We start from the raw sequence: 45,435 nt of genomic DNA, 5'->3' as shown, positions 1-45,435 counted from the left end.
AAGTAGCGCTGAGCACAGTCTCGACGCCGCCAGCGCAGACTCGGCACCCGCGGCGTCTGGTAACAACCCCCGACGAACTTACGGGCGAGACCACTAGTCGTGCGGGGCGGTGGTGCTCTGGTTCTTCGGCGTGCGCATCGCCGCCCAGAACCGCGCGGCCTCCCGGATCGACTCCTCGACCGGGCGCGGCTGCCAACCCAGTTCGCGCTTCGCCTTGCCGCTGTCGACGGGGGCCTCGGCGCGCATCATGCGCACCGAGGCGAGGCTGAGCTCGGCGTCCTTGCCGCTGAGCCGGGCCCGCAGGCTGCCCAGCGCGGCCATCGCGTAGAGCACGGGCACCGACACCGAGCGCCGCGGCGGCGGCACCCCGGCCTCGTCGGCGGCGATCCGCACGACGTCGTCGAGCGCGATCATCTTCTCCGAGATCAGGTAGCGCTCGCCGATGCGACCGCGTCCGGCGGCCAGGATCATGGCCGCCGCGGCGTCGTCGACACCGACGACCTCGAGCGCGATGCCGTTCATCAGGAAGGGCAGCTTGCCGAACACCGCGCCCGCGATGAACGCGCCGTGCGGGGTGCGGCCCCAGTCGCCGCTGCCGTAGGTCGTCGAGACGCACATCGCCACCGCGGGTAGCCCGGCCTCAGCGACATAGCTCATCACCAGGTCCTCGGCCTGCACGCGGGACTGGACGTAGGGCGTCAGACCCCGCGCGGCGATCACGTCGTCCTCGGTGGCCACGTGCCCGTGGCGCCGGCCCACCGTCGCGTAGGTGCTGGTGAAGACGAACCTGCGCAGGTCGGCTGTGGCGGCGACGTCGAGGACGTTGCGCAGTCCTTCGACGTTGGTATGAAACAGCGGTGAGGGGTCGCGCAGCCACGCGCGGGTGTCGACGACGCAGTGGTAGACGTCGTCGACGCCGTCCATGGCCTGCTGCAGCGTCGCGGTGTCGAACACGTCGCCGTGAAAGCGGGTGAGCTCGAGGTTGTCGATGGCGCGGGTGTTGGCGTTCGGGCGCACCATCGCCCGGACATCGTTGCCCTCGGCGACGAGCAGGCGGGTGACATGGGAGCCCAGGAAGCCGTTGGCGCCGATCACCAGCTTCGGTTTGGCGCTCACCGGCGGTCTGCGTTCTGCCGCATCCAGCGCGCGGCGTCCTCGTCGAGGGTGCCCAGGGCCTGCGCCTTGCGGCACCACGTCATGCCGGCCTTCAGGAAGCGCAGCGGGTTGTAGATGTCTTCCTGACGGCACCACTGGCCGTCGCCGGCGTAGGTGACGATGGAGATGTTGGTGGCGCTGATGACGGTCCCGTCGCCGGGGTCGCGCATCGGGTTGTCCAGCTCGCAGATGACCCGGCCCGTCGACTCGTCGACGACCGACCACAGCGAGGGGAACGCGACCATGTGGCTGCCCGGGAACGTGGTCATCGTCCGCTGGATCCAGGTGCGGACCTCGTCGCGGCCGCGCATGGTGCCCATCGCGTGCTCGATGTAGTCCACGTCGGGGGTGTACTGCTCGACCCAGGCGTCCCAGTCCCGCGTCTCGGCGGCGCGGGCGACCCTCGCCTCGAACGTGTCGAAGGCGGCCGACAGCTCGGCCCGGGAGAATTCACGCGTGGTCACGAAGGCTTCTTCGCGCCGTTGCACGTCATCGCCGGAGTGTAACCTGGGCAAGGTTATCGGTTCCCGAGGAGCGCAAGCCCAAGGAGGACAAGCTATGGCGACCGAAAGGGCGATACTCGCCGGCGGCTGCTTCTGGGGCATGCAGGACCTGATCCGCAAGCAGCCCGGCGTCGTCTCCACCCGCGTCGGTTACACCGGCGGCGACGTCGCCAACGCCACCTACCGCAACCACGGCACCCACGCCGAGGCGATCGAGATCGTCTACGACCCCGCCGTCACCGACTACCGCACCATCCTGGAGTTCTTCTTCCAGATCCACGACCCCACAACGAAGAACCGCCAGGGCAACGACCTGGGCCCCAGCTACCGCTCGGCCATCTTCTACCTCGACGACGAGCAGCAGCGGATCGCGCAGGAGACCATCGCCGACGTCGATGCCTCGGGCCTGTGGCCGGGCAAGGTCGTCACCGAGGTCAGCCCGGCCGGCGACTTCTGGGAGGCCGAGCCCGAGCACCAGGACTACCTGCAGCGCTACCCGCACGGCTACACCTGCCACTACGTGCGCCCCGGCTGGACGCTGCCGCGCCGGGCCACCGCCGACCGGTAGGTCCATCGGCTGGCGCCACGCTCAGCGCCGGTGCACCACCACCCGCCCGCCGTCCTTCGGCGTGAACGCGACACCGCGCGAGTGCCAGCGCTCCCCGGGTGCGGTCGTCGTCTCGACAGTGAAGTGACGCAACGCCGTTCGCAGCACCACGTCCATCTCCATGTTGGCGAACGCGGCACCCACGCACCGGCGGGTGCCGCCCCCGAACGGGATCCAGGCGGCTGCCGGCGGCTTGTTGCCCAGATACCGCTGCGGGTCGAAGCGCTCGGGGTCGGGGAACACCTCGGGATTGCCGTGGATCTGCGAAATGCACACCAGAATCGAGTTTCCCTGCGGGATAACCCATTCGCCGAGCTGGTAGGTCGGCGGGTAAACGCGGCGGGCGGCGAAGTCGATGACGGTGCGGACCCGCTGCACCTCGAGGATCGCGGCCTGGCGCAGCTCGTGGCCGCCGGCGTCGGCTTCCTCGACCAGCGCCCGCAGCACGTCGGGGTGCCGGCTCAACCGCTCGAACGCCCAGCCCAGCGTGGCCGCGGTCGTCTCGTGCCCGGCAGCCAGCAGCGTGAGCAGCTCGTCGGCGATGTCCTTGCGCGACATGACCGAGCCGTCCTCGTAGGTGCTGCGCAGCAGCAGCGCGAGCACGTCGGTCCGCTCAGCGAAGTTCGGGTCCGCGCGCTCGGCGTCGATCAGTCTGTCGATGATCACGTCGTAGCGGCGGCGCCACTCCCGCAGCCGCCCCCACGGGCTGTAACGGCCATAGGTGCGTCGGGGTTTCGGCAGCGCCGCCAACCGCGAGCCCAGCGTGACCCACGGCGGGATGAGCCGGCGCAGCTCGTCGAGTTCGGCGCCCTCGGCCCCGAACACCGCGCGCAAAATGGCGTTGAGGGTGATCCGCATCATCGCGGGCAGCGTCGCGAACGGCGCACGCTGCGGCCAGTCCGCGATCTCGCGCAGCGTCTCTTCTTCGATGATGCTCTCGTAGTTCTTCATGCTCTTGCCGTGGAACGGCGGCGCCAAAAGCCGCCGCCGCTGCCGGTGGTCGTCGCCTTCGAGCGCGAACACCGATCCGGAACCGAACAGCCGGCTCAGGTTCGGCTGGATGTTGCCGAGCACCTCGGGGCTGGTGGTGAAGACCTGCTTGGCCAGCTGCGGATCGCTCACCACCACCGGGCGGCCGTAGATCGGGATGGGCACCGTGAAGACCCGGCCGTACCGGCGCGTCAGTCGGTTGATCATCGGCCGCCGGCACGTGGCGAACGCCAGGGCCTGCACCATCGCCGGCAGGCGCGTCGCCGGAGGTAGCCGCACGGCCGGGGATGCTTCGGTGACCACTTCGCTCATGCGCTGCTCCCAACCCTGGCTTACCCCCGCGGGGTGGTACCGCCATGTACCGCAGGTCTTTCCGGTGACGGTACTTTGTGGTACCACTTCCTGACAAGGGTGTCGCACTCACCGAAAGGGGCGCCGGCCGTGACCTCAGCATTGACGGCGGTGGCCGGCCACGCGGTACCCGACCCGCGGGCGCGGGCCGATCCCTTCCGGCTGCGGCTGCTCGAGGGCCTCGCCGCCTCGATCGACGAGCGCGGCTACCGCGCCAGCACCGTCGCCGACATCGTCCGCAACGCCCGCACGTCCAAACGCACGTTCTACGACCGGTTCACCAGCAAGGAAGCCTGCTTCCTGGAACTGCTGCAGGTCGAGAACGAGAGGCTCGGGCACGGCATCGCCGCGGGCGTCGACCCCGAGGCCGACTGGCATCTGCAGATCCGCCAGGCCGTCGAGGCCTACGCCGCACACATCGAGTCCCGGCCCGCCCTCACCTTGAGTTGGATCCGCGAGCTGCCGTCCCTCGGGGCGATCGCCCGGCCCGTGCAGCGCCGCGGAATTCAACTGCTCTCCGACCTGCTGATCGACCTCAGCGCCAGCCCGGGGTTCCGCCGCGCCGACCTGCCGCCGCTGACCGGGTCGCTGGCCGTGATCCTGTTGGGCGGGCTGCGCGAACTGACCGCCCTGGCGATGGAGGACGGGCGGCCGGTCCGCGATGTCGTCGAGCCCGCCGTCGACGCGTCCATAGCCCTGCTCGGTCCACGCGGCTGAGACGACTGGCCCGCTAAGCTGGGCGCAGTCCCCTCATCCCCCTGGAGGCCCGCCATGCGGTTATCGACCCGGAACCAGCTCCAAGGCACCATCGCCGAGGTCAACCTCGGCAGCGTGATGGCGATCGTGAAAGTCAAACTCGACGGCGGGGAGCAGATCGTCACGTCGTCGGTGACCAAGGACGCCGCCACCGACCTCGGCCTCGCGGTCGGCCAGCCCGCGACGGTGTTCATCAAGTCCACCGAGGTCACGATCGGCGTCGAGTGACGCCGCGGCTCTCCGCCACCCTTCGCGACACATAAACCACACACACGACACGCCGAAACCCGGCGCAGTGGTTTATGTTTCGTCGCTCATAAACGTGCGCATAAACGTGCGCAGCCGGCCCTGGCGACCGTAGCGGCTACGCCAGGAACCGCTCGACGTGCGGCGCGAAGCGCGCCCGCAGATCGTCCTCGTCGAGCCCGAACATCTCCGCGGACGTCTCGACGGTGCCCAACCGGCCCCGCCGGTGCCCGTCGAGGTAGCCGGCGATCGCCGCGCGCCTCCCAAGTGCACGGCTCGCCGGCCAGGGCGTAGACCCGCTCGGCGACACCGAGTTCGTCGGCCACGAAGTCGTCGAAGCGGACGTCGACGGAACGGTCCGGGCCGACGGTTTCGCGATCGCGCACCAACGCGGTCAGCAACCGCTCGAGCCGGTCGACCCACGAGGCCGCGATCCGCTGCACCGGCACCGGCGAGCGATGCATCCGCGCGGAATGGGTGATCATCGCGATCATCGACAACAGAACCGGGTCGCGGTGGGTGAACACCACGATGCTGTCGGGAAAGACCCGGTCCAGCACCGGCACCTGCTCGAGGTGCTGCGGCGACTTGAGCAGCCAGCGCCGCCCGCCGCACAGGAACTGCATCGCCCGCAGCTGGGTGGCCAGATACCGCCAGATACCGGTAGTGCGGGGTCTGGTCGTGGGTCAGGTAGTACTCGCGCCAGCGCGGCACCTCGGCGAGCGTCTCGAACAACATCGTCGAGAAGTCGTTGGCCAGCAGCTGGATCTCTTCGTGCACGTGGTCGGTGGTCATCTCGTGCATGAGTGCGAAATGCGGCATCACGGTGTTGATCGGCGCCACGGCGACATCCATCCGGGCGCGCCGCGGATCCGGCTCCGCACCGGCTTCGGACGGCAGGGGGAACGGTTCGATGCTCTCCCAGTACGGCACTGGTACGGAAGGTGGGCGCCGCCGCCAGCACGTTGTGCAGGTGGGTGGTGCCGGTGCGGGGCAGCCCGGCGATCACCACCGGCGGCTGCAGGTCGATGTCGTCGATCTCGGGGTCTCGGCGCAGCAGGTCGGCCAGCAGCAGCCGGTTCTTGAGCAGCTGCAGCAGCTGGCTGGAGAAGTTGACGACGCCCGCCTCGTGCAGGCCGTCGAGGTCGCGCAGCGCCGCCAGGTAGACGTCGACGCGCTCGCGGTAGTCGTCGAGGCCGAAGTCGTGCAGGCCGGTGTCGGCGCTGGCCTGGGCGTGCCGCGCTGCGGCATCCAAGGCGCCCGACGCGCCCTCCGAGACGAAGCTGGTGCCCAGCCAGCCGTCGGCGACCCGGCCCGTCAACCGCAGCATCGCCGGTGACAGCGCGGCCAGGTAAACCCCGATGGCGTGTTCGGCCCGCGTCGACAACCGCATCGGCACCGCCTCACCGCCGGGGCGCGGGATCTGAAACTCGCTGCCGGCGTAGGCGATCTTGCCACCCGCGAACCACTGTCGCACGATGTCGACGGTCTCGGCGATGCGGGCCAGCGGCCGGCCGAACGCGACACCGTGCAGGCCCTCGATCACCTGCGGGCCGGACGCGCCCAGCCCGAGCAGGAACCGCCCGCCCGACAGGTTCGACAGCGTGATCGCAGTCCGGGCGAGAAGAACCGGCGAGCGGGTCCCCGCCTGCAGCACACCGGAGCCCAGCAGCATGTGGTCGGTGCGGGCGGCCAGGTAGCTCAGCGCCGACGCCGCGTCAGCGCCCCACGCCTCGGCGACCCAGCACACGTCCGCACCCAGCTTCTCCGCCTCGACGGCGAACGCGGCGACGTCGGCGACCTCATCAGCGGCACCGGACAGCTCGACCGTCGTCGCGGTCCGCATCACGTCACCGCACCCCGTGCTCGGCCAGCCTCTTGATCGCCGACAGCGTCTTGTTGATCGAAGCCTCGAACTCCCGCAGCCGCACGAAGACGATCTTCTGCTCCTTGTCGGGCATCGACTCGATCGCGAGCGACAGACCCGAGCGCCCGGGCCCCAGCTGCGCCCAGTAGTGCAGCAAGGTCCCGCCGTCGCGCGGGGTCAGCCGGAATCGCCAAGTGGCCGCCGGAGCATCGGGTTCGCCGACCGCCCAGGCGAATTCGTGCGGCTCGTCGCAGGACACGATCGCCGACGTGCTGGTCCAGCGCCCGAATGCCTGGTGTTCGTTGTGGCCGGCGAAGCGGGCACCGACGCGCGGGCCGTCGGCGCCCTCGGCCCACTCCACCGACTGCAGCTCGTCGCTCAGTGTCGGCATCAGATTGATGTCGCAGACCAGGCTCCAGACGCGGGCCGGGGTGGCGTCGATCCACGTCGACGCCTCCACCGTCGGTCGGTCCGCGTACCGCGCGCCGGTCCATTCCATGCCGACCATTGTCCCCCGGCAGCAGCCGAATGGGGGCCCGCGGACCGAATCGAGGCCGCGCCCAGTGCTATCCGTTACCGGGCGGGCACGCGGTGAGTGCAGGCTCGACGGCCGGTCACGCCGCGACCGGGACCCGCTCGGCCGGCGTGCGGGCCCGGTCGTTCCCCAGCACCGAGTCCGGCACGGTGAGCTTGACGATCTTGCGCACGACGGTCCCGAACTGGCGCAGCAGCGGTCCGCGGTTGTACGGGACGCCGTAGCGCTGGCAGATCTCCTGCACCTCCGGCGCGATCTGGGGGTAGCGGCGCGCCGGCATGTCCGGGAACAGGTGGTGCTCGATCTGGTGCGACAGGTTGCCCGACAGCAGGTGGAAGAGCGTACCGCCGGTCAGGTTCGCCGAGCCGAGGACCTGGCGGAGATACCACATGCCGCGGGACTCGTCCTTGGTCTCCTCGACGGTGAATTCCTGCGTGCCGTCCGGGAAATGGCCGCAGAAGATGATCATGTACGACCAGACATTGCGCATCAGGTTCGCCGAGAGGTTGCCCGCGAACACGAACGGCGCGAACGGCCCGGCCAGCAGCGGGAAGGCGACGTAGTCCTTGAGTGTCTGGCGGCGGGTCTTGCGCCAGATCTCGCGCAGGACCTCGCGCTTGTCGGCAAGACGGATCTCGCCGGCGCGGATGCGCTCGCTTTCCAGTTCGTGCAGCGCGACGCCGTACTGGAACAGCACCATCAGCAGGAACGCGTAGAGCGGGTTACCCAGGAAGTAGGGCTCCCACGGCTGGTCCTCGCTCATCCGCAGGATCCCGTACCCGATGTCGCGGTCCATGCCCACGATGTTGGTGTAGGTGTGATGCATGTAGTTGTGCGAGTGCCGCCACTGGTCGGCGGGGCAGGCGGTGTCCCACTCGAAGGAGCGGCCGGAGATCGCCGGGTCGCGCATCCAGTCGTACTGGCCGTGCATGACGTTGTGGCCGATCTCCATGTTGTCGAGGATCTTCGACAAGCCCAGCATCGTCGTGCCCACCGGCCAGGCCGGGGGCAGGAACAGCGACGCGCGGCCGCCGACCTCCAGCACGCGCTGGACCTTGATGACGCGGCGGATGTAGTCGGCGTCCTGTTGTCCGAGGTCGGCCATGACGCGGTCCCGGATGGCGTCGAGTTCGCGGCCGAAGGCCTCGGCCTGCCCCGGAGTCAGCGTGATCGTGTTCTGTGACATGACATTTCTCCCGTGGGGTCGTGTGTGTAGTTGCTAGAGCGCGATGTCGACGTCGCCGAGTGGGACGGAGACGCAGATCTGCACGTCGTCGTCGGGGACGGTCGAGACCGCGCCGGTGATCAGGTTGCGCACGGTGCCGGCGGTCTTGCGTCGGGTGCAGGTGTGGCAGATGCCCATCCGGCATCCGCTGGCCGGCGCCAGACCGGCCGACTCGGCCTGCTCGAGCAATGTACGGCCGTCGTCGAAAACGCCGATGGCGCTGTCAGAGAATGTGATTCGCCCGCCCAACGGCGCCCCGAGTGCCGGCGCCCCGAGTGCCGGCGGCACGAAGCTCTCGGCGTAGACGTTGTCGCCGCAGTGCTCACGAACCGCCTCGACCAGTGCGGCCGGGCCGCAGACGAACACCGCATCCGGTGCCGTCATGGCGGCGGCGAGGTGTTTCTGCCCGCAGCGGCCGGTGAGCTCACCCCCGCCGGACCGGGTGTAGCCGTGCAGCACCCGGACGCCGGGCAGCGCGGCCAGCTCGTCGCGGTAGCACGCCTCCGCGGGGGTGCGTGCGTAGTGGACGAACGCGACCTCGGCGCCGGGCGTGCCCGGGTGCCCCTCGGCGACCAGGGAGCGCAGCATCGCCATGACCGGCGTGATGCCGCTGCCGCCGGAGACGAACAGGATTCGCCGCGGCCGCCGCTCCGGCAGGACGAAGTCGCCACCGACCCCGGTCACGCCGACGACCATGCCGCGGCGGGCGCGGTGGTAGAGATAGTCCGACACCAGCCCGCCGTCGTGACGACCGACGGTCAACTCGAGGTTGGCCGCGCCTTCGGCGTTGGCCGGTGAGTAGCAGCGGGTGTGCCGGCGGCCTTCGATCTCGACGGTGAGGTTGACGTACTGACCGGCCTTGACGGTGTGGGCGGTGGTGAAGGCCGCGTTCGGGGCGAGCGTGAGGGTGACGCTGCGCGGGGTCGTCCGGCGCGCGTCGACGACCTTGGCGCGGGCTTCTCCCCGCGTCCAGGTCGGCGCCACCAGCTCGGTGTACCGGTCGACGCCGTGCGGACCTGTGAGCAGATCCAGAAGGTCGGAACCCAGAACCCGCGTCCGGAAGGCCCGGGCGAGGGTTCCACCGGAGGTGTGCGTGCTTTGAGTGAACATATGTACACGATGTTGCCGACAAGAGCAGCGCGTCAAGAGTTGGAATCCTCGCTGTGTTAGGGTTCACACAGTGAACAGCCGTACACCCGGGTCACGGTCACGGGGTTCTGGACGCGAGCGCTCCCGCGACAGCCGCTCGCGCGAGGAGCGCAAGGAGGCCACCAGGCGCGCCATCATCGACGCGGCGCTGACGTTGCAGCAGGACCGCAACTTTTCCAGCCTCAGCCTGCGCGAAGTCACCCGGGAGGCCGGGATCGTTCCGACCGCCTTCTACCGTCACTTCGAATCGATGGAGGCACTCGGTCTGGTGCTGATCGACGAGTCGTTCCGCTCGCTGCGCGACACCCTGCGCGCCGCGCGCGCCGGCAAGCTCGACCCCAACCGGGTGATCGAATCATCAGCGGAGATCCTGATCGCCAGCGTCGCCGAACGGCGCGAACACTGGCGCCTGATAGGCCGCGAGCGAAACAGTGGGCTGAGCGTGATGCGTTACGCCATCCGGACCGAGATCCGTTTGATCACATCCGAATTGGCGACCGACCTGGCGCGTTTCCCGGGACTTCACGACTGGAGCACCGAGGACCTCAACGTGTTGGCAACGTTGTTCGTCAACGCCATGATTGCCATCGCCGAGGCGATCGAAGACGTCCAGAGCAGCGAAGCGTTCGAAGACATCCGACGGGTCGCCGTCAAACAGCTGCGGATGATCACCGTCGGAGCAGCCGGCTGGCGCGGCGCACCCTGACGCACGCGCCGCGCAGAATCTTAAGAAGAACCTAAGACTTCGAGTGAATTCCTGACTTTCGTTGATTGCTCACTTCCGCAGCGCTACCGTTCGACCGGGGAGATTAAACGTTGGAATCAGGGGGGCCAGATGTCTTTTGTCATCACAGTTCCGGAAGAAGTCACCATCGCGGCTACGGATTTGGCCGCCCTGGGTAGGACGATCAATTCGGCCTATACGACGGCGAGCGCACCCACGACCGGGGTTTTGGCGGCGGCCCACGATGAGGTGTCGACGGCGATCGCCTCGGTGTTTTCCGGGTTCGGATCCCAATTCCACTCGCTGGGCACCCAGGCTGCGGCATTCCATGCGCAGTTCGTGCAGGCCCTCAACGGCGGTGCCGCCACCTACGGCGCCACCGAAGCCGCCAATACCAACCCGCTCTCGGCGATCAATGCGTTCTTCCTTCAGGAGACCGGACGCCCGCTGATCGCCAACGGCGCCGCCGGAATCACGGTCGACGGGCGCGGTACCGCAGGCGGGGATGGCGGGTGGCTTTGGGGCAATGGCGGCAACGGCGGCGAAAGCACCGTCGCTGGCGTCGCCGGTGGGGCCGGCGGGGCGGGCGGCCTGATCGGCAACGGCGGCACCGGCGGCGAAAGCACCACTCTCGGCACCGGTGGCGTCGGCGGCCTCGCCGGCCTATTCGGCAACGGCGGCAACGGCGGCACGAGCACTCTCGGCACCGGCGGGGCTGGCGGGGATGCCTTCTTGTTCGGCATCGGCGGCACCGGCGGGAACGGCGTCACCGGTGGGATGGGCGGCACCGGCGCATCACTGATATCCGTGGGCGGCCAAGGCGGCGACGGCAGTAGTGGCGTCGGCGGCGCCGGCGGTGACGCAGCCGGCCTGTTCAGCCTCGGCGGCCACGGCGGGGCCGGGATCGTCGGCGGGGATGGCGGTGACGCGGCGGGCCTGTTCACCGCCGCGGGCGGGGCCGGTGCCGCGGGCGCTGCCGGCGGCAACGCGTACGGCCTGTTCAGCCTCGGCGGCCTCGGCGGGGCTGGCGAGTCCGGCGGCAACGCGTACGGCCTGTTCAGCCTCGGCGGCCACGGCGGGGCCAGCGGATCCGGCGGCAACGCGGGCGGTGTGTTCAGTTTCGGTGGCCACGGCGGTGCCGGCACTTCGGGTGCCGTCGACGGCGGAGACGGCGGGAACGCAGACGGCCTACTTGCCATCGGTGGCAATGGCGGGGCCGGCGTCGACGGCGGGACAGGCGGGACCGGCGGCAGTGCCGAGGGCCTGTTCGCATTCCCGGGCGCGAACGGCGCCGACAGGACAAGCTCGGCTGACAACGGCGCGAGCGGCGCCACCGGCAACATCCTTACAGATGCGCTCACGGGCTTGGTGTAAATGCCCAGCTACCACTACTCACTTATCTGCTGCCGTAAACGAATCAGCTGTCAGTGGTCGCCGACTTGTTTTCGGTGTGATTTGTGAAGTTCTTGTGGCCTAGGGAATGTGCCGCCTTGATGTTGCATTGATTCGGGTCGCAGTCTGCGAACTGATAACGAGGTTCAATGCAATTCAAACGCGCGTCTTATAAGAATTTCCACCCGAATCGATTCGCGGCCCAGGCCCAGATAGCTTGACGGGCCGGAGTTCGCTATGCGCGGGCCGACCATCACATCGCCTCCCCGCAAAAAGTTCTCGATGTCTACTCGATTGCTTTTCTGCACTCTGCCCAGGGAGACCGCGTCAGAGCCGTCGCGGTCCACGGCACCGACGTCCTACCGAAGCTGCACCAGGCGAATAGTTCCGTGCCGATGGCGAGCGCCTCCGATTAAGCTGGTGGCGCTTCATCGACGAGTCCGGTGCAAGGCGGCGCCGGGGAACGGGTGACCACGATGTGGGACTTCGAAACAGACCCCGAGTACCAGGCGAAGCTGAACTGGGTCGAGAAATTCATGGCCGACGAGCTGGAACCACTCGATCTGGCGCCGCTGGATCCCTACGACAAGAAGAACGACGAGACGATGGCGGTCCTGCGGCCATTGCAGCAGCAGGTGAAGGACCAGGGGCTGTGGGCGGCGCATCTGCGGCCAGAACTCGGCGGCCAGGGTTTCGGCCAGGTCAAGCTCGCGCTGCTCAACGAGATCCTCGGGCGTTCCCGCTGGGCGCCGTCGGTGTTCGGCTGCCAGGCGCCCGACTCCGGTAATGCCGAAATCCTGGCACTGTTCGGCACCGAGGAGCAGAAGGCCCGCTACCTGCAACCACTGCTCGACGGCGAGATCACCTCTTGCTACTCGATGACCGAACCCGAGGGCGGTTCGGACCCCGGGCAATTCGTCACCGCCGCGACCCGCGACGGTGACGACTGGGTGATCAACGGGGAGAAGTGGTTCTCCACCAATGCCAAGCACGCGTCGTTCTTCATCGTCATGGCCGTCACCAATCCCGAGGCTCGCACCTACGACAAGATGTCGCTGTTCATCGTCCCGTCCGAGACACCGGGCATCGAGATCGTGCGCAACGTCGGGGTGGGTGGCGAATCGGCCGAGCGTGCCAGCCATGGCTACGTCCGCTACAACCACGTTCGGGTGCCGGGCGATCATGTGCTCGGCGGTGAAGGACAGGCCTTCATGATCGCGCAAACCAGGCTGGGCGGGGGCCGCATCCATCACGCGATGCGCACGATAGCGTTGGCGCGCAATGCGTTCGACATGATGTGCGAGCGCGCCGTGTCCCGCAAGACCAGGCACGGTCGGCTCGCCGACTTTCAGATGACCCAGGAGAAGATCGCCGACAGTTGGATTCAGATCGAGCAGTTCCGGCTGCTGGTGCTGCGGACCGCCTGGCTGATCGACAAGCACCACGACTACCAGAAGGTGCGCCGCGACATCGCCGCGGTGAAGGTCGCCATGCCACAGGTGCTGCACGACGTCGCCCAGCGGGCCCTGCACCTGCACGGAGCACTCGGGGTCTCCGATGAGATGCCGTTCGTCAAGATGCTGGTCGCCGCGGAGTCGCTGGGCATCGCCGACGGGGCGACCGAGTTGCACAAGATGACCGTGGCCCGCCGAACGCTACGCGAATACCAGCCGGTGACAACGCCTTTCCCGTCCACGCACATCCCGACCCGGCGCGCCGAGGCGCAGGCCCGACTGGCCGAACGCATGGAACTCTCGATCGCCGAATTCTGATCCGGCGCCGGCGCATCGACCTCGCGACACATAAACCTCTGCGACGACACGCCGCGAAGCGCCGCAATCGTTTATGTTTCGCGGGAGTCAGGAGACGGGGAGTCAGGAGATGTAGCGGACGATGCTCTCGGCCACGCAGGCCGGCTTGGGCGAGCCCTCGATCTCGACGGTGGTCGACACTGTCGCCTGGGCGGCACCGTCGCCGAGATCGTCGACGCTGACCAGTGAGCTGTGCGCGCGCACCCGGGAACCCACCGGGACCGGGGCGGGAAAACGAACCTTGTTGAGCCCGTAGTTGATTGCGAGCTTGATCCCTTTGACCGTGTACATCTGGTGCTGCAGCCGCGGCAGCAGCGCCAGGGTCATGAACCCGTGGGCGATGGTGGTGCCGAACGGGCCGGCCGCCGCGCGTTCGGGGTCGACGTGGATCCACTGGTGATCGCCGGTCGCGTCGGCGAACAGGTTGACGTCGTCCTGGGTGATCGTCACCCAGTCGCTCTGCCCGATGGTCTCGTCCGTGGCGGCGCGGAGTTCGGCTACCGATTCGAAGGTGCGCATGCGGTGTTCTCCTTGGGTCCGGTTGGTAACAATAGCGCCGGATGATGGCCGCGCCCGAACGGGGCGCTGTGCGGGCGAGGGCTCCTCGGAGCCGTTCGGTGGCCCGGCGCTTCTCGACTTCGGCTGCCGGCAACCCGATCCGGTAGGCCGGCAACCGTGAAGCGAACCCGGGAGCGAACAGCAAAATGATGCAAGATAGGCACGTGAGACTGCTGCTCATCGCCGACACCCACCTTCCGCGGCGCGGGTGCGACCTGCCCACCCGGGTGTGGGACGAGGTCTCCACGGTCGACGTCGTCGTCCACGCCGGCGACTGGACAAGCGTCGAACTGCTCGACGCTCTGGAAACCCGGGCGCCCCGACTGGTGGCGTGCTGGGGCAACAACGACGGGCCGCAGTTGCGCGCGCGGCTGCCCGAGCGCGCCGATGCGGTTCTGGACGGACTGCACCTCGCGGTGGTCCACGAGACCGGCGCGGCGACCGGAAGGGAGGCCCGGATGTCGCGGCTCTACCCCGGCATCAACGTGCTGGTATTCGGTCACAGCCACATCCCCTGGGACAGCACGACGACAACCGGCTTGCGGCTGCTCAACCCCGGCTCGCCGACCGACCGCCGCCGGCAACCGCAGTGCACCTACATGACCGCGACCGTCGACAAAGGCATTCTGACCAGCGTCGAACTACACGAACTTCGACGATGACCTCTCCGAGGAGGCCATCTGCGGGTTGCCTCTGTACGAACCTGCCCGGCAAGTCATGACGCCTCGTCCGCGGGCAGGCGCGCTGTGGTCACCGGGTTGCGCGACAAGCTCGACGACGGCAAGGGCGCGGCGCCGCCAAACGAGGTGGAGTTCGTGGAGTGCAGCGCAAGGTCGCGCACCAGCGCGACTACCTCGACCCGTAGGCTTTCTGGGCCGTGTTCGGCGACCGCCGTTAGCCGAAAGCGCCTGACCGCCAACGCCGCAACCCTCCCGATAGCCGATCGGGTCCTTCCCGAGACGGATGCGCGCGCGATGCGCAATCGTTAGCCAACCGCGATGTCGCACCGCGGCCGCGACAGGCCGATCGGACCCCTGTCCTGTGTTTCACTCGCCCCAGAACAGATCCGACCGCATCTCGCGGCGGACACAAAGGCGGGATGGATGGGAGCCATGAAGTTCGTCGAAACGGTGCGTGGCGCGGCGGCGGGTGTGTCGCGCCGACTGGCTGTCGCGGCTGTCGGGGCCGCTTTGTTGTCCGGTCTCGTCGGTTCCCTCGGCGGCTCGGCGACGGCGGGGGCGTTCTCCAAGCCCGGCCTTCCGGTCGAATACCTGGAGGTTCCGTCGCCGTCGATGGGCCGCAACATCAAAGTCCAATTCGAATACGGCGGTCCCCACGCGGTGTACCTACTCGACGGTCTGCGCGCCCAGGACGACTACAACGGTTGGGACATCAACACCCCGGCGTTCGAGGAGTTCTACCAGTCCGGGCTGTCGGTGATCATGCCCGTCGGCGGCCAGTCCAGCTTCTACTCCGACTGGTACCAGCCGTCGCAGGGCAATGGCCAGACCTACACCTACAAGTGGGAGACCTTCCTGACTCGGGAGATGCCCGCGTGGATGCAGGCCAACCGGAACGTCTCACCGACCGGCAACGCCGCGGTGGGGCTGTCGATGTCGGGCGGCTCTGCGCTGATCCTGGCTGCCTACTATCCCCAACAGTTCCCCTACGCCGCCTCGCTGTCGGGCTTCCTGAACCCGTCGGATGGCTGGTGGCCGACATTGATCGGGCTGGCCATGAACGACTCGGGCGGCTACAGCGCCAACAGCATGTGGGGCCCGTCCAACGACCCGGCATGGAAGCGCAACGACCCGATGCTCCAGATTCCGCGCCTGGTGCAGAACAACACCCGGATCTGGGTGTACTGCGGCAACGGCGCACCGGGCGACCTCGGCGGGGACAACATGCCGGCCAAGTTCCTGGAGGGTATGACCCTTCGCACCAACCAGCAGTTCCAGAACAGTTACCTCGCTGCGGGTGGCACCAACGGGACGTTCAACTTCCCCGCGAACGGGACGCACTCGTGGCCCTACTGGAACCAGCAACTGGTTGCCATGAAGCCCGACATCCAGCACATGCTCCTGACCGGCACCGAGCCTGCCGCAGCCCCGGCACCCACGCCCTGAGAGGCGCGCGGCGGCGCCGGTCAGCGGCGCTGCCGCTGCCTCGCGGGTGACCGGTTGAGCTGGGCGCGGCGGTCCTGGTGGAAATAGGTGTACGCGGTCGTCAGCGCACACACCGCCGTCGCGGTCACCAGCATCCAGGTTCCGTTCGTGAGCACGCTGATCACGCCACCCGCGGCGGCACCCAGGACAAAGCTGGCGAGCAGCAGGAAGTAACCGAGCCAGTCCGAAGCTTTTCCACCACCGGCGATGTGGCGTTCGATGCCCTGGCCCATCTTGACGGTCGTGCCCGTCGCATAACTCAACGGGATGGAAACCTCCCCGTCTTTGACGAACGACGTGTTCAGCGCTCCGGTCCCGAAGGCCATCAGCAGTATCGGCGCGAAGTCGAGGAAATTCGCGTTCCAACCCTCGTCGATGAGGTCCACCACGGTCGCCGCCAGCAGGCTGACAGTGGTCAGCACTGTCGGGCCGTGCGGATGGTCCACCCACAAAAACCGCCGGCCCAGTGACGCAACCACGACGCCGCCGACGAATGCCACAATCAGCAGCCCGGCACTCACCGCAAGCCACACGTCGCCGGTGAAATAGCTCAGCACGGCGCGCTGGGCGTTGCCGGTGATGAAAACGACGAAGTAGCCCGCGGAATGGGTGAACGAGATCGCCCCCACCACGCCGGCGAGCCCCGCCAGCACCCAGGACAGCCGCGCCTCGCTGTTGAAGATGTCGTCGGCCACGCTCACATGCTTTCAGACATCCGCGGCACCCGCAGCGCCGCACACACCCCGGCGAACTACAGCCAGCTAGGCGGCGGTGAGCCGAGCGATGGAACGCAGCGGAATCGGCAGCCATCCCGGGCGGTGCCGCGACTCGTACCCGACCTCGTACACGGCCTTGTCGAGTTCGTAGGCGGCCAGCAGCTCCGCCGAATCGCGCGGATCGACCCCGGACGTGGCCGCATAGCCCTCGCAGAACGCGGTGCGGTTACGCTCGACCCATTCCCGGGCCCGGGCCGCGAGTTGCTTGTCGGCGGCCTGGTCCGTCAGCGGCCCGTAGGCGGCGTACTCGAAGGACCGCAGGACACCGGCCACGTCACGCAGCGGCGAGTCCGGGGCCCGCCGTTCCTGCAGAGGTTGGCCCGGCTCGCCTTCGAAGTCGATCAGCAGCCAACTCTCCGGCGTCCGCAGCACCTGTCCCAGGTGCAGGTCGCCGTGGATGCGCTGAACGGTGATCGTCTCACCCGCCAGCTTCTGGAACCGCTCCTCGACGACCGCCGCATACTCCTCGAGTTCGGGCACCTTCGCCACGGTCGCGGACAACCGCGCCAGCACGGTGTCGAGCGGGAACGTCGCCCGGCTGGTTCCGAGGCTCTCGGCCAGCGCGGCGTGCACCGAGGCGACCGCTTCACCGAGCCGGTAGGACTCGCCGGCGAAGTCGCCACCGACTTCGTGGGCATACAGGTCGGCCTCGGCGAACAGGTCACGCACGCTGGCGGTGGCCATCGCCCAGCCTTCGGCCGCGTTGGACGCGAATTCGGTGACCATACCCAACGGCCACGCCGTGTCCGGTGTGCCGTCCGGACCGGCGATCTCGTAGGTGCCGAGCAACCGGGCGACGTGCGCGTTGCCCGCGCGGGCGAGCACCCGGTTGAGTTCGATGTCGGGGTTGACGCCGCCGCTGACCCTGCGAAACACCTTCAAGATGGCCCGGCGGTCGAAGATCACGCTGGTGTTGCTCTGCTCGGCTTCCGCGACGCGCGGCAGCGCCTCCGACGGCAGCTGGGCGTCCGGTTCCTTGACGAACCTCAGCTGCGTGCCCGACGCGTCGCGCACGCCCGAGGAGTCGATCAGCGACAGCAGGAATTGCGGCGCATCGGCGTCGTAGAGAGCATCGAAACCGGTCCGGTCGCCTGCCGCGCCGATCGTCGCGACGTTGCTGTACTCCGAAACCGGCGCCGCGTCCCAACGGACGATCACCTGGTAGCGCTCGGACGTACCGTCGGTGTAGTCGGCGTCGACCAACACCAAGTCGAGGTCTTCGCGCAGCGGCACGGTCAGGCTCGCCTCCGCGACGGACAGATCCCGGTTTCGTCCGGCGTACCAACGTTGCTGCGGCAGCCACTCGGACCAGGGCAGCTTGGCCGGCTCACTCGCGCTCATGTGTGCCGCTCCTCCGATGCAGACAGTTGGAACCAATAAAAGCCGTGTCCCGGCAGCGTCAGCAGGTAGGGCAGATGGCCGATCCGGGGGAACTCCACATGCCCGGTCAGTTCCGTCGGCGTGTAGCCACTCCAGTGCTGCAGGTTCAGCTCGATGGGCTGCGGGAACCGCGACAGGTTGTTGACGCACAGGACGATGTCGCCATCATCTGCCGCCTGACGTACGAAAGCCAGCACCGAGGGGTTCGACCCGCCCAATTCTTCGAAGCTCCCGACAGCGAAGGCCGCGTGCCGCCGGCGCACGGCCAGCATCATGCGGGTGAAGTTGAGCAGCGAGGTCGACGTGTCGCGCTGGGCCTCCACATTGACCGCCTGGTACCCGTACACCGGGTCCTGGCTGGGCGGCAGGTAGAGCCGGCCCGGGTTGGCGGCGGAAAACCCGGCGTTACGGTCCGGTGTCCACTGCATCGGGGTGCGCACACCGTCTCGGTCGCCCAGCCAGATCACGTCACCCATGCCGATCTCGTCGCCGTAGTAGAGGACCGGCGATCCGGGCAGGGAGAACAGCAGCGCGGTGAACAGCTCGATCTGGTTGCGGTCGTTGTCCAGCAGCGGCGCCAGGCGGCGACGGATTCCGACGTTGGCCTTCATCCGCGGGTCCTTGGCGTACTCGGAGTACATGTAGTCGCGCTCTTCGTCGCTGACCATCTCCAGCGTCAACTCGTCGTGGTTGCGCAGGAAAATGCCCCACTGGGCCATGTCGGGGATCTCGGGAGTCTGGGCGAGGATCTCCGAGATCGGGAACCGCGATTCCCGGCGGACTGCCATGAAGATGCGCGGCATCAGCGGGAAGTGGAAAGCCATGTGGCATTCGTCGCCGCCGGTACTGGACTCGCCGAAGTATTCGACGACGTCGGCGGGCCACTGGTTGGCCTCGGCCAGCAGCACCCGCCCCGGGAACTCGTCGTCGACGACTTTGCGCACCCGTTTGAGGAACGCGTGGGTCTCGGACAGGTTCTCGCAATTGGTGCCCTCCCGCTCGAACAGGTAGGGCACCGCGTCGAGTCGGAAACCGTCGATGCCCAGCCCGAGCCAGAAGCGGATCGCGTCGATCATCGCCTCCTGCACCGCCGGGCAGTCGTAATTCAGGTCGGGCTGGTGCGAGAAGAACCGGTGCCAGTAGAACTGCCGGCGCACGGGGTCGAAGGTCCAGTTGGACTCCTCGGTGTCGACGAAGATGATCCGGGCGTCGGTGTATTTCTCGCTGGTGTCGCTCCACACGTAGTAGTCGCCGTAGGGGCCGTCGGGGTCGTGGCGCGACTCCTGGAACCACGGATGGGAATCCGAGGTGTGGTTCATCACGAGGTCGGTGATGACCCGGATACCCCGCCGGTGAGCGGCGTCGAGCAGCGCGACGAAGTCCTCCACGGTGCCGAACTCGGGCAGCACCTTGTAGAAATCCCGGATGTCGTATCCGCCGTCGCGCAGCGGCGAGTCGTAGAAGGGGGGCAGCCAGATGCAGTCGATGCCCAGCCATTGCAGGTAGTCCAGGCGCTGGTGCAGGCCCCGCAGATCGCCGGCACCGTCGGCGCTGGCGTCGTAGAACGCCCGGACCAGCACCTCGTAGAAGACGGCGTGTTTGAACCAGGTCGGATCGGCAGGCAGTGCCGCGGCGTTGCGGAAATCCTCGGCGCTGGGGTGCTCGACCACGCCGCCCTGGACGTGACTGCCCTCTGCGGGATGGTGGTCGACAGCGTCTCCTGCGTCGTTCATCAGTTCCACGATGCCACGGGTACCCGACGCGCGAGGACGGGAATCACGCTCGCAGAGGCACGGCGAACCACGCCGTGCGACAAGCGGATTGGATTGTGGGCATGGCCCTTCGCGGATCTCAGGCCGGCGGGCCCTCTGCCAGGGTCACGTTCGCGATGCGTTCGCCGCCGGACGCGGAGCGGTAGCTGACCGTGATGGTGTCACCCGGGTGATGCGGGACCAGGGCATCCGTCATGGAGGTGGCCCCGTGGATCGGGGCGCCGTCGATCGTGGCGATCACATCGCCCGGCGCGAAGCCCGCCGCCGAGGCGGGCCCGCCACCGACCACCCGTTCGACGCGCGCGCCGTTGCCGCCGTTGTCGACGACGCCCAGGCCGAGGAAGGCCGTCGGGCCGATGTGCACGCTGTTCGAGCCGGCACCGGAGCGGATCTGGCCGGCCACTCCCATCGCGTGGCCGATCGGGATGGCAAAGCCCTGCCCGCCGGCCATCTTGTAGTTGTCGGTGGCGGCGGTGTTCATGCCGACCACCTGGCCGTTGTCGTTGACAAGCGGCCCACCGGAGTCGCCCGGCCTGATGGGCGTGTCGGCCTGGATCAGGCCGCCGAGCGTCTCCTGGGCGCCGGTTAGGGTGTCGGTTGCGTCGACGGTCTGGTTGAGACCGATGACGTGACCGGCCACCGCGCTGGGCGTTCCACCCTGTCCTCCGGCGTTGCCCATCGCGACGACCGGCTCGCCGACGCCGACGCCATCGCCGATCGCCGCGGTCGCCAGGCCGGCCGCCCCGCGCAGCTGCAGCACCGCGACGTCTTGCGTGCGGTCGTAGCCGATCACGTCGACCCCGTAGGTTTGGCCGTTACCGACGTCGAACGCGCTGATGTCGGTGGCGCCGGAAATCACGTGGTTGTTGGTCAGCACGACGCCGTTCGGGTCGATGACGATTCCGGTCCCGGCTCCCACCGCGTTGTTGTAGCCGAAGTTGGTGTTGATGTTGACCACCTGCGGCCCGACCTGCGCGACCAGCGCCGCCGGGTCGAGCGCGATCACGGGCCGGTCGGCGACCCGATCCAGCGCGGGGGTGGACAACCCGGGAGGTGCGGCGGACGCGGGCACCGCGCCCAGGCCCAACCCGACCACAGCCAGCACGCTGGCTAAACATGACCACCGGACCTGGCGGTGATGCCCTTTGCTCATCCGTGCCTCCTGCAGTCGAGAATGAGAAATCGCCCCGGCCTCCGGCTCTGAGGCGGGACGACTGTATCCATATAACCGTAATGCAGGTGTTTACTCGATCGTCGGCCGGTTTCGCATCCGACCGGCAGCCAGCTGGTGTCCACGCTCTGATTTTCTCTGCCGGCGTAATCGGTCGGGGGACACCAGCGCAATCGCCACGGCCGCCGACCGATTCCGGTGGCGGTCGCGGGAGCGAGCGGCCGCCACCGGATTGGGCCGGTTTGCTGCGCGCCGGGCCGGATCCGGCGGGCCGCCCGTGTCCTTAACCTGGGACGGTGGGTGACTTCGACGCCAAGGCCAGGTTCGGCCGCTACCCGGTGGCCCGGCTGGCCACGATCACCCCCGACGGCCTTCCCCACCTGGTGCCGGTGGTCTTCGCGTTCGACGACTCCGGCGGCGGCGACGTCGTTTACACGGCCGTCGACGCCAAGCCCAAGTCGACCCGGCGGCTGCGACGCCTGGCCAACATCGAGAACAATCCCCGGGTGAGCCTGCTCGTCGACCACTACGCCGACGACTGGACGAGGTTGTGGTGGGTCCGGGCCGACGGTGTCGCCGCCGTGCACGAAAGCGGCCCGACGGTGGACACCGGCCGGCGGTTGCTGCGCGCCAAATACTCTCAGTATCAATCGGTTTCGCTGGACGGTGCAGTGATCGCAGTCACGGTCCACCGGTGGTCGGACTGGCAGGCATGAGCACGTCCCGCGAGCACCGCGGCCGAGGGGTCGGCGATTCGTCGCAGGCTCTTGTGGTCGGCGGTCGTTGGGTGAAGGGTAGCTGGATAGAGCTACGGCAGTAAGCGACCCGGGAAAGTCGGAGGGAAGCCATGGCGGACAAGACGAACAGTTCCCAGGGCGCGACGACCGCCCCCACCGCCACCGGCCCGGGTGACATCCGCAACGTGGTTCTCGTCGGACCGTCGGGAGCCGGCAAGACCACCCTCGTCGAGGCCCTGCTCGTAGCGGCCGGGGTGCTGTCCCGGGCGGGCTCGGTCACCGACGGAACCACGGTCTGCGACTACGACGACGCGGAGATTCGCCAACAGCGGTCGGTGGGCATCGCCGTCGCGTCCCTGTCGCACGACGGCGTCAAGGTCAACCTGGTCGACACCCCCGGATACGCCGACTTCGTGGGCGAGCTGAGGGCCGGACTGCGGGCGGCGGACTGCGCGCTTTTCGTGATCGCCGCGAACGAGGGGGTCGACGACCCGACGAGGTTGCTGTGGCAGGAGTGCAGCCAAGTCGGCATGCCCCGCGCGGTGGTGATCACCAAGCTCGACCACGCGCGAGCCAGCTACTCCGAGGCGGTGGCAGCGGCGCAGGACGCGTTCGGCGACAAGGTGTTACCGCTGTATCTGCCCACGTCCCTGCCGACCTGCGCCGGCCTGATCGGCTTGCTGTCGCAGACGTGCTACGACTACGCGGCCGGGCAACGGACGACCCACCCGCCGGACCCGTCGGACGCCGACCGCATCGAGGACGCCCGCGGCAGGCTGATCGAGGGGATCATCGAGGAATCCGAGGACGAGTCCCTGATGGAGCGCTACCTGGGCGGCGAGACGATCGACGAGGCCGTGCTCGTCGCCGACCTGGAGCGAGCCGTCGCCCGGGCGTCGTTCTTCCCGGTGATCCCGGTGTGCAGCGGCACCGGCGTCGGAATGCCGGAGCTCCTGGAGATCACCACCCGCGGATTCCCCTCACCGATGGAGCACCCGCTCCCGGAGGTGTTCACGCCGCAGGGCGCCCGGCACACCATGCTGGCTTGCGCCGTCGACGCGCCGTTGCTCGCAGAGGTGGTGAAGACGACGTCGGACCCCTACGTCGGCAGGGTCAGCCTCGTCCGGGTGTTCTCCGGCACGGTCAGGCCCGACGCGACGGTTCACGTGTCGGGCCATTTTTCGTCGTTTTTCGGCACGGGCAACGGGAACGGCCGCGCCCACCCTGACCATGACGAAGACGAACGCATCGGGGCGCTGTCCTTTCCGCTGGGCAAGCAGCAACGCCCGGCTCAGGCCGCGGTCGCCGGCGACATCTGCGCGATCGGCAAGCTGAGCCGGGCCGAGACCGGCGACACGCTGTCCGACAAGTCCGAGCCGCTGGTCCTCAAGCCCTGGACGATGCCCGAGCCGCTGCTGCCGGTCGCCATCGCGGCGCACGCCAAGACAGACGAGGACAAGCTGTCGGTCGGGCTGGCACGGTTGGCCGCCGAGGACCCGACCCTGCGCATCGAGCAGAACCCGGAAACCCACCAGATCGTGCTGTGGTGCATGGGCGAAGCTCACGCCGGCGTCGTGTTGGATGCGCTGGCCAACCGTTACGGCGTCACCGTGGACACGGTCGATGTCCGAATTCCGTTGCGGGAGACTTTCACCGGCACGGCCAAAGGCCACGGCCGCCACGTCAAACAGTCCGGCGGGCACGGCCAGTACGCGGTGTGCGACATCGAGGTGGAGCCGCTGCCGGAGGGCTCCGGGTTCCAGTTCGTCGACAGGGTGGTCGGCGGGGCGGTGCCGCGCCAGTTCATCCCCAGCGTGGAGAAGGGTGTGCGGGCCCAGATGGACAAGGGTGTGCAGGCCGGGTACCCGGTGGTCGACATCCGTGTCACCCTGATCGACGGCAAGGCGCACAGCGTCGACTCTTCGGACTTCGCGTTCCAGATGGCCGGCGCGCTGGCGTTGCGCGAGGCCGCGGCGGCGACCCGGGTGGCGCTGCTCGAACCGATGGACGAGATCTGGGTGCGGGTACCCGACGACTTCGTCGGCGCGGTGATGGGAGACCTGTCGAGCCGCCGCGGACGGGTGCTGGGTACCGAGGCCGGCCCCGACCGCACGGTGGTGCACGCCGAGGTGCCGCAGGTGGAACTGACCCGCTACGCCATCGATCTGCGTTCGCTGGCGCACGGGGCGGCGTCGTTCACCCGGTCGTTCGCCCGATACGAACCGATGCCGGAATCGGCGGCCGTCCGGATGGCGGCTAGTGTCTGAGAAGGCATGTCGACTTTCAACGGACTTCCCGCCCATATCCTGCTGAACCATTTCGTCGTCGTCTTGGCGCCGCTGACGGCCGTCCTGGCGATCGTGTGCGCGTTGTGGCCCGCGGCGCGACGAAGGCTGATCTGGCTGGTCGTCGTCCTGGCGGTCGCCACGGCGGCCTTGACCCCGGTGACCGCCGACGCGGGTGGCTGGCTGGCGGCGCGGGTCCGCACCGCGCCCGCCATGGAGCCGATACTGGACGCGCACGAGCAGTTGGGGTCGACGTTGGTCTACATCGTCGCGGCTCTGCTGGCCACCGTCGCGCTGCTGGCCGCCGTTCACGTCCGCCAGAAGCGCGGAACGGCGGTCAGCCTGGTCGCGCAGTCGGTGGTCGGGGTGCTGGTGGTGGTCGCCGCCGCCGCGACACTGGTCCAGACGTACCGCATCGGCGATTCGGGCGCGCGGGCGGCGTGGGGCACCGTGTCGTCATCGGCCCCCTGACCGCTCTCGGAAGTGCCCACCGTGCCGGCTTTTTCGGCCGTCCCGGACGACTCAGCCCGTCGTGCCGAATCGCGCGGCCACGGCGCGGCGGTCCAGCGAGCCCTTTGCGGTGTGGGGTAGCTCGTCGGCTTCCTGGAAGGTGCTCGGCATCTCGAAGGGCGCCAACCGGCGCCGGCAGAACGCCAGCAGTTCGTCGGGGGTCGGTGCGGCGGATTCCCGGGGAACGATCACCGCGGCCACGGTTTCCCCGTACAACCTGTCGGGCATCCCGAACACCGCGACCTCCAGCACACCGGGGTGGCCGGCCAGGACGGCCTCGACGCGTTCCGGCGAGATCTTCTCCCCACCCCGGTTGATCAGCTCCTTGATCCTGCCGCGGATGCTCAGGTCGCCGGCCGCCGACAGTGAACCGAGGTCGCCGGTGCGCAGCCACCCGTCGGTGAAGTTGGCCGCGGTGATCGCCGGGTCGCCGAGGTAGCCGCGCACGACGGTCGATCCGCGCAGCCAGATCTCGCCGACCGCCCCGGCGGCCAACGGCCCGCCGTCGGGCCCGGCGATCCGGATGTCAGGGCCGGTCGACCGGCCGACGAGACCGGGCGTCTCGGCGGGATTTTCGCGTTGGTCGATGCCCGTGCTGGACACCTGGTGGGTGGCCTCGGTCATGCCGAACGCGCACACCACCGGCGCGGAGAAGGTGTCGTGCAGCGCCTGCGCCGTCTCCGGGGTGAGCGGGGCACTGCAGCTGCGGATGAACCGCAGCGCCGCCGGTGGAGTCGTGGCCCGGTCGGCCCGGCACCGGTCGGTCTTGGCGCGTTCCAGCAGGATCTGGTGAATCGTCGGGACCGCGGTGTACCAGGTGGCCCCCACGGCGGCGATGTCGTCCCAGAACGTGTGCGCCGAGAACCGCCCGCGCGCCGGCAGCAACACCGCACCGCCGGAGGCCAGCGTCGCCAGCAGCGCGGCCAGCAGGCCGTGTCCGTGGTAGAGCGGCATCACCGCGACGGTCGCATCGTCGGGGCCCAGGCTGTAGCCGGCGACGATGGCACGCACCGAGGCCGCGAGGTTGGCGTTGGTCCACGGGACCATCTTCGGCATACCGGTCGTCCCCCCGGTGAACATGATCATGGCGTCGTCGGACCGCAGCCCCTCGGGCGCCGGGGACCCGGCCGGCGGCGTGGTCGCGACGTCCAAGCCGACCGCGGGGCCGCCGTCGGAGCCGATGGTCACCGCGATCGGCCACCAGCCCGGCGCCGGATCCCGCTCGTCGGGCACGTCCCCGTCGACGAGCACCACCCGCGCGCCCACGGCCTCGCTGCGTCGCCGCTGCTCGGCGACGGGCAGCGCCGGGTCCAACGGGACTGCGATCAGCTCCGCCCGCGACGCCGCCAGCAGGCCGACGACGAACTCGGCGTTGCTGCCCGCGCGCAGCGCGACGCGCTCACCGGGCGCCAGACCGGCCGCCCGCAACCGGCCGGCCAGATCGTCGACCACCCGGACCAGGTCGCGGTAGCCGATCCGGATGCGGTCGCCGGTCACGACGAGCGCCGGCGCCTCCGGCTGCCGCGCCGCAGCCGTTTGGACCAGGTCAGCGATGCGAGGGGCTCCCGACGCCGCGGCCGGCCCTGTCCCGGCCTCACCGTGAATCGCCTCAGTCCCCATCGCCATGTCCCTTCTCGAATGACCCCGTTGCGGGCCGAAAAGCTCCTGCCGGCACCATGCCGCGCAGCCGTGCCGGCCGTCCAATACCGATGCCGTCACAATTGATAACCGATGACTATTGAACCCCAGCGACCGGCCTGCGCCCACCGACGACAACTTGCGTGAATCGGTGCATAGCGGCTTAGTCTTGGACACCTCCGGGCGCCGGGAACACAGTGATCACGGACCCGATCGACCACCAGGACACGAGGAGGCGCCACCATGGCGACCGATGCGGCATCTGCGGGGTCGGCACAGTCGACCGACGGCTTCCACCTCGTTGTCGCTGCCCTCAGGGCCAACGACATCGACACCATCTACGGGATCGTCGGCATCCCGATCACCGACCTGGCCCGCGTGGCGCAGGCGTCCGGGATCCGCTTCATCGGCTTCCGCCAGGAGGCCTCGGCCGGCAACGCCGCCGCCGCCGCCGGGTTCCTCACCCGCCGTCCGGGGGTCTGCTTGACGACGTCGGGGCCCGGGTTTCTCAACGGCCTGCCCGCGATCGCCAACGCCACAACGAACTGCTTCCCGATGATCCAGATCTCGGGCTCCAGTAACCGCGCGCTGGTCGATCTGCAGCGAGGCGACTACCAGGATATCGACCAACTAAGCGCCGCAAGGCCTTTCGCGAAGGCGGCATACCGGATCTCCCGGGCGGACGACATCGGGCGCGGGATCGCGCGCGCCATCCGCACGGCGGTCTCCGGCCGGCCCGGCGGGGTGTACCTCGACATCCCCGGTGAGGTGCTGGGCCAGACCATGGACGTCACCGCCGCGACGCGGACCATCTGGCGGGTGGTGGACCCGGCGCCGCGCCAGCTCCCGGCGCCCGACGCGGTCGAGCGCGCGCTGGCGTTGCTCGCACACGCCCAACGCCCGCTGGTGGTTCTCGGCAAGGGCGCGGCCTACGCCCAGGCCGACGATGTGATCCGGAAGTTCCTGGAGGAAACCGGGATTCCGTTCCTGCCGATGTCGATGGCCAAGGGGCTGCTGCCGGACTCGCACTCGCAGTCCGCCGCAGCGGCCCGCTCGCTGGCGATCTCGCGCGCGGACACGGTGTTGCTGGTGGGTGCCAGGCTGAATTGGCTCCTGGGCCACGGCTCCTGCCCGCAGTGGTCCGCCGATGCCACGTTCATCCAGGCCGACATCGCGGCGTCGGAGTTCGACAGCAACCAGCCGATCGCGGCGCCGCTGGCCGGCGACATCGGCTCGGTGATGTCGGCGCTGCTCGCCGGTGCGGTGCAGCGCCCGATCACCGCGCCGGCGGAATGGGTCGGCGAGCTGGCCGAACGTAAAGCGAGCAACGAAGCCACAATGCGCCGACGGCTCGCCGAAAACCCCTACCCCATGAGGTTTCACAACGCACTGGGTGCCATCCGTTCAGTGCTGCAGGAAAACCCGGACGTGTACGTGGTCAACGAGGGGGCCAACGCGCTGGACCTGGCCCGCAATGTCATCGACATGGAGCAGCCGCGCCACCGGCTCGACACCGGAACCTGGGGCGTGATGGGCATCGGCATGGGCTACGCCATCGCCGCCGCGATCGAGACAGGCAGGCCCGTGGTCGCGATCGAAGGCGACAGCGCATTCGGCTTCTCGGGCATGGAAGTCGAGACCATCTGCCGGTACCGGCTTCCGGTGACCGTGGTCATCCTCAACAACGGCGGTGTCTACCGCGGCGACGAAGCGCCGCCCGGCCTGGATCCGGCGCCCACAGCACTCAACGCGCGGGCGCACCACGAGCTGATCGCGGAGGCGTTCGGCGGCACGGGATATCACGTCACCACGCCCGCTGAGCTGCGCTCGGCGCTGACCGCGGCGATCGCCGCCGGCGGCCCCTCGATCATCGACTGCGAGCTCGACCCGTCGGCCGGGGTGGAAAGCGGACACCTGGCAAACCTGAACCGGATCAGCGCCGGTGCCTGAGACCCGGCAGCTGAGCGTCGAAGAACTCGTCGAGCGCCAGCTCCCGGGCGGAAGCGGTCAACGCGCGGGCGATCGGCGAGCCGGGCCCGGCGGAGTTGGTGGCGAGCGCGATCTCGGCTTTCACCACCGGGTCCACCATTTCGACCGCGCGGATGTCGGCGTTCAGCGGTGAGGTCCACAGCCAGGTATGGGGCACGATGCACGCCCAGTTGCCCGTGGCGACTTGCGCTAAGAGCGAAGCGACGGAATCGGTTTCGACGTGCGGCGTGACGGCGATGGCGTGGCCGGCGAAAGCCTCGTCGATGAGCTGGCGGTCCCGCATGTCCGGGGTGAGCAGGGCCAGCGGCAACTGCGCGGCCTGCGGCCACGTCAGCGTCGTCGCACCCGAGGGCACCATGTCCGCAGGCGAGAGGAGCACATAGCGCTCCTCGTAGAGCGGGACCAGGTCGACCTCGCGCGCCTCGTCGGGCGAGGTGTGCACGATGGCGGCGTCCAACTCGAACTCGCGCACGCGCCGGTACAGTTCGGTGGCCGCCAGCCGGGACAGAATCTGGACCTTGGCCAGCGGGTGCGCCGCGCAGAAGGCCGAGAGGAACAGCGACGCCGTGGTCGAGGCGGTCGGGACGGTACCCAGCCGCAGCGTCCCGGTGATGCCCGACCGCATCGCGCGCACCTCGGCTTTGAAGGCATCGTGTTCGGCGAGGATGCGCTTGGCCCACAAGACCAGTCGCTCACCTTCGGGGGTGAGGCCCTCGAAGCTGTGCCCCCGGTTGATCAGCGTCACGTTCAGCTCGCGTTCGAGCTTGGCGATCGCCGAGGACAGCGCGGGCTGCGATACGTAGCACTTCTCGGCCGCCCGGGCGAAATGGCGTTCCTGGGCGACCGCGACGAAATACTCCAATTGACGGAAGAGCACCCGCACCTCCTGGCCCCCCGGGCACCGATCCGCCGAGGCTAGCGCGTCGCCCGGGCGTCAGCCACTCCGGCGGCACTCCGGCGGCACTCCGGCGCGACGGCGCAGGACCGGCGTCGGGCGACCCCGCCAAACCCTGGCAAACCTTTGTGCCGCGCGGTGGCGAAATCGCGTCCGAGGAGTGATCGGATCGTGATCCGGACTCCGCAGCAATGCGCCATCGTTTGCCGAAACGGCATCTGGTGGACAGCAACTACACTATCGTTGTGTTGATCGCACCATCTCGGAGGGCGGGCGCTATGCGTCGATGGGTTCGTTATCTATCTGTGATGACGGCGATCACGACGACGAGCGTGATGGGCTCCGCGACCCGCAGCACGGCCGCGGTCCCAGCGCCCGAACCGGCCCCCCGCGTCACCTCGATTTTGCCCGCCGACGGCGCGGTGGTGGGTGTGGCGCATCCCGTCGTGGTGGCCTTCGCCGCGCCGGTGTCCGACCGCAGTGCCGCCGAGCGTTCCGTCCACGTGTCGTCGCCGGGCACTGTGCGAGGACACTTCGAATGGGTACGCGACAACGTCGTGCAGTGGGTGCCGGACCGTTACTGGCCCGCCCACAGCCACGTCTCGGTGGGGGTGCAGGCGCTGACGACGGGCTTCGACGTCGGTGACGAGGTGCTCGGCGTGGCCAGCATCTCCGCTCACACGTTCACCGTGAGCCGCAACGGCGAAGTGCTGCGCACCATGCCGGCGTCCCTGGGAAAGCCCACCCGGCCCACGCCGATCGGGCACTTCACCGCCCTGCAGAAGCAGCGCAGCGTGGTGATGGACTCACGCACCATCGGCATCCCCCTCAGCTCTCCCGAGGGCTACAAGATCACGGCCCAGTACGCGGTCCGGGTGACCTGGAGCGGTGTCTACGTGCATTCGGCGCCGTGGTCGGTGAACTCGCAGGGCTATGCCAACGTCAGTCACGGATGTATCAACCTCAGCCCCGACGACGCCGCCTGGTACTTCAACACCGTCAACGTGGGCGATCCGATCACCGTCGTCGCCTGACGCGCCGTGCTGCCGCTCCGATGTTTGCCGGCAACATCCCTGACCGGCCTGTGGCGACCGCCGCGGCGTGAGGGCTGCCGGCCGACAGGGTCGGTGGGACGCGGCAAACCCGCCTGACGCCGCCGCGCGTTGCGAACCGCGCCGGCCCCAGCGCCGCCGACGACGCCGACGCCGACGCCGACGCCGACAGACCTGATCAGCTAATCATTTTGCGGTACAACACTTTACGCGGCCATCGAGGCGATCCTCGGTCAGTCGGGCAGCGCACCCTTGATCGCGGCGTCCTGCTTGCGGCCGATGCCGACCACCGCCCCCGGATCCATCGGAGCGCTCGGTGGGCTGTCGAATTCCATGTTGACCAGCGCCTTACCCTCGGTGAACACCAACACGGTGACCGCTTTGGCGTTGTCGGCGGTGCCGGAGATCCCAGAAAGCATCGCCCCCTTGGAGCCGACGTCCACCGGCCGCCACGTGCCGCTCACTTTGCCCGCGTAGTTGTTCTTGGTGTTCTCGACGCCGGTCGCGGCCGCCGCGGGATCCGCGAAGATCAAGATGAAATCCCCGACCCTCCTGCTGCTGTCGGCGCTGACGAACAACTGCGCGACGCCGAGGCCGTTATCCGGGTTCAACAGGGGGGATTGGGGAGCGGTGAAATCGGCCCCGATATCAGCTGGGTTGATAAGCAGCCCGCGGTAATCCATGCGTTGTCCCGGCGGCGGGCTCGTCACCGTGCTCGGTGGAGTCGATTTGGCCGGTTCCACTGCGGACGTCGTCGTGCTCGACGGCGACGGCGCGGAGGCGGAGCGTTCGTTGCCGCAGCCGCAGACCGTCGCGCCGACCACGACCGCGAGCGCCCAGCCGGTCACGGTTGTACAGGCAGTCTGCATGGGCGTTCCTTCCACGTCGAGAAACCGTTGCGAGCCGCCTGTTGAGCGTAGTCGGCCGCCACGAACTCATCCGGGAGTGTGCGCACGGGGCGGCGTAGGAGTCGGCTGGCTTCTTGGTCCGACGCCACTCTGCTGGCCGCGCGACACTTGCAGGCTACAATTACTGGTCTCACCCATGATGGCGGTGGGGCTCGCCACAATTGCGCGTCACACATCGACGGCCAACGGTCCCTACGGAACAAACCGATTACTCGGTTGAGAAGCTGTTCAGTCGAGTTCGACAGGGAGGAAAGCAAGTGGCCGTAGAGTTTTCGTCACTATCTGCCATCGAGATTCTGGACTCGCGCGGGCGGCCGACCCTTTCGGTGTCGGCAAACCTCAAGGACGGCAGACGGGTGACTTCCGGCGTGCCGTCGGGAGCTTCGACCGGCAGCCGGGAAGCTGTCGAATTGCGGGACCACGACGATCGCTACGGCGGCCTGGGCGTGCGCAAAGCGGTGGCCAATGTCAATGGCCCGATCGCAGAAGCGTTGACCTGCCGGACATTTGCCAGCCAGGAGGAGATCGACCTGGCGCTGCGAGGGCTGGATGGCACTGCGGACAAGTCCCGCCTGGGCTCCAACGCCATTGTCGGTGTCTCAACCGCAGCTGCCCGGGCGTTCGCCCTGGTGTCTGGTCAGCCTCTGTGGCAGTGGATGATTCCGGTTGATGTGACGCCGCGACTGCCGGTGCCACACTTCAATGTGGTCAACGGAGGTGCGCACGCCCTCAACGACCTCGATTTCCAAGAGTTCATGATCGCGCCGGTCGGGGCGCCGTCCCTGCCGGAAGCTGTACGTGCCGGCGCTGAGGTATACCGGCGATTGCGGTCGATCCTGGCTGACCGCAACCTGGCGACCGGGTTGGGCGACGAGGGCGGATTTGCTCCCGAGATCAGTTGTCCGGAAGACGTTCTGACGCTGCTCACCCAAGCGATAAGCGAGGCCGGTTATGTCACCGGAGACAGCGGTGTCGCGATTGCCCTCGATCCGGCCGCGAACGGGTTCTACCGGGACGGTCGCTACCAGGTCGACGGCCAGTCGCTGTCCGGCGACGATCTCATCGAGCGCTACCTGAGTATCGTCGAGAAATATCCTGTCTGGAGCATCGAGGACGGGATGGATGAGCATGACACGGTCGGGTGGCAGAAGCTCACCGAGAAGCTCGGCGAAAAAGTGCAATTGGTCGGCGATGACAACTTCGTGACCAACCCCGACGTGATTGCTGCTGCGGTGCGGGCCGGGATCGGCAATGCCGCCCTGATCAAGGTCAATCAGATCGGAACGGTGTCAGAAACCCTGGAGGCGCTCGCCCTGTGTCGACGGTCGGGCTACGGCGCGATGATCTCTCATCGATCGGGAGAGACCATCGATTCGTTCATCGCCGACCTCGCTGTCGCTTCGGGCTGCGGCCAGATCAAGTCGGGCGCACCCGCCCGCGGCGAACGCGTCGCCAAGTACAACCGCCTCCTCGACATCGCCTCGACGACAACGGACCTGCCGTTCGGGCTGCCCAGCGCTCAACGGCCCCGTCGTCCCTCTTCGGGAGTCTGACCGCCTCGGCGACGACCCGGTTACGGCGAGAACGCCGGGCGGCTCGTGACACCGTGCCCGAACCGGCACGGTGTCACGGTTGCGGCCTGTCCAGTTCGTCGAGCAGGAGCTCCGCCCGCAGCCCGTACCAGGTGTCGCGTAGCGTGGTGACCGCCCCGTGGCGTGCCCCCAAGCCGCCGTTCGGGCGCTGCAGCAAGCCCAGACTGGCCGCGATCGCCGCCGGGTGCCTCGGTAGAATCCGCAGCGTTTTGGCCAGTTCCTGACCCGCCCACAACGCTCCGACCGTGGTCACCTGCGCGTCCGGGCGCAGCCGCATCCCGAGGGTGGCGTCTTCGCAGCCGCGCAAGAACCCGAGCACCCGGTCAGGGTGCTGCGGCGCGATGCCTGCGCGGTTCGCCAACTGGACGGCGACCGCGGTGGTCTCCAGATCAGCGCCGGGACGCGCCCAGCCGCCCTGGGGGTCAGCCGAGACGGTCAGCAAATCGGCCAGTTCGGCGCGCTGCCCGGCATCGAGGTCCAGCAGCTCGGCAACGCGTAGAACACCATCAAGGGCCGCACGCCAGTCCTGCGTCGTTGTTCGCGGGGCTTCGAGCAACCGCTGCGCCCACGCCGTCAGCCATGCTGCCGGCGAAACTGACGGCAACAGACCCAACAGCTCGAGAGCCCGCAGGGCTGCCCAACCAATGGTCAGGCTGGGGTAGCCGCCGTCGTCGTTCTGCACGCTGTCCAGCCATCGTCCGGTCACCGCGGCCTCGGGGGGTTCGACGCCCAGCAACCGCAACGAATCCAGCGCCGCCAACGTGTCAGGGGTGTTGGGCTCCTCGACGCCCCATATCGGTGTGCGGTAATAGCAGAATCCCCCCTCGGGGGTACGCCGACTCAGCACATAGCGCGCCGCCGCATCCCGATCGACGATGGCCGCGAACAGTCGCGAGGTGGGCACGCGCGTTACCGTTGCACCGGCTGCGACGCGACCTGCTGTTCCAGTTGGAGGATCTGCGTGGTGGTCTTCACCACCACATCGGGATTCAGGCTTATCGAGTCGATGCCGAGGCGCACCAGGAATTCGGCCATGTCGGGATAGTCCGAAGGCGCCTGACCGCACAGTCCGGAGTGAATGTTGTTGCGGCGACAGCCTTCCACGGCCATGCGGATCATCTCCTTGACGCCGTCGTCGCGTTCGTCGTAGTCGAAGGCCACGATCTCGCTGTCACGGTCGACGCCGAGGGTGAGCTGGGTCAGATCGTTGGAGCCGATCGAAAAACCGTCGAAGCGTTTGGCGAATTCGTCGATGAGGATCACGTTGTTCGGGATCTCGCACATCGCGTAGACCTTGAGGCCGTTCTCGCCGCGGCGCAGACCATGTTTGGCCATCTCGCCCAGGACCAGGTCAGCCTCGGCCACACGGCGCACGAACGGCAGCATGAGCACGACGTTCGTCAGCCCCATCTGCTCGCGCACGCGTTTCATGGCCAGGCACTCCAGGGCGAACCCTTCTGCGTAGGCCGGATGGGCGTAGCGCGACGCGCCGCGGAAGCCGATCATGGGATTGTTCTCTTCGGCCTCGAAGGCGGCCCCGCCGACCAGGCTTGCGTACTCGTTGGTCTTGAAGTCCGACATTCGCACCACGACCGGCTTGGGCCAGAACGCGGCGGCGATGGTGCCGATTCCCTCCGACAGCCGTTCCACGAAGAAATCCCCGCCGCCGGAGTAGGCATAGGTCAGCCGCTCGATGGAGCGCCGGGCCTGCGGATCGTCGACCCTGTCCGGATGCAGCAGGGCCAGCGGGTGGACCCTGATGTACTCGCTGATGATGAACTCCATGCGGGCGAGCCCGACGCCGTCGTTGGGCAGAAACGACGTCTTGAAGGCGAGATCGGGGTTGCCGAGGTTGATCATGATCTCGGTGCGGGGCCGTTTGATGCCGGCCACCTCGCTCCGGTCGACGTGGAAGCCGAGCTCGCCGCGGTACACGCGTCCCGTGTCGCCCTCGACACAGGACACCGTGACCACGGCGCCGTCCGGCACACTCGTGGTCGCGTCGCCCGCGCCGACAACGGCCGGGATGCCGAGCTCGCGGGCGATGATCGCCGCGTGACAGGTGCGCCCGCCCCGGTTGGTGACGATCGCGGCGGCAGCCTTCATCACCGGCTCCCAGTCCGGTGTGGTGGTGTCGGCCACCAGCACCTGGCCGGGCCGGAAGTCCGACAGGTTCCCCAGGTTGTCGATCCGTTTCGCCACTCCCGAGGCGACCTTCTCGCCCACCGAGCGGCCCTCGGTGAGTATCTGCCTCGAATCCAGGCCATTGTCTTCGAGCACATAGGTCTCCAGCACCGTCAGGCTGCGCTGGGAGGTGGCCGTCTCGGGGCGAGCCTGGACGATGTAGAGCTTCCCGTCCAGGCCGTCCTTGGCCCACTCGATGTCCATCGGCCGGCCGTAGTGCGCCTCGATGGCGCACGCATAGCCGGCCAGCTCGAGCACGTCGGAGTCGGTGAGGCAGAAACGGGCCCGGTCGGCCCGCGGGGTGGGGATGTTGCGGGTCGTGTTCTTCGTCTCTCCCTCGACGAACACCATCTTGACCGCCTTGTCGCCGATCAGTCGACGCAGCACGGCGCGGTGCCCGGCCAGGTAGGTCGGCTTGTGGACATAGAATTCGTCGGGGTCGACCGCGCCCTGGACCACGTTCTCCCCCAGGCCGTACGAGCCGGTCACGAACACGACGTCGCTGAAGCCCGATTCGGTGTCGATCGTGAACATCACCCCCGAGGCGGCCAGGTCGGAGCGCACCATCTTCATCACGCCGATCGACAGCCAGACTTTGAAATGGTCGAAACCCTGGTCGATCCGGTAGTGGATGGCCCGGTCGGTGAACAGACTGGCGAAGCAGCGCCGGCACGCGTCCAGGAGACTCTCGGCGCCCGTGATGTTGAGGTAGGTGTCCTGCTGGCCCGCGAAACTCGCCGTCGGCAGGTCCTCGGCGGTCGCCGAGCTGCGCACGGCCAGGCTGACAGTCTCACCGTATTCGTCCTGCAGTCTGCGATAGGCATCCAGAATCTCGCCGGCCAGGTCGGCGGGAAGCCCGGCGCCGTAGACGATCTCGCGGGCTCGTTTGCCCTTGCGCGCCAACGCGGTGACGTCGGCCGGGTCGAGATCGTCGAGCTCGGCATGCAGCGCGTCCCAGGCGCCGGCGCTGTCGAGCATGTGCTTGTAGGCCTCGGCGGTGATCGCGAACCCGTGCGGGACGCGGACGTCCTGCCCGGACAGTTTCTGGTACATCTCGCCGAGCGAGGCGTTCTTGCCGCCGACGAGTGGCACGTCGCCGATGCCGATCTCCTCGAAGAAACGAATGTAGGTGAACCTGCTCATGTCCGCATCCTCCGTGTGTGTGCTGTGTCAGTACGTGCCGTCGGCACCGCGGTTGGCCCCATGGACCGCCCGGACGTAGTCCGCGCGTTCTCGTGCCGCCCACCCCTCGGCGTCCGGGGCCGCCAGCAGCCCGCGTACCTCGTCGAGGGCTCGAAATCCCTTGCGGTCCATCCAGGTGCTCAGATCCCGCAGGAGCACACTCGCGTATTCGGGGCCATGACGCAGCAGCGCCGACGCCGACTGGACCACATCGGCGCCCGCGAGGAGATACTTGGCCACGTCAGCACCGTGCTCGACCCCGCTACTCCCGGCCAGCGAGGCGCGCACCCGTCCGCGCAGCAAGGCGATCCACGTCAGCGGCAATCGTGTCTCAGTCGGCGTCGACAACGTGACGGCGCGCACCGTCGTGAGGGTTTCCGGATCGATGTCGGGCTGGAGAAACCGATTGAACAACACCAGCCCGTCGACGCCGGCATCATCCAGCCGGTGCGCCACGTCAGCGATGGCACTGAAATAAGGACCGAGCTTGACGGCGATCGGAATTGTGGCCGCGCTCTTGACCCCGGCGAGTACGTCCAGGTGGCGCTGTTCCACCGCGGCGCCGTCGACACCGGTGTCTCCGGGAAGGTAATAGATGTTCAACTCGATCGCCGCCGCGCCGGCATCCTCTATCCAACGGGCGTAGCGCGCCCAGCTGCCCGGGGTGGAGGCGTTGAGGCTTCCGATGACGGGCACGTCCACGGCGGCTGCTGCGCGTTCGACAAAGCGCAGATAGCGTTGAGGGCCCCGGCTGTTTGAGACGGCGGAGGGAAAGTAACTCAACGACTCGCTGTAACTCTCGCTGCCCTGGGCGACGATTCGCTCGTCGAACCGGGACTCTTGCAGCAGCTGTTCCTCGAACAACGAATGCAGCACCACCGCACCGATCCCGGCGCCGGCAAGCCGCCGCACGCCGTCGACCGTGCGGCTGAGTGGCGACGCCGAAGCCAGCACCGGGTTGCGCAGCGGCAGACCGAGGTAGCGGGTGGACAGGTCCATCAGTGCTCCCGACGCGGATCGGACGGGAACTGTTGCGGCTCGCGAGAAGCCATGTCTTCGTAGACCGCCCAGCGCTGATCGATGGACTCCTGGGCCAGCGCCAAAAGCCGTTCGGCTTCGTCCGGGTCGGCATTGCGCAGGCTGCGGTAGCGCAGCTCGCGATAGCGGTAGTCGGCCAGCGGCAGGCGGGGGCGGTGCGAATCCAGCAGGAACGGTGTCGCCCCCGCCTCGCGGAGCATCGGGTTGTAGCGGATCAGTGGCCAGTGCCCGCTGGCCACGGCCCGATACTGCTGGTCAAGGCCGTGGCGCATCTCGAAGCCGTGCGCGATGCAGTGGCTGTAGGCGATCACCAGCGACGGCCCGTCATAGGCTTCCGCTTCGCGGAACGCCAGCAAAGTCTGCTGTGGATCGGCGCCCATGGCGACCCGCGCGACGTACCCACTGCCGTACGAAACAGCCTGTAACGCAAGGTCTTTTCGGGGTACCGTCTTTCCCGACGCGGCGAACTTGGCCACGGCACCCAGTGGGGTGCTCTTCGACATCTGCCCGCCGGTGTTCGAATACACCTCGGTGTCGAGCACGAGCACGTTGACGTTGCGTCCGCTGGCCAGCACGTGGTCGAGTCCGCCCGAGCCGATGTCGTAGGCCCAGCCGTCGCCGCCGACGATCCACACGCTACGACGAATCAGGTGGTCGACGAGACCACGTAACTCGTCACCCACTTCGGGTTCCAGTCGGTCGAACCGGTCGAGGAGTTCGGCGACCCGCCGACGCTGGGCATGCAGCTCCGATTCCCGCAGTTGCGGGGCGTCCAGGACGGCATCGACGAGCTCGGCGCCGAGGACCTCACGCTGCTCGGCCAGCCGCTGTCGCGCCTGGGTCAGGTGAACGTCGGCGGCAAGCCGAAGGCCCAGACCGAACTCCGCGTTGTCTTCGAACAGCGAATTGGACCAGGCTGGACCGCGCCCTTCGGCGTTGGTGGTCCACGGCGTCGTCGGCAAGTTGCCCCCGTAGATCGAAGAACATCCCGTGGCGTTGGCGACCATCAAACGGTCACCGAACAACTGCGACAACAGCTTCAGGTAGGGGGTTTCGCCGCAGCCTGCGCAGGCGCCCGGGAATTCGAACAACGGCTGCAGGAACTGCGCGCCGCGCACGGTGCCGAAATCCACCGTCGATCGGTTGGCCACCGGCAAGGTTTCGAAGAAGGCGGCGTTTCGGCGACCGTCGGCGACCAGCGGCTCCCGCGGAGCAAGGTTGATCGCCTTTCTGACCGGCGCGCCGGGGACGACAGCCGGACAGGCTTCGACGCACAGACCGCATCCGGTGCAGTCTTCGACGTAGACCTGCAGCGTGTAGCGGGCGCCGGGAAGGCCTACCGCGTCCAGCGGTGCCGACGGGAAGGTGGCCGGCGCGTCGCCAAGCCGTTCGCTGTCGTAGAAGGTGGTGCGAATGACGCTGTGCGGGCACACAAACGAGCAGTTGCCGCACTGGATGCAGCTGTCCGGATCCCACGTCGCGACGAGGTCGGCGATGTTGGGTTTCTCGTAGGCCGCGGTCCCGCTGGGATAGCTGCCGTCCGCCGGCAGGGCGCTGACCGGCAGCGCGTCTCCGCGCCCGGCGATCATCTCCGCGGTCACGGTCCGCACGAAATCGGGCGCGTCGACCGGAACCAGCGGCTCGGGCCTGTGGCCGGAGGTTACCCGGTCGGGTACTTCGACCCGGTGTAACCGCTGCAGGGCACGATCGACGGCGTCGATTTCGCGGGCCACCGCGTCGGCACCGTGCCCGGCGTAGGTTTTGGCCACGCTGTCTTTGATCCTGGTGATGGCCTCGTCGATCGGCAGAATTCCGGAGATGGCGAAAAAGCAGGTCTGCAAGACGATGTTGATCCGCCCGGCCATCCCGACCTCACGGGCGATGGCGTTCGCGTCGACGACGTAGAGACCGATGTTTTTGTCGATGATCTGCCGTTGCACCGTCGCCGACAGGCTGTCCCACACCCGCTCGGGTGGACGGGGGCTGTTGAGCAGAAGTGCGGCGCCCGGAGCGGCACGGCCGAGCACATCGACGCGGTCGAGGAACCGCTGGTGATGGCATCCGACGAAGTCGGCCTGCTGCACCAGGTAGGGCGCGCGAATGGGCTCGGGACCGAACCGCAGATGCGAGACCGTCTGGGAGCCAGATTTTTTCGAGTCGTAGACGAAATACCCTTGTGCGTGGACGTTCGGCTCGGCGCCGAGGATCTTGATGGTGTTCTTGTTCGCGCCGACGGTCCCGTCCGATCCCATCCCGAAGAAGACCGCTTTGGTGATCGCCGGGGATTCGACGTCGAACGCCGGGTCGTAGTCGATGCTGGTGCCGCTGACGTCGTCGTCGATGCCGACGGTGAAGCGGGTCCGCGGCCGCTCGGCGGCCAGCTCGGCGAAGACTCCGGCGACCATGGCGGGGGTGAATTCCTTCGACGACAGCCCGAACCGCCCGCCGCACACCAGTGGCAGTGAGGACCGTTCGCCGCGGCTGTAGCCCTCGGCCAGGGCGGCCGTGACGTCCAGGTACAGCGGCTCGCCGAACGACCCCGGCTCCTTGGTGCGATCCAGTACTCCGACCGTGCGTACCGTCGACGGGAGCGCCGTCAGCAGCGCCTGCACCGGAAAAGGCCGGTATAGCCGCACCTGGATCACCCCGACCCGCTCGCCGCGGGCGGTCAGCGCGGCCACCGTCTCGGCCGCCGCCTGTCCGCCCGAACCCATCAGCACCAGCACGCGGTCGGCCCGGGGGTGCCCCGTGTAGTCGACGACGTGCATGGGGCGCCCGGTGCGCCGGCCGAGCTCGGCCATCAGCGCGTCGACCAGCTCGGGCACGCGGGCATAGAAAGGGTTGACCGTCTCGCGAGCCTGAAAATACGTATCGGGATTCTGGGCGGTGCCGCGGATGAACGGCCGATCCGGCGACAGTGCCCGGTCACGATGCCCCAGGATCAGCGACGTGGGCACCAGCGCGCGTAGGTCGTCGTCATCGAGCATCTGAATCGTGTTGAGTTCGTGGGAGGTGCGGAACCCGTCGAAGAAGTGCAGGAACGGGACCCTGCTGCGCAGGGTGGCCGCGTGGGCGATCAACGCTAGGTCATGGGCCTCCTGCACCGAGGCGGAGGCCAACAGCGCGAATCCCGTCTGGCGTGTGGCCATCACGTCGGAGTGGTCGCCGAAGATGGACAGTCCCTGAGCGGCCAGCGATCGCGCGGCGACGTGGATGACCGCCGAGGTCAGCTCGCCGGCGATCTTGTACATGTTGGGGATCATCAGCAGCAGGCCCTGCGACGCGGTGAAGGTGGTGGCCAGCGCCCCGCCCTGCAGGGCGCCGTGCAGCGCTCCCGCGGCGCCGCCCTCGCTTTGCATCTCCACCACCGACGGCACGGTGCCCCACAGGTTGGGACACCGCCGGCTGGACCACTCGTCGGCCAGCTCGGCCATCGGCGAGGACGGGGTGATGGGATAGATGCAGCACAGCTCGCTGAGCCGGTAGGCCACCGACGCCGTCGCCTCGTTGCCGTCCACTGTCGCGCGCATCATGTTCTTTCTGCGACCATGTCGATGGCGTGCACCGGGCATTGGTCGAAGCACGTCGCGCACCCGGTGCATTTGTCGTAGTCGAACCGATAGCGGTGACCGCGGCCCAGCTTGATCACCGCGTCTTCCGGGCAGGCCCCCAGGCAGCCGTCGCATTCGAAGCAGTTCCCGCAGGACAGACACCGGCCCGCCTCGAACGTCGCCTCCTGCTCGGACAATCCGCCGACGACCTCGTCGAATCCGGTCAGCCGCTGCCGCGGGGGGAGTTCGGGCTCGGCCCTTCGGGAGGCGTCGCCGAAGTACCACAGGTGCATCAGGTCGAACTCGGCGACCCGATGCTTGGGCGGGCGTTGCCAGGAGTCGCCGCGCAGCCAGGCGTCGATGTGGTGGGCGGCCTTCTTGCCGTGCCCGACGCCGACCGTCACGGTCCGCTCGGACGGCACCATGTCGCCGCCCGCGAACACCCCTGGGCAGCCGGTCATCAGCGTCGCCGAGACCAGAACCGATCCGTCGTCGTCGAACTGCACGCCGGGCAGGTTGCGCATGAACGCCGACTCGGTCTTCTGCCCCAACGCCATGATCACGGTGTCGGCGGCCAGAGTCTCGAAATGCCCGGTGGGCATCGGGCGTCCGGACTCGTCGATCTCCATCAATTCCACACGCAGCTCAGATCCCTGCAGGGCGGAGATGGTGCGCAACCAGTTGATCCGAACCCCTTCGCTTTCAGCCTCATCGACTTCCTCGGGATGCGCGGACATCTGGGCCGCGGTGCGGCGATAGATGATGACCGTGTCCTCGGCGCCGAGACGACGGGCGACGCGGGCCGTGTCCACCGCGGTATCGCCGCCACCGTAGACGGCGACGTGGCGGCCGATCTCGGGGCGTTCTCCCGACGCGACATCATGCAGGAACGACACGGCATCCAGCAGCGACCCGGCATCCGTGACGGGGATGTCGACCCGCTTGGCCAGGTGGGCACCGACGGCCACGAACACGGCGTCGAAGTTGCCGTCGGCGCGTTCGGCGGCGAGGTCGTCGACCCGGTGCCCGCTGGTGAACTGCACGCCGAGCGCGACAATCCGCCGAACCTCGGCGTCCAGCACATCGCGGGGCAACCGGTAGTCGGGGATTCCGTAGCGCATCATCCCGCCAGGTTCGGCGCCGGCGTCGCGGACCTCTACCTGATGCCCCATCCGGGCCAGGTGATAAGCGGCTGAGAGTCCGCTGGGGCCCGCGCCGACCACGAGGACACGTTGACCCGTCGATCGTGGCGGCGGCGCGAACTGCCAGCCGTGGTCACGTGCGGTGTCACCGAGGAACCGCTCCACCGCGTGGATGGACACCGCGGCATCCAGATGCGTTCGATTACAGACTGACTCGCAGGGGTGGTAGCAGACCCGGCCGTGGATCGCGGCGAACGGATTGTCGGCGACCAGCTGGCGCCATGCCTGCTCGTACTGACCGGCGCGGGCGTGGGCCAACCAGGCCTGGATGTTTTCCCCGGCGGGGCATCTGGCGTTGCACGGCGGCAGCAGGTCGACGTAGACCGGGCGTCGGCCACGGACGGGACCGGCGCGCTGCCGGTCGTGGCGCAGGTCGGGCAGGGCCGTCACGTCGCCGAAGGGCACCGCCACGGCCCCGGGGCCGGCGGTGCGGGGTTGGTCGGCCGTCACTCACGTCACGCTATCGATGGTTGTCCGCCGCCGCTGCATGCGTAAGACCCTCACGGCGAGGACTTCTGACCCTGAAGAAACCCGGCAACGACGCCCGGTCTTCAGTCAGGCTCCCAGCGGCTCCCGCGTCGCGGACCCCTGGGGAGGCTGGCAGCGTTCCTTACGGGCTCAGACTGATCAGCATTTCCGGGATATCGATGAGGTCCAGAGCGCTCGCGAGCCCCGCACCGAGGACCACCTGACCTTCGAGGAAGAGCGAAAACGAGTCCAACCCGACGGTGGCTGCCAGAGGATCACCGACCGCGTTGGCCAAACCGGCCGGATCCCCCGCGAGGAATTCTTGGAGCCCGCCGGCGAAGAGGCCCGCGTCGCAGGCCGGTAAGGAGATGCCGGTGGCGACGCCGACGTCGGCTGTCGGCAGCAGCGCGGCATAAGCAGTGGTGAACGCATCGGTGAGCGGTCCAGTGGTGTTTGCACACCCGCGACAAAATCGTTGTGCTGGAGCTTTACTCACAGTGACGTGGCGGGTGCGATGATGCCCGCCTGCGCGATCTTGACGACGACCAGCACGACGGCCACCACCAGGTAGGCACGCAGGGTGAACAGCCCCATCCGCCGGATCGGCGACATGGCGGGGCGGGCCAGTCCGGCCAGATCGGGTGTCTGCCAGTCCAATCGGTCCTGCAGGCGCACCGCACGGCGTTCGGCACGCGAGAGCAGCGGGGTGTCGTCGAGCCGGTCGACCTGCTCGGGGTCCAGGCAGCCGCCCAGTGCCCGCACGATGACTTCCGCCTCCTGCCGGTCGATGTAGCGCCGGCCGGCGACGATCCCAGCGGCCCCGCCCGCGATACCGGTCACCGCGCCGACGGCGAGCCCGGCCTCGATGGTGGCCGTCGACAAGCCCGGGAAGAACGTCGTCGCCGTCAGGGCCAGCGACAGCAACACCAGCGACCAGACGATGGCCCACGCGACGATGTTCTGCCGCACAGTGTTCACCCAGGGCCCCAGCACCGCGCGGTCGTTGCACAGCAGGACCAAGAACACCGTCGCCGAAGGCAGCAGCACACCGGCGAGCGCCTGAACGCCCTGGGTCACCAGGCCCAGCACGTGGTCGGGGCTGAACGCGACTGCCGCAGACACCGCGAGCAGCATCGCGTAGCCGCCGTAGAACATCCGCGCCTCACCGATCTTCCAGTGCAGGGAGTGTCGCCGTCCGATCGCGTCGCCCACGGCGTAGGTGGTGGCCAGCCCGATGGCATTCGCCCCGATCAGCGACGCGTCGAGCAGGATGATCGCGAACAGCGCCCCTACCGTGCCGCCGAGGTGGCGGGACAAACCCGAGGCGACCGCGCCCGCATCGGTGAAGTCGCCCACGCCGGCGCCGGCCAGCCCGAACGCGGTCACCGCCATCAAGGCGGTGGCGCCGACGACGACCACGACGATCCCGATGACCAGATCGGCCCGCGCGTAAGGAATCCAGCGCGCGGTGATGCGCTTGTCCACCACGTTGGACTGCTGGAAGAACAGTTGCCACGGCGCCACCGTGGTTCCCACGATCGCGATGATCAACAGCAGCACGGTGGAGTCCAGCCCACCCGGGAACCGCGGCACCAGGCCGTCGGCCGTCCTGGCCAGGCTGGGATGGACCAGCAGGACCATCGGCACGACGAGCACGTTCACCGCGATCAGCAGGAACATCAGCGCTTCCCAGCGGCGAAACGAGCCGCCGGCCACCACGGCGAACAACAGCACGGCGGCGGCGGGAATCGCGACGATCTTGGGACAGCCGAGATAGCCCAGCGCCAGGGCTACCCCGATGAATTCGGTCACGATCGTGAGGGCGTTGAGGATCAACAGATCCCCGACGCTGAACGCACCCCAGAACTTGCCGAAACGCTCGAATATCAGCCGCGCGTGCCCCACCCGGGTGACCGCACCGAGGCGCAGCACCATCTCCTGGTTGACGTAGAGCACCGGGATCAGGAAGACCAGCGTCCACAGCAGGGCCATCCCGTAGTTCTGTCCGGCCTGTGCGTATGTCGCGACGCCTCCGGCGTCGTTGTCGCCCACCATGACGATCAGTCCCGGGCCGGTGATGACCATCAGGGTGCGCAGGCGGCGCAAGCGGCCGACGCGGGCGTCGGCGCCATCGTGCCGGATGCGGCCGAACGCGCCGACGATGTCGCCGATGTGCGCGGAATCCGGCACGGCCTGACCGGCCACGTCGGGCAGGCCGTGCCGGGGGGCGGAGAGTGAAGTCATCGGTTTCTCACTGTCTGTGCGAGCTGCGCGAGTGCAGTCCCGAAACGCGTTGGGCCACTGCGATCGTCGATAGGGTGGGGCGGGCGCGGACCGATCAGCGCCGCGTGTTCGCACCGTCCGGCGACTGCGCCGCGGCCAGCACGCTGATCGGCATCCGCGACACGTAGCGGTTCGCCCGCTCCTGGGCGGTCGGGCGGTGCCGTGCGCACCAATGGTTGAGCACCTCAACAAAAGCCATGATCTTCTCCTCGAGGAGGCCCGATCGGCTCACGGCGTGCAGCGCGTCAGACGCACCCGGCGATCAGCCGGCGCGCAGCGGGCCGGAAGCGGATTGGGACGAGACGGAATGCGGATATGGACTATCGCCTGGACTGGTTCTGCTCATCTCGCCCTCACCTCCTCACGGCCGGGACACGCGCGGGTGTCGTGGCATCCACCTGAACGGAAGAGGCACGAATGACGGCCGCACACTGCCGACCGCACCCCTCTCGTCGGAGCTTCGGCACTGCACGGCGTATCCAGGACGTAGCCGATGGTCGCGACCCGCTGCGCCCGGCTTCGCCGCGCTTGGGATCGCTCCTCGTCCGGAAGCCACTTGGGCTCAACCCTTGGGTCCGGGAAGAGCTGTCCTGACCCGGGGCGTCTCTCGACGTTCGGGGTCAGTGGCCTGTATCCGTGCAGACGCCTCACCTACCGAGGTGCTTGCCGCTCCATGTTCGCACCGCGACCTGCTGCGCGTCAAACACCCGCCGCGCCGAACAGGCATACCCTCGAGCGCACCGAGGCGATGAGCGCGTTCTACAGCCCGGTGACGCCGATCGCCGCCG

Annotated in this window: 38 protein-coding genes, 2 pseudogenes and 1 riboswitch; of the genes and pseudogenes, 14 read left to right on the top strand and 26 right to left on the bottom strand. The window is 68.3% G+C overall.

All coding sequences use genetic code 11. The features are described from left to right. Positions 1–93: 93 nt before the first annotated feature. Positions 94–1,116, bottom strand: a complete 1,023-nt coding sequence (locus ACOJVU_RS21080; RefSeq protein ID WP_421531563.1) for an NAD-dependent epimerase/dehydratase family protein — start codon at positions 1,114–1,116, stop codon at positions 94–96. Beyond that, complete coding sequence (locus tag ACOJVU_RS21075) at positions 1,113–1,619, bottom strand: nuclear transport factor 2 family protein (RefSeq protein ID WP_421531562.1); 507 nt, start codon at positions 1,617–1,619, stop codon at positions 1,113–1,115. Before ACOJVU_RS21075 ends, ACOJVU_RS21080 begins: the two co-directional genes overlap by 4 nt. 94 nt (positions 1,620–1,713) lie before the next feature. Here ACOJVU_RS21075 and msrA point away from each other — a divergent pair, with 94 nt between their 5' ends. After that, entirely contained in the window at positions 1,714–2,226 is a 513-nt protein-coding gene (gene msrA, locus ACOJVU_RS21070) for a peptide-methionine (S)-S-oxide reductase MsrA (protein WP_421531561.1), read from the top strand. Between the two features lie 21 nt (positions 2,227–2,247). Here the strand turns inward: msrA and ACOJVU_RS21065 are convergent, their stop codons facing one another. Continuing rightward, positions 2,248–3,567 (bottom strand): cytochrome P450, encoded by a 1,320-nt coding sequence (locus ACOJVU_RS21065; protein WP_421531560.1) that lies wholly within the window; start codon positions 3,565–3,567, stop codon positions 2,248–2,250. A gap of 141 nt (positions 3,568–3,708) precedes the next feature. On the opposite strand from ACOJVU_RS21065, the gene ACOJVU_RS21060 reads away from it, so the two are divergent. Further along, positions 3,709–4,323: a TetR/AcrR family transcriptional regulator gene (locus ACOJVU_RS21060; protein ID WP_421531568.1), complete on the top strand. Its 615-nt coding sequence runs from the start codon at positions 3,709–3,711 to the stop codon at positions 4,321–4,323. 54 nt (positions 4,324–4,377) lie between these two features. Next, positions 4,378–4,590 (top strand): TOBE domain-containing protein, encoded by a 213-nt coding sequence (locus ACOJVU_RS21055; protein ID WP_421531559.1) that lies wholly within the window; start codon positions 4,378–4,380, stop codon positions 4,588–4,590. Between the two features lie 136 nt (positions 4,591–4,726). On the opposite strand, the gene ACOJVU_RS21050 is transcribed toward ACOJVU_RS21055, so the two are convergent. The 7 genes and pseudogenes from ACOJVU_RS21050 to ACOJVU_RS21020 form a co-directional block, all read right to left on the bottom strand. Beyond that, positions 4,727–4,918, bottom strand: a complete 192-nt coding sequence (locus ACOJVU_RS21050; protein WP_421531569.1) for a hypothetical protein — start codon at positions 4,916–4,918, stop codon at positions 4,727–4,729. 22 nt (positions 4,919–4,940) lie between these two features. Further along, positions 4,941–5,204 (bottom strand): annotated as a pseudogene (locus ACOJVU_RS21045) (sulfotransferase); the annotation flags it as partial. Continuing rightward, positions 5,099–5,617 (bottom strand): sulfotransferase, encoded by a 519-nt coding sequence (locus ACOJVU_RS21040; RefSeq protein ID WP_421531567.1) that lies wholly within the window; start codon positions 5,615–5,617, stop codon positions 5,099–5,101. The gene ACOJVU_RS21040 and the pseudogene ACOJVU_RS21045, both read right to left, overlap by 106 nt. Positions 5,618–5,824: 207 nt before the next feature. Continuing rightward, positions 5,825–6,454, bottom strand: a pseudogene (locus ACOJVU_RS21035) (LLM class flavin-dependent oxidoreductase); the annotation flags it as partial. A 4-nt stretch (positions 6,455–6,458) separates the two neighbouring features. After that, the gene (locus tag ACOJVU_RS21030) at positions 6,459–6,974 is read right to left on the bottom strand and encodes an SRPBCC family protein (RefSeq protein ID WP_421531558.1); all 516 of its coding nucleotides are present in this window, start codon (positions 6,972–6,974) and stop codon (positions 6,459–6,461) included. A 115-nt stretch (positions 6,975–7,089) separates the two neighbouring features. Then, on the bottom strand, positions 7,090–8,196 hold the full coding sequence (locus ACOJVU_RS21025) for a fatty acid desaturase family protein (RefSeq protein WP_421531557.1): 1,107 nt from the start codon (positions 8,194–8,196) through the stop codon (positions 7,090–7,092). Between the two features lie 33 nt (positions 8,197–8,229). Next, on the bottom strand, positions 8,230–9,345 hold the full coding sequence (locus ACOJVU_RS21020) for a flavin reductase family protein (protein ID WP_421531556.1): 1,116 nt from the start codon (positions 9,343–9,345) through the stop codon (positions 8,230–8,232). Between the two features lie 70 nt (positions 9,346–9,415). Between ACOJVU_RS21020 and ACOJVU_RS21015 the strand changes: the two genes are divergently transcribed. From ACOJVU_RS21015 to ACOJVU_RS21005, 3 genes are all read left to right on the top strand, one after another. Continuing rightward, a complete protein-coding gene (locus ACOJVU_RS21015) occupies positions 9,416–10,090 on the top strand; it encodes a TetR family transcriptional regulator (RefSeq protein ID WP_421531555.1) in 675 nt (224 codons plus the stop codon). 129 nt (positions 10,091–10,219) lie between these two features. Further along, a complete protein-coding gene (locus ACOJVU_RS21010; RefSeq protein ID WP_421531554.1) occupies positions 10,220–11,482 on the top strand; it encodes a PE family protein in 1,263 nt (420 codons plus the stop codon). Between the two features lie 494 nt (positions 11,483–11,976). After that, positions 11,977–13,272, top strand: a complete 1,296-nt coding sequence (locus tag ACOJVU_RS21005; protein ID WP_421531566.1) for an acyl-CoA dehydrogenase family protein — start codon at positions 11,977–11,979, stop codon at positions 13,270–13,272. Positions 13,273–13,374: 102 nt separating this feature from the next. Here the strand turns inward: ACOJVU_RS21005 and ACOJVU_RS21000 are convergent, their stop codons facing one another. Continuing rightward, the gene (locus tag ACOJVU_RS21000; RefSeq protein ID WP_421531553.1) at positions 13,375–13,830 is read right to left on the bottom strand and encodes a MaoC family dehydratase; all 456 of its coding nucleotides are present in this window, start codon (positions 13,828–13,830) and stop codon (positions 13,375–13,377) included. A gap of 203 nt (positions 13,831–14,033) precedes the next feature. Here ACOJVU_RS21000 and ACOJVU_RS20995 point away from each other — a divergent pair, with 203 nt between their 5' ends. Beyond that, a complete protein-coding gene (locus ACOJVU_RS20995; protein WP_421531552.1) occupies positions 14,034–14,531 on the top strand; it encodes a metallophosphoesterase family protein in 498 nt (165 codons plus the stop codon). 450 nt (positions 14,532–14,981) lie between these two features. Further along, entirely contained in the window at positions 14,982–15,995 is a 1,014-nt protein-coding gene (gene ag85C, locus ACOJVU_RS20990) for a diacylglycerol acyltransferase/mycolyltransferase Ag85C (protein WP_421531551.1), read from the top strand. 20 nt (positions 15,996–16,015) lie between these two features. Here the strand turns inward: ag85C and ACOJVU_RS20985 are convergent, their stop codons facing one another. From ACOJVU_RS20985 to ACOJVU_RS20970, 4 genes are all read right to left on the bottom strand, one after another. Next, positions 16,016–16,729, bottom strand: a complete 714-nt coding sequence (locus ACOJVU_RS20985) for a YoaK family protein (protein WP_421531550.1) — start codon at positions 16,727–16,729, stop codon at positions 16,016–16,018. A gap of 66 nt (positions 16,730–16,795) precedes the next feature. Continuing rightward, the gene (locus ACOJVU_RS20980; RefSeq protein ID WP_421531549.1) at positions 16,796–18,151 is read right to left on the bottom strand and encodes a maltokinase N-terminal cap-like domain-containing protein; all 1,356 of its coding nucleotides are present in this window, start codon (positions 18,149–18,151) and stop codon (positions 16,796–16,798) included. Further along, complete coding sequence (gene treS, locus ACOJVU_RS20975) at positions 18,148–19,923, bottom strand: maltose alpha-D-glucosyltransferase (RefSeq protein ID WP_421531548.1); 1,776 nt, start codon at positions 19,921–19,923, stop codon at positions 18,148–18,150. The genes ACOJVU_RS20980 and treS overlap by 4 nt, the downstream gene beginning before the upstream one ends. Positions 19,924–20,041: 118 nt before the next feature. Next, positions 20,042–21,115 (bottom strand): S1C family serine protease, encoded by a 1,074-nt coding sequence (locus ACOJVU_RS20970; protein WP_421531547.1) that lies wholly within the window; start codon positions 21,113–21,115, stop codon positions 20,042–20,044. 314 nt (positions 21,116–21,429) lie between these two features. Between ACOJVU_RS20970 and ACOJVU_RS20965 the strand changes: the two genes are divergently transcribed. From ACOJVU_RS20965 to ACOJVU_RS20955, 3 genes are all read left to right on the top strand, one after another. Beyond that, complete coding sequence (locus ACOJVU_RS20965) at positions 21,430–21,849, top strand: TIGR03668 family PPOX class F420-dependent oxidoreductase (RefSeq protein WP_421531546.1); 420 nt, start codon at positions 21,430–21,432, stop codon at positions 21,847–21,849. A gap of 131 nt (positions 21,850–21,980) precedes the next feature. Beyond that, positions 21,981–24,137: an elongation factor G-like protein EF-G2 gene (locus ACOJVU_RS20960; protein WP_421531545.1), complete on the top strand. Its 2,157-nt coding sequence runs from the start codon at positions 21,981–21,983 to the stop codon at positions 24,135–24,137. Between the two features lie 6 nt (positions 24,138–24,143). After that, positions 24,144–24,626 carry a DUF2231 domain-containing protein gene (locus ACOJVU_RS20955; protein WP_421531544.1) on the top strand — a complete coding sequence of 161 codons (483 nt, stop codon included), beginning with the start codon at positions 24,144–24,146 and terminating at the stop codon, positions 24,624–24,626. Between the two features lie 51 nt (positions 24,627–24,677). On the opposite strand, the gene ACOJVU_RS20950 is transcribed toward ACOJVU_RS20955, so the two are convergent. Continuing rightward, positions 24,678–26,285 (bottom strand): FadD7 family fatty acid--CoA ligase, encoded by a 1,608-nt coding sequence (locus ACOJVU_RS20950; RefSeq protein ID WP_421531565.1) that lies wholly within the window; start codon positions 26,283–26,285, stop codon positions 24,678–24,680. A gap of 261 nt (positions 26,286–26,546) precedes the next feature. On the opposite strand from ACOJVU_RS20950, the gene oxc reads away from it, so the two are divergent. Further along, entirely contained in the window at positions 26,547–28,253 is a 1,707-nt protein-coding gene (gene oxc / locus ACOJVU_RS20945) for an oxalyl-CoA decarboxylase (protein ID WP_421531543.1), read from the top strand. Here oxc and ACOJVU_RS20940 read toward each other — a convergent pair. After that, positions 28,237–29,169, bottom strand: a complete 933-nt coding sequence (locus ACOJVU_RS20940) for a LysR family transcriptional regulator (protein WP_421531542.1) — start codon at positions 29,167–29,169, stop codon at positions 28,237–28,239. The genes oxc and ACOJVU_RS20940 overlap by 17 nt on opposite strands. A gap of 296 nt (positions 29,170–29,465) precedes the next feature. Here ACOJVU_RS20940 and ACOJVU_RS20935 point away from each other — a divergent pair, with 296 nt between their 5' ends. Continuing rightward, positions 29,466–30,221 carry a L,D-transpeptidase gene (locus ACOJVU_RS20935; protein ID WP_421531541.1) on the top strand — a complete coding sequence of 252 codons (756 nt, stop codon included), beginning with the start codon at positions 29,466–29,468 and terminating at the stop codon, positions 30,219–30,221. Between the two features lie 251 nt (positions 30,222–30,472). Here ACOJVU_RS20935 and ACOJVU_RS20930 read toward each other — a convergent pair whose 3' ends face one another. Then, positions 30,473–31,108 (bottom strand): hypothetical protein, encoded by a 636-nt coding sequence (locus ACOJVU_RS20930; RefSeq protein ID WP_421531540.1) that lies wholly within the window; start codon positions 31,106–31,108, stop codon positions 30,473–30,475. 296 nt (positions 31,109–31,404) lie between these two features. Between ACOJVU_RS20930 and eno the strand changes: the two genes are divergently transcribed. Further along, positions 31,405–32,700, top strand: coding sequence for a phosphopyruvate hydratase (gene eno / locus ACOJVU_RS20925; RefSeq protein WP_421531539.1), 1,296 nt, complete (start codon positions 31,405–31,407; stop codon positions 32,698–32,700). A 73-nt stretch (positions 32,701–32,773) separates the two neighbouring features. On the opposite strand, the gene ACOJVU_RS20920 is transcribed toward eno, so the two are convergent. The 8 genes from ACOJVU_RS20920 to ACOJVU_RS20885 form a co-directional block, all read right to left on the bottom strand. Further along, positions 32,774–33,643 (bottom strand): hypothetical protein, encoded by an 870-nt coding sequence (locus ACOJVU_RS20920; RefSeq protein WP_421531538.1) that lies wholly within the window; start codon positions 33,641–33,643, stop codon positions 32,774–32,776. A 5-nt stretch (positions 33,644–33,648) separates the two neighbouring features. Continuing rightward, positions 33,649–36,066: a phosphoenolpyruvate synthase gene (gene ppsA / locus ACOJVU_RS20915; RefSeq protein ID WP_421531537.1), complete on the bottom strand. Its 2,418-nt coding sequence runs from the start codon at positions 36,064–36,066 to the stop codon at positions 33,649–33,651. 27 nt (positions 36,067–36,093) lie between these two features. Then, entirely contained in the window at positions 36,094–37,104 is a 1,011-nt protein-coding gene (locus ACOJVU_RS20910; protein WP_421531536.1) for a dihydroorotate dehydrogenase-like protein, read from the bottom strand. Beyond that, on the bottom strand, positions 37,104–40,676 hold the full coding sequence (nifJ, locus tag ACOJVU_RS20905) for a pyruvate:ferredoxin (flavodoxin) oxidoreductase (RefSeq protein WP_421531535.1): 3,573 nt from the start codon (positions 40,674–40,676) through the stop codon (positions 37,104–37,106). The genes ACOJVU_RS20910 and nifJ overlap by 1 nt, the downstream gene beginning before the upstream one ends. Continuing rightward, the gene (locus ACOJVU_RS20900; protein WP_421531564.1) at positions 40,673–42,307 is read right to left on the bottom strand and encodes an NAD(P)-binding protein; all 1,635 of its coding nucleotides are present in this window, start codon (positions 42,305–42,307) and stop codon (positions 40,673–40,675) included. Before ACOJVU_RS20900 ends, nifJ begins: the two co-directional genes overlap by 4 nt. A gap of 199 nt (positions 42,308–42,506) precedes the next feature. After that, positions 42,507–42,860 (bottom strand): hypothetical protein, encoded by a 354-nt coding sequence (locus ACOJVU_RS20895; protein ID WP_421531534.1) that lies wholly within the window; start codon positions 42,858–42,860, stop codon positions 42,507–42,509. Beyond that, positions 42,857–44,608, bottom strand: a complete 1,752-nt coding sequence (locus tag ACOJVU_RS20890) for an NRAMP family divalent metal transporter (RefSeq protein WP_421531533.1) — start codon at positions 44,606–44,608, stop codon at positions 42,857–42,859. Before ACOJVU_RS20890 ends, ACOJVU_RS20895 begins: the two co-directional genes overlap by 4 nt. 94 nt (positions 44,609–44,702) lie before the next feature. Then, positions 44,703–44,846: a hypothetical protein gene (locus tag ACOJVU_RS20885; RefSeq protein ID WP_421531532.1), complete on the bottom strand. Its 144-nt coding sequence runs from the start codon at positions 44,844–44,846 to the stop codon at positions 44,703–44,705. Positions 44,847–45,084: 238 nt separating this feature from the next. Beyond that, positions 45,085–45,313: riboswitch (M-box (ykoK) riboswitch) on the bottom strand. Positions 45,314–45,435 lie beyond the last annotated feature (122 nt).

This window comes from Mycobacterium sp. THU-M104 (assembly GCF_049197365.1).
GTDB lineage: Bacteria > Actinomycetota > Actinomycetes > Mycobacteriales > Mycobacteriaceae > Mycobacterium.
Note: the sequence above shows the minus strand (reverse complement) of the source record. Positions and strands in the feature narration are given on the sequence as shown.

Coding starts and splice junctions, on each gene's coding strand:
- oxc (WP_421531543.1), top strand. CDS start 26,547: ATGGCGACCGATGCGGCATCTGCGGGGTCGGCACAGTCGACCGACGGC.
- ppsA (WP_421531537.1), bottom strand. CDS start 36,066: ATGAGCAGGTTCACCTACATTCGTTTCTTCGAGGAGATCGGCATCGGC.
- treS (WP_421531548.1), bottom strand. CDS start 19,923: ATGAACGACGCAGGAGACGCTGTCGACCACCATCCCGCAGAGGGCAGT.
- ACOJVU_RS21005 (WP_421531566.1), top strand. CDS start 11,977: ATGTGGGACTTCGAAACAGACCCCGAGTACCAGGCGAAGCTGAACTGG.
- ACOJVU_RS21025 (WP_421531557.1), bottom strand. CDS start 8,196: ATGTCACAGAACACGATCACGCTGACTCCGGGGCAGGCCGAGGCCTTC.
- ACOJVU_RS20970 (WP_421531547.1), bottom strand. CDS start 21,115: ATGAGCAAAGGGCATCACCGCCAGGTCCGGTGGTCATGTTTAGCCAGC.
- ACOJVU_RS21010 (WP_421531554.1), top strand. CDS start 10,220: ATGTCTTTTGTCATCACAGTTCCGGAAGAAGTCACCATCGCGGCTACG.
- ACOJVU_RS21065 (WP_421531560.1), bottom strand. CDS start 3,567: ATGAGCGAAGTGGTCACCGAAGCATCCCCGGCCGTGCGGCTACCTCCG.
- ACOJVU_RS20885 (WP_421531532.1), bottom strand. CDS start 44,846: ATGGCTTTTGTTGAGGTGCTCAACCATTGGTGCGCACGGCACCGCCCG.
- ACOJVU_RS21055 (WP_421531559.1), top strand. CDS start 4,378: ATGCGGTTATCGACCCGGAACCAGCTCCAAGGCACCATCGCCGAGGTC.
- ACOJVU_RS20910 (WP_421531536.1), bottom strand. CDS start 37,104: ATGGACCTGTCCACCCGCTACCTCGGTCTGCCGCTGCGCAACCCGGTG.
- ACOJVU_RS21020 (WP_421531556.1), bottom strand. CDS start 9,345: ATGTTCACTCAAAGCACGCACACCTCCGGTGGAACCCTCGCCCGGGCC.
- ag85C (WP_421531551.1), top strand. CDS start 14,982: ATGAAGTTCGTCGAAACGGTGCGTGGCGCGGCGGCGGGTGTGTCGCGC.
- ACOJVU_RS20935 (WP_421531541.1), top strand. CDS start 29,466: ATGCGTCGATGGGTTCGTTATCTATCTGTGATGACGGCGATCACGACG.
- ACOJVU_RS20950 (WP_421531565.1), bottom strand. CDS start 26,285: ATGGGGACTGAGGCGATTCACGGTGAGGCCGGGACAGGGCCGGCCGCG.
- ACOJVU_RS20955 (WP_421531544.1), top strand. CDS start 24,144: ATGTCGACTTTCAACGGACTTCCCGCCCATATCCTGCTGAACCATTTC.
- ACOJVU_RS20930 (WP_421531540.1), bottom strand. CDS start 31,108: ATGCAGACTGCCTGTACAACCGTGACCGGCTGGGCGCTCGCGGTCGTG.
- msrA (WP_421531561.1), top strand. CDS start 1,714: ATGGCGACCGAAAGGGCGATACTCGCCGGCGGCTGCTTCTGGGGCATG.
- ACOJVU_RS20890 (WP_421531533.1), bottom strand. CDS start 44,608: ATGACTTCACTCTCCGCCCCCCGGCACGGCCTGCCCGACGTGGCCGGT.
- nifJ (WP_421531535.1), bottom strand. CDS start 40,676: ATGATGCGCGCGACAGTGGACGGCAACGAGGCGACGGCGTCGGTGGCC.
- ACOJVU_RS20960 (WP_421531545.1), top strand. CDS start 21,981: ATGGCGGACAAGACGAACAGTTCCCAGGGCGCGACGACCGCCCCCACC.
- ACOJVU_RS20980 (WP_421531549.1), bottom strand. CDS start 18,151: ATGAGCGCGAGTGAGCCGGCCAAGCTGCCCTGGTCCGAGTGGCTGCCG.
- ACOJVU_RS21030 (WP_421531558.1), bottom strand. CDS start 6,974: ATGGAATGGACCGGCGCGCGGTACGCGGACCGACCGACGGTGGAGGCG.
- ACOJVU_RS21000 (WP_421531553.1), bottom strand. CDS start 13,830: ATGCGCACCTTCGAATCGGTAGCCGAACTCCGCGCCGCCACGGACGAG.